The sequence below is a fragment of the Microbacterium sp. NPDC089987 genome, assembly GCF_044748505.1.
Classification (GTDB): Bacteria; Actinomycetota; Actinomycetes; order Actinomycetales; family Microbacteriaceae; genus Microbacterium.
Genome location: NZ_JBIVGE010000002.1, coordinates 838837 through 892213 on the forward strand (window position 1 = coordinate 838837; position 53377 = coordinate 892213).

Here is a 53377-nt window from a genome sequence, read left to right on the forward strand (position 1 = left end):
TCGATCACGCTGAGCACGCCGTCGACGCCTTCCGTCGGGCGGATGAGGTGCTGCCAATCGGGCAGGAAGCGGGCGAAGGCCTGTGGGCTGACCGGCTCGACGCTGCCGCGGATGGCGGCGAGCGAGCGCATGCGCAGACGCCGCAGCACCTCGGCGTCGCACCACTCCTTCGACCCGTCGGCGGCGGCTGAGGCGGCGGGCAGGAAGAACCCGCTCGTGAGCCGGCCGGCCGACTCCAGCCGCTGGAGCGTGTGCCGGGCGACCGCCGCGCCGATGCCGAAGCGAGCGGCGGCGTCTTCGGTGGTGAACGGACCGTGCGTGCGCGCATGCCGCGACATGAGGTCGCCCAGCGGATCGGCCACTGGCTCGAGGAAGGCGACCGGGATGCCCGTGGGAAGCGCGACCCCGAGCGCGTCGCGCAGGCGCCCCGCGTCTTCGATCACCGAGAACCGGGAGCGGCCGGCGATCGTGACGGGAATGGCCCTGCGCGCGGAGACGAGCTCGGCGAGCAAGGTGGCGGCAGCGTCCGGGGTCGCTGATCCGGGGTCAGGCGACGACACGGTTGAGGCAGACGCGGCTGCCGATGGTGAACCCTCGGCGGCGGCCCCCGTGCCGGAGTCCGATGCGGTGCCCTCGAGCCGGAGCGCCACCTCCTCGGCATCCAGCGGCCCGAGCATGCGCAGCAGGTCTGCGACGCCTTCCACGCCGCGCACCCGCCGCTGCGGGTCGAGCCGCTGCGCCTCGCGCTCGAACTGCACGATGACGTCGGGGTCGAGCAGCTCGCGCATCTCGACTGTGCCGAGCAGCTCTCCGAGCAGTGCCGGGTCGACCGACAGAGCGGCGGCACGTCGCTCTGCCAGCGGGGAGTCGCCTTCGTACATGAACGCACCGACGTAGCCGAACAGCAGATCGCGCGCGTACGGCGACGGCTGCCCGGGCTCGGTCTCGACGAGGCGGATGCGACGCTCGGCGATGTCGGTGATCAGACGCCGCAGCGACGGCAGGTCGTAGACGTCCTGCAGCACTTCGCGCAGTGTCTCGAGGATGACCGGGAAGGTGGGATGCCGCCGCGCGACCTCGAGCAGCTGCGCAGAGCGCTGACGCTGCTGCCACAGCGGCGTGCGCTTGTTGGGGTTCATCCGCGGCATCAGCAGAGCACGCGCGGCGCACTCGCGGAACCGCGAGGCGAACAGCGCCGATCCACCCACCTCGGCGGTCACGATCTGCTCGAGTTCGTCGGGGTCGAAGACGAACAGGTCCGCCCCCGGCGGCTGTGCATCGGCATCCGGGATGCGCACGATGATCCCGTCATCGCTCGCCACCGCCGAGCCCTCGACGCCGAGCCGCTCGCGCACCCGCGCGTTCAGCGCCAGCGCCCACGGCGCGTGCACCTTCATGCCGTACGGGGAATGCAGGATGATCCGCCAGTCGCCGACCTCGTCGCGGCCCCGCTCGACCGTGAGCGTGCGGTCGGTCGGCAGCGTTCCCGTCGCCTCGCGCTGCTCGGTCAGGTACCCCAGGAGGTTGTCCCGCGCCCGCTCATCGAGACCGGCGTCGATCAGACGCTGCTGAGCCTTGGCGGGCGCGGCGGTCGAGACCTCACGCGAGAACCGTCCGAGTGCTTCACCGAGTTCGAAGGGGCGGCCGATGCCGTCGCCGTGCCAGAACGGCACCTTGCCCGGCTGGCCGTACGCGGGCAGCACGTTGACGCGGTCGTGCGTGATCTCGGCGATGCGCCAGCTGGTGGTGCCGAGCGTGAAGACGTCGCCCACGCGCGATTCGTAGACCATCTCCTCGTCGAGCTCCCCGACGCGGGCGCCGCTGGTCTCGCCGGCGACGAAGACGCCGAACAGTCCGCGGTCGGGGATGGTGCCGCCGCTGGTGACGGCGATGCGCTGGGCTCCCGGCCGGCCGGTCAGGGTTCCGGCATCCCGATCCCACACCACTCGCGGGCGCAGCTCGGCGAACTCGTCCGACGGGTACTTGCCCGCGAGCAGGTCGAGCGTCGCCTCGTACGCCGAGCGCGGGAGCGTCTGGAACGGCGCGCTGCGGCGCACGGTCTCGAACCACTCCTCGACGGAGATCGCCTCGAGCGCGCACGCGGCGACGGTCTGCTGCGCGAGGATGTCGAGCGGATTGCGCGGCACGGCGATCGCCTCGATCTGCCCCGCGAGCATCCGCTCGGTGACGATCGCGGTGTGCAGCACATCGCCGCGGTGCTTGGGGAAGAGCGATGCCCGGCTGATCTCGCCGACCTGGTGGCCGGCGCGACCCACTCGCTGCAGGCCGGATGCCGCGGAAGGCGGGGCCTCGACCTGGATCACCATGTCGACCGCGCCCATGTCGATGCCGAGCTCGAGGCTGCTGGTCGCGACGACGCAGCGCAGCGCGCCCGACTTCAGCTCGTCCTCGACGATCGCCCGCTGCTCCTTCGACACCGACCCGTGATGCGCTTTCGCGAGAACCGGCTCGGCGCCCGCTGGGGCACCCGCCTGAGCTGCCCCCGGCGGAGCGGTGCTCTCGGCAGCCGGCATTCCGAGCCGCTCGGCGTAGATCTCGTTGAGCCGGCCGGTGAGGCGCTCGGCGAGACGACGCGAGTTCGCGAAAACGATGGTCGAGCGATTCTCGAGCACCTTGTCGACGATCGCCTCTTCGACATGCGGCCACACCGATCCGGTGATCTCGGTCGCCTGCCCTGAGCCTGCCGAAGGGTACTCCGCCGGCTCTCCGGTCTGGGTCCCTGAGCCTGTCGAAGAGCCCGGCGGCGGGGGAGGATTGCGCATGTCATCGATGGGCACCACGACGCCGAGCTCGAAGGTCTTCACCGCGCGCGGCGCGACGATGTCGACGGGAGCCGACCCGCCGAGGAATCGCGCGACCTCGTCGATCGGGCGCACGGTGGCCGACAGCCCGATGCGCTGTGCCGGCTTCTCGGCCCCGCGCGCGGAGCGCAGCGCATCGAGCCGCTCGAGGCTGACCGCGAGGTGCGCGCCGCGCTTGGTCGCAGCCACTGCGTGCACCTCGTCGATGATCACCGTGTGCACGTTCTGCAGCGTCTCGCCGGCACGGCTGGTGAGCATGAGGTACAGCGACTCAGGGGTCGTGATGAGGATGTCGGGCGGGTCGCTCACGAGCTTGCGTCGATCGCTCGAGGTGGTGTCGCCCGAGCGCACGCCGACGGTGATCTCGGGGGCCGGTACGTCGAGGCGCCGCGCGGACTGCCCGATGCCGATCAGCGGCGAGCGCAGGTTGCGTTCGACGTCGACTCCCAGCGCCTTCAGGGGAGAGATGTAGAGAACACGGGTGCGTGCACTGCGCTCCTCGGCATCCGGTGCGGCATCCCCACCAGCCGTCCGTTCGCGGAACACGCTGTCGATCGCCCACAGGAACGCCGAGAGCGTCTTGCCCGAACCCGTCGGCGCGACCACGAGCGCATTGCGCCCGGCCGAGATCGCGTCCCACGCACCCGACTGCGCGGGCGTGGGCGCGTCGAACGCCCCGCGGAACCAGTCCCGCGTCGCGGGCGTGAACCGGTCGAGCACGTCGTGCTCGGTCGAGGCGTCGCTCATCGTTCCATCTTGGCCCCACCCTCCGACACTGCGGCTCGCTCGGCGCATCGCACAGGTCGATGGCTTGCTCTCGACAACGTCGCAGGGGTGGGGGATGCTGACGGCATGGCGCACACGACGAACTACACGAACACGTTCATCGAGGTCAGCGAGGACTGTCCGGCTGAGTACGGCGTCGAGCCGCCGATAGCCGAGAACCTGTCGATCGCGGCCCTCCACTACCGACTGCTCAGCGAAGAGCCGTACACCCGCACCTCGGATGACGTGCTGTTCGAGACACATGCGCTGCGCAAGGGCATCGACCCCGCCGACGCGGATGCCAGAGCCGAGTTCTTCTCGAAGGGGCAGGCCTGCCTGCGCGCCTCGCCGCTGGGCAAGCGCTACGGCTGGGGCACGCATCACGACGAGCATGGCCGCGTCGCGATGTTCCCCCGCGACTCCGAGGAGTACGCCGCTCTCGCCGCCGATCCCGCGATCGCGCACACGCGCGCGATGCGCTCCAGTCGGAAGGCGTGAGTCCCGTTCCGCGCCTCAGCGCACCTCGGTGAGCCTTCCTTCGGCATCCAGCTCGAGGGTGAGATCCAGACCGAGCCGCTCCAGGAACGCGTCGTCGTGGCTGACGATCAGCACGGCGCCACGGTAGGCGCGCAGCGCCTCGACGAGCTGGTCGACGGTGTCGAGATCGAGGTTGTTGGTGGGCTCGTCGAGCACGACCAGATGCGGTGCCGGGTCGGCGAGCAGCAGCTTCGCGAGGGTGACGCGGAACCGCTCGCCACCGGACAGCGCCGCGAGCGGCCGGTCCATCGTCGCGCCGCGGATGAGGAAGCGTGCGAGCCGGTTCCGCAGCTCCTTGTCCGGCACGTGAGATGCCGCCGCCGCGACGTTCTGAACCACCGACGTGTGCTCATCGAGCCCGTCGATCCGCTGCGAGAGGTATCCGATGCGGTCGGTGTGCGCCTCCGCGCGCAGGTTCGGGTTCACCGGAGGTGCGTCGCCCTCGTGAGCACCGGATGCCACCAGCCGGCGCAGCAGGGTCGTCTTGCCCACCCCGTTTGGGCCGATCAGCGCCACCCGCTCCGGCCCCTGCACGACCCACGTGCGCTCGCCGTCGCCGATGGTGGCGATGCGGCGAGAGGCCGACATTCCCGGATCGGGCAGCTCGATCTTCATGGTGTCGTCGTCGCGCACCCGCCGTCCGGCCAGATCGAGTGCCTCATGCGCGGCGTCCTCCTTGCCCCGCACCTCGGTGCGCAGCCTGCCGGCCGACACCTGCGCGGCCATCTTGCGGCCGTTGGCGATGATCTTCGGCACGCGCTTCTCGTCGAAGGCCTTGCGTGCGACCTGCGCCCGGGTGGCGAGTTTCGCCTCGGCCTCGATCCGCTGCCTCTTCTCCTTCCGATACGCCTGCGCGGCGTCGCGCTCAGCCTGCCGAGCCGCGCCCTGCTCGGCATCCATCCACGCCCGCCATTGCGAGTACGGGCCGCCGAACACGTTCATCGCGCTGCCGTGCAGCTCGGCGGTGTCGTCCATCAGCTCGAGCAGCGACACATCGTGGCTCACGACGATCAGCGTGCCCTTCCAGGCACACACCATCTCGGCGAGCCGCGCTCTGGCACCCCTGTCGAGATTGTTGGTCGGCTCGTCGAGCAGCGTGATCGGTGCTCGGGTGAGGCGGATGCCGGCGACGGCCGCGAGCACGGCCTCACCGCCCGACAGCTCGCCGACGGTGCGGTCGAGGGATGACGGGTCGAGACCTGCTTCGGCCAGGGATGCCTCGGCGCGCGCTTCGACATCCCAGTCGTCGCCCACGGCCTCGAAGTGCGCCGGGTCGACGTCGCCGGCGGTGATGGCCCGCACGGCATCGAGCGCAGCCGCGATGCCGAGCAGATCGGCGACGCGACGATCGGTCTCGAGGGTGAGGCGCTGCGGGAGGTAGGCGACCCGATCCGAGCGCAGGATCTGACCGGATGCCGGTGTCAGGTCGCCGGCGATCAGGCGCAGCAGCGTCGATTTGCCGGCGCCGTTGCGGCCGACGAGCCCGGTGCGACGCGACGCGAACGATCCGGACACGGTGTCGAGGGCGATGATGCCGTCGGGCCAGGCGAACGAGACCCGGTCGAGCGTGACGGCGGCGGATGGTGATGACATGAGCGACTCCCGGAAGTGTGCGGGTGCGCGGATGCCGACGAACGGCCCCTAAAGAGACGTCGGAGACGTCGTGGGATCGATTCCGGGGCGAAGGCCTGTGCGGCGGGAAGGATCGTCGGATCAGCGCGTGATGGATTACGCGGAGAGGCGACGGATCAGATCAATGGACTTCCAGACACGGCGGACAGGACTCTGCGAGAGTACCCGCGGTCGGCGAGAACGCGCAACCCGGGCGTGTCGCGGATCAGGAGGCGCTCTTGTCGGCCGCATCCCTCCACTGCGAGAGGAAGACGTGCACGTCGGTGAGCTCCTGCGCAGAGATCGAGTGGGTCAGTCCCTGGTAGACCCGGCCTGACAGCTCGGCGTGTGCGGGCAGCCACTGCGCTGTGTGATCGACGAGACCTGTGGGGATGACGTCGTCGTGCGTGCCTCGCCCCCAGAAGACAGGAGGGCGCTGCTCCTGCAGCACCGTGTCGTTCGGCAGGTCTCCGGTCGCCACGTAGCCGCTGAGGGCCACGACCGCGTCGATGCGCGAGGGGTCGAGGCGCAGCGCCTGCAGCGAGACGGCGGCGCCCTGTGAGAAGCCCAGCAGAGCAACCGAGGGTGCGTCGCCGACCGCCTCCTCGAGCCAGCTGAGCAGCGCCTGCGCCGCGGTGGTGATGCCAGCGGCATCCCGCGTGTCGAGCGAATCGATCGCGTACCACGACCGGCCCGGCATCGGCCACGGCGGTGCGAGCGGAGCCGCGACGGCGGCGACCGCGATCCCCTCAGGCAGATAGGGCATCAGGCCGAACAGGTCGCGCTCGTCGGCGCCGTAGCCGTGCAGCAGCACCAGCAGCGGCTTGCCCTCGCGCGGTCCGGGCGACCACAGCGTCGCGGAGGAATCGATCGAGACGGTCACGCTCACATCCTGCCAGCTGCCACTGACACGGGCAGAACCGCTCACGTCGACGTGCGGCCGGCCGTCTCGGACGCTGGTAGAAAAGACCCATGGCGGTGCGCACTCCAGATCCCGGCCCCGAGCCCGACGACTTCGGCTACGACGGCGCGCGTCCGGGCGACGCGAACCCGGGCTGGCTCACCGACATCGAGCTCGAAGAGGCGCGTCGCCGCCTCCCCATGCTCTACGTCGAGGCGATCCCCGTGATCACCGACGGGTCAGGACAGGTCACGTCCATCGGCGTGCTGCTGCGCTCCACCCCGCTCGGCGAGATCACGCGCACCATCGTGTCCGGCCGGGTGCGCTACGGCGAGACGATCCGCGATGCGCTGTTCCGCCATGTCGAGAACGATCTCGGTCCCATGGCCTTCCCGCTGCTGCCCGCGTCGCCTGCGCCGTTCACGGTGGCCGAGTACTTCCCGATCCCGGGCGTGAGCGCGTTCCACGACGACCGTCAGCACGCGGTGTCGCTGGCTTTCGTGGTGCCGGTGACCGGCACCTGCGAGCCGCGGCAGGACGCCCTCGAGGTCACCTGGTTCTCACCGGAGGAGGCCGCGTCCGATGCGCTCGCCGCCGACCTGGAGGGCGGTCGCGGCACCCTCATCCGCCAGGCGCTCGCGCACCTCGGTCTGCTGCGCTGAGCCGAGCGCGGCTCAGGCCGTGGTCAGGCGCGCCAGCTCGGCGACGAAGGCGTCGACGTCCGACTCCTGCGTGTCGAACGAGCACATCCAGCGCACCTCATTGCGCGCGGCATCCCAGTCGTAGAAGCGGAACTTCTCGCGCAGCCGGTCGGCCACGCCGTCCGGCAGCGTCGCGAACACCCCGTTCGCCTGAGTGGGCTGCGTGAAGCAGACGCCCTGGATGCTGCTGTCGGCGATGCCCTGCTCGACCTCGGCACGCAGGCGCTGGGCCATCGCGTTGGAGTGCCTGGCGTTGCGCAGCCACAGGTCGCCCTCGAGCAGGGCGATGAGCTGCGCCGACACGAAGCGCATCTTCGACGACAGCTGCATGTTGAACTTGCGGCTGTACAGCAGGCCCTCGGCGGCATCCGGGTTCAGCAAGACGATCGCCTCACCGAGCATCGCGCCGTTCTTCGTGCCGCCGAAGCTGAGCACATCGACGCCGGCATCGGTCGTGAAGGCGTCGAGCGGCACGTCGAGAGCGGCAGCGGCATTCGAGATGCGGGCGCCGTCGAGGTGCAGCTTCATGCCGCGCTCGTGCGCGTGGTCGGCGAGAGCCCTGATCTCGTCGACGGTGTAGAGCGTGCCGAGCTCGGTCGACTGCGTGATCGAGACGACCAGGGGCTGCGCGCGGTGCTCGTCGCCCCAGCCCCACGCCTCGCGGTCGACGAGCTCGGGGGTGAGCTTGCCGTCGTCGGTCGGGACGGTGAGCAGCTTGAAGCCGCCGATGCGCTCGGGCGCGCCACCCTCATCGACGTTGATGTGGGCGGTGGATGCGGAGATCACCGCACCCCAGCGGGGAAGCATGGCCTGCAGGCCGGTGACGTTGGCGCCGGTGCCGTTGAAGACGGGAAAGGCCCGCGCGCTCTCGCCGAAGTGCGAGCGGAACACCTGCTGCAGACGCTCGGTGTACTGGTCTTCGCCGTAGGCGATCTGATGGCCGTCGTTGGCCGCGGCGATCGCAGCCAGCACCTCCGGATGGATGCCGGAGTAGTTGTCGGATGCGAAGCCGCGGACGGCGGTGTCATGCAGAGTGCTCACCGTCTGATTTTAGTGGTTGGCGGATGCACGGATCTGCGGCGGAGGCCTGTCGGATGTCGGTGGCCAGGATTACCCTCGACCCGTGACCGCAGCAGCGAAGACGAGGGCGTTCACGAATGTGCTCGTGAACACGCTGATCGCCAACGTGACGACCAGCTTCCTGTGGTTCGCGCTCACGTTCTGGGTGTACATCCAGACGCAGTCCGTGCTCGCCACGGGTGTCATCGGCGGCGCATACATGCTGCTCATCGCCTTCTTCTCGATGGTGTTCGGCACCATCGTCGACCGCTATCGCAAGCACACCGTGATGCTCCTCTCGAGCGTCGTCTCCGCCGTCGCGTTCGGCGCGGCGGGCGTGCTCTACCTGTGGCAGCCCGAGTCGGCGCTGCTCGACATCGGCGGTCCGTGGTTCTGGGCGTTCGCGCTGATCATCCTCATCGGCGGCGTCATCGAGCAGCTGCGAAGCATCGCGCTGTCGACGACGGTCACGCTGCTGATCCCCGAAGAGAAGCACGCGAACGCCAACGGCCTGGTCGGCACTGTGCAGGGCATCGCGTTCCTCGTGACCAGTGTGTTCTCGGGGCTGTCGATCGGCTTCCTCGGCATGGGATGGACCCTGATCATCGCGATCGTCGCGATGGGGGTGACGTTCGCCCACCTGCTGTTCATCCGCATCCCGGAGGATGCCCCGCAGCGCGACCCCGACGCGCCGAGCGCGCTCGACTTCCACGGCAGCGTGAAGGCGATCCGCGCGGCGCCAGGGCTGTTCGCCCTGATCGTGTTCTCGACGTTCAACAACCTCATCGGGGGCGTCTACATGGCGCTGATGGATCCGTATGGCCTCACGCTCTTCTCGGCGCAGATGTGGGGCATCGCGCTGGCGTTCGCATCGACCGGATTCCTCATCGGCGGCGCGCTGGTCGCGAAGTTCGGTCTCGGCGCGCGGCCCGTGCGGACCATGCTGCTCGTCGTCGCCGGCATGGGCGTTCTCGGCGCGGTGTTCATGCTGCGGGAGTGGTGGCCGCTGTTCGTCGTCGGCATGTGGCTGTACATGATGATGGTACCGCCGGTCGAGGCGGCCGAGCAGACGGTGATCCAGAAGGTCGTGCCGTACGCCAGGCAGGGCCGCGTCTTCGGAATGGCGCAGGCGATGGAGGCCGCCGCCGCGCCCGTGACCGCGTTCCTGATCGCGCCGCTGGCGGAGTTCCTGATCATCCCGTACATGCGCAGTGACGAGGGACGGATGCAGTGGGGCTGGCTGCTCGGAGAGGGCGAGGCCCGCGGCATCGCCCTGATCTGCCTGTTCGCCGGCATCATCATGGTGATCGTTGCCGGTCTCGCGTTCCTCACCCGCTCGTACCGGCTGCTCACTGAGCTGTACGCGCGGGCGCCCGAGCCCGACGAGGCGGATGCATCCGGTCTGAGCGACTCGGACAGCGAGCCGGCGCTGCGGACCGACCTCGCCCTCGACCCGGTGGCGGCGCGCGGCGGCCAGGCGGGCGCGAACCAGTCTGAGCGGGCAGTCGACGACACTCTGCAGGCACCCGAGACCGACGAGCAGCGCCCATGACGCCCACGGTCGATCCCACCGCGGGGGAGGTGCGCGTCACACCGGCCAACCTCGTGAGCTGGGACGACCTGCAGAAGGTCCTCACCGGAACCGCTCGGCAGTGCCAGTGCGAGCGGCAGCGGCTCGGTGACGGCGACTGGTGGTACATGCCGGTCGACGAGCGGAAGGCGCTGTTCCGCAGCGAATTGCGCTGCGATGACCCGCGGGCGAATGAGACGATCGGTGTCGTCGCCTTTGCCGGTGATGAGCCCGTGGGCTGGTGCGCGGTGGACCGGCGCAGCGTGTACGCGCGGTTGCGCAACTCGCCTGTCCCGTGGAAGGGCCGCTCTGAGCAGAAGGAAGACGAGTCGGTGTGGTCGATCGCATGCCTGATCGTGCGGCCGGGGTATCGCTGCCAGGGTGTGACCTATCCGCTGGTAGCCGGCGCTGTCGAGCACGCCAGAGCGCAGGGCGCGTCAGCAATCGAGGGCTACCCGATGCTCACCTCCGGTGGCACGGTGACCTGGGGTGAGATGAACGTGGGCTCTGTCGGCCCGTTCCTCGCCGCGGGGTTCCGGGAAATCTCCCGCCCGACCGTCCGCCGCGTGGTCATGCGCCTCGAGCTCTGACCGGGGCGCAGCCAGATGTGATGTTCAGCTCAGCGTGATGATGGTGTCGTTCAGCTCCGCAGCATCCAGGGCCCACAGGGCGACCACTGCGCGCGACAGCAGGTCGGCCTGCAGCCCGCCCTCGGCGCGGAAGATGACCGATGCTGTACGCAGCTTCCCGCCGGCATCCCGAGCGTTCTTCGCGTAACCGTGTGCGACACCGCGTGCCCAGGCCTCGCTCGCGGCCTTCATGGCCGCATAGTTGGCTCCGCCGGCCAGGGGCCTTGTCACCACCGTCGACGACACGATCGCGAAGCGCCCGGCATCCGACGCCTTGATCGCCGCGTCGAAGGCGCGGCTCGTCGCGCGCACGGCCTGCAACGCGGGCAGCAGTGCATCGAAGTCCTCATCGCTCTGCCCGGCCAAGCCGCCACCCCCGCGCCAGCCCCCGACGAGCGGGACCACCGCGTCGACGGCCCCGAGCTTCCCGGCCAGGGCGGTCATTTCGGCGAAGGACGTGGCGTCGGCCATCTCGGTCTGCGCCCCGGCATCCCGAAGCGGCGCCAGACGCTCTTCCGAGCGCCCGGTGGCGATCACCCGCGCCCCGGCGGCGATCAGCGCGGCGGCGGTGGCGAGGCCGGCGTCGCTGGTGGCGCCCGCCAGGACGACAGTGCGGTGGATGCTCATGCGGTCGGTTACAGATCGGTGCCGCGGATGCCCACGGTCGCTTCGATGACCGGCTTCATCTTCTTGTCGAGCGTCTCGAAGAACATCGACAGCGGGAACTCGTCGTCCATCACGGCGTCCGTGTATCCCTTCGGTGCGCCGGCGAGGATCTCGTCGGAGAGGCCACGAGCCCACTTCGATGCCGGGTGCGGTGTGAGGGTGCCCCGGACCAGCTCGTACGCCGCCAGCCAGTGCGCCACCTTCGGGCGGTCGATCGAGTGCCAGTACAGGTCGTCGATCGCATCGCCCAGGGCGACCACCGCGTCGGGCACGTTGTCCCAGTCGAAGGTGAGCGCCGTGTCGGTCCAGTGCAGCACGCCGCGCTGGTGCAGCCACGCGAACAGCAGCTGGCCGCCGACCGCGTCGTAGTTGCGCACCCGGTTGCCCGTGATCGCGAACCGGAAGATGCGGTCGAAGATGACCGCGTACTGCACGAGGTGCGCGTAGTCGTGCATCTCCCGCTCGGTCTCGGAGAGGGTCTCACCCGCGGCGACGCGAGCGTCGAACGCGCGCTCGATCTTCACCGACTCGCGGAAGGCCGTCATGTCGCAGCGCATCTCCTCGAGTGAGTAGAGGAAGAACGGCATCCGCTGCTTGATCATGAACGGGTCGAAGGGCAGGTCGCCGCGCATGTGCGTGCGGTCGTGGATGATGTCCCACATCACGAACGTCTTCTCAGTCATCTGCTGGTCGTCGAGCATCGCCCTGGCGCGCTCGGGCAGGTCGAGGTTGGTGATCTCGGATGCTGCGCGCACGACGCGGCGGTAGCGCGCCGCCTCGCGGTCCTGGAAGATCGCGCCCCACGTGAACGACGGGATCTCGCGCATGGCGACGGTCTCGGGGAACAGCACCGCGGAGTTGGTGTCGTAGCCGGGGGTGAAGTCGACCAGGCGCAGCGAGACGAACAGCTTGTTGCCGTAGTCGCCCGCCTCGAGTTCGGCAATGAACTCGGGCCAGATGGTCTCGACGATCAGCGCCTCGACAAGGCGGTCGCTCGAGCCGTTCTGCGTGTACATCGGGAAGACGACGAGGTGACGGATGCCGTCGACGCGGTGCTGCTGCGGCTGGAACGCCATCAGCGAGTCAAGGAAGTCCGGCACACCGAAGCCCCCATCGGCCCAGCGCTGGAAGTCGACGACGAGGGCGTCGAGGTAGGCCGCGTCGTGCGGGAAGGCGGGGGCGAGAGCCCGGATGCCCGCGACGATGGACGCCACGTGACCTGCGGCGGCCTCGTGGGCATCCGCCTGGGTCCCTGAGCCTGTCGAAGGGATGGACCCGTCCTTGACCTGCAGAGGGCGGATCGCGATCGCCGCATCCTTGAGCAGCTTCCAGGCAGCGCTGTGCTCGGCGGTCGAGGCGTCCACGACGTCTCGCTCCGCTCGCTCAGGTGCACCGATGATGCTGGAAGTGGCGCTGGTGATGGTGGACATCGAACCCTCCGATCGTGAGGTAGACCGGAGAATTTCCGGCGTGAGACATGTTTCACCCCTATTATTCCATCTATGGATGACACTGTCGATCACGCTCTCCTCGCCGCCATCTCCCGCGACGGGCGCGCCACCCTCGCGCAGCTCTCCGAGATGGTCGGCCTGTCGACCTCGGCCGTGCAGTCCCGGTTGAAGCGACTCGAGTCCCGCGGGGTGATCGTCGGCTACCAGGCGGTGCTCGATCCCGAGCAGGTGGGCTCGCCGCTGTCGGCGTTCATCGAGATCACGCCCCTCGACCCGGCCCAGCCCGACAACGCTCCCGAACTGCTCGAGCACCTCAGTGCGATCGAGGCCTGCCATTCGATCGCGGGCGACGCCGCCTACATGCTGTTCGTGCGCGTGGCGTCGCCGCGGGCTCTCGAACAGCTCGTCCGCGACATCCGGGTCGCAGCCAACGTCCGTACACGGACGACGGTTGTGCTGCAGACCTTCTACGAGCGCCGGCCGATCGTGGTCCCCGCCTGAGTCAGGAGTGCACCGCCGCGGCACGCAGAGGCGCGAACAGTAGGATCTCTGCCGTGGCAGGTTCCTCCAAGAAGACGAAGAAGCGCGCTCCACAGCAGCGTCGCACCAGCGGCAACCCGACGAAGCGTCCGGTGCTCGCCCTCGAGCCCGTGACCGCCGGAGACTGGGTCGGCGCCGCGCGCCTGCGCACCCTGCCACTGGCCGTCGCCCCGGTCGTGCTCGGGACGGGCGCGGCACAGACGGTCGACCATCTCTTCCACTGGGTGATCGCCCTCGCCTGCCTGGCCGTCGCGGTGCTGCTGCAGATCGGCGTCAATTTCGCCAATGACTACAGCGACGGCATCCGGGGCACCGACGCCGAGCGCGTCGGGCCCGCGCGCCTGACCGCCTCGGGTCGCGTCCCGGCGAAGCGCGTGCTGCTGGTCGCCCTGGTCTTCTTCGCGCTCGCCGCCGTGGTCGGGCTGGCCATCGTCATCCGCTCCCAGCAGTGGTGGATGCTCGCGGTCGGCGCGCTGTGCATCGTCGCCGCCTGGTTCTACACCGGAGGCAAGCGCCCGTACGGCTACAACGCGATGGGCGAGCTGTTCGTCTTCGTGTTCTTCGGGCTCGTCGCCACCCTCGGCACGACGTGGGTGCAGGTGCAGCACCTGCCGACCGTCGCCTGGGTCGTCGCCGTCGCCGCGGGTCTGTTCGCGTGCGCCGTGCTGCTCGCCAACAACCTGCGCGACATCGATCAGGATCGGGCCGTCGGCAAGCGCACCCTGTCGGTGCTGATCGGCAAGCGCGCCACCCAGGTGCTGTTCACGCTGTTCGTGCTGATCCCGTTCGCGCTCGCCGCATGGATCGCCCTGCTCTACCCGATCGCGTGGCTGGCGATGCTGGCCCTGCTCGCAGGGCTGGTGGCGATCGTCATCGTCTGGTTCCACCGACACCCCCGCGAGCTGGTCGCCGCGCTCGGCCTCACATCGCTCACCGCGCTCGCCTACGCTGGCGTCATCTACTGGGCGCTCGTCGGCTGACGTCGACGGCAGATTCGAGAGAAGGGGCGCCATGTCGTTTCAGGCTTACCTCGACAACATCGAGACCAAGACCGGTCTCACCCCGCGTCAGTTCATCGACCTGGCGTCAGAGAAGGGCTTCGGGCCCGGCACGAAGGCCACGCCGATCCTCGAATGGCTGAAGGCCGATTACGACCTCTCGCGCGGCTACGGCATGGCCCTCGTGCACGTGATCACCAAGGGGCCGCAGATCGCCGACACGCACGTCGGCAGCGAGGGCGCACACGCCGATCCCTCGAGCACCCTATGGCTCGAGGGCAAGGCCAGCAACCCGGCATCCGCTGGCTGAGGTGCGTCAGGCGCCCGACGCCGCGTCCTCCGCGTCCTCGTCGGTCTGCCCCCGGCCCTGGTCGCGGTTGCGCTTCGCGTAGATCTCGCGGGATGCCCGCGACAGCGGCGCCCGCAGGAACAGCAGCGAGATGCTCATGCCGATCAGGGCGGCGAACAGAGCGGCGAGCCACCAGTACTCGCGGAAGACGGGGAACAGCCACAGGATCCCGAGCGGCACGACGAACGCCAGCAGCCGCAGCACGGTGTAGACGAGGAGGGGTGGCAACTTCACTCCGACAGTCTACGAGCGGGGTCTAGGCGCCGGCTGTACGGCGGTCGGCCGGGTCCAGGCAGCGCGGGGAGATCTAGACTGGGAGCATGGCTCGTCTCCTGATCGTCGGCGGTTTTCTGGCTGTCATCTTCTGGGTGTTCAGCATCGTCGACGTGGCCGCGCAGCCTGCCGACCGGCACCGCGGAGTGGCGAAGGGCACCTGGGTTCTGATCGTGCTGCTGCTGCCGGTCATCGGCGGCATCCTCTGGTTCTGGATCGGGCGTCGTCGCCGCGGTGAGCGGGTCAGTGATTTCGTGACCGGGCCCGACGACGATCCGGCGGCGCTGCGGAGCATGAGCACGGCAGAGCAGGATGCCCGGATCCGGCAGCTGGAAGAGGAGCTCGCGCGCCTCGATGACGAGACCGACGGCACGGATCCGCGCTCGTGACGGGCGCCTCGCCCGCGAGTGACGCGGCGGCGGATCTGCTCGCTGAGCTCATCGCGCACGGCGTGCGCGACCTCGTGCTCTCACCGGGCTCGCGCTCGCAGGCCCTCGCGCTGGCCGCGACCGCACTTGCTCGGAGTGGATCACTGCGGGTGCACGTGCGCATCGACGAACGGGCTGCCGGGTTCACGGCGCTCGGGCTGGCGCGCGAGACGGGCGCTCCGGCCGCCGTGGTGTGCACATCGGGCACGGCCGCGGGCAACCTGCTGCCGGCGGCCATGGAGGCCTTCCACTCCGGAGTGCCCCTGCTGCTGCTGACCGCTGACCGACCGCCCGAGCTGCGCGGTGTGGGCGCGAATCAGGCGACCATGCAGCCGGGGATCTTCGGTTCGTTCGTGCGCCTGCACGTCGACGCCGAGGTGCCGGGCTCGGCGGCTGCCTCGTCGGGAATCACAGACGAAGTCGCCGCGCGGCGGAGCGTCGAGGGCGCACACGCCGGTGAGGGAACGGACGATCTGAGATCGCCGACGGCGTGGTCGGGTCTCGGGGAGCGCGCTGTGCGCGCGGCGCTCGGTCTCGAGGGACAAGGGCTGCCGGGAGTCGCCGGTCCCCTGCACCTGAATCTGCCCACTCGTGAGCCGTTGTCCGCCGCCGCTGACGTCACGGCGACAGTGGGCGAGCTGCCGACGCCGGAAGCCGTCGAGCCCGTGGTGCTCTCGCGTGGGCCGCGCACGGTGGTCATCGCGGGGGCGGATGCCGGTCCGGATGCCGAGGAGCTGTCGCACGAGGGAGGCTGGCCTCTCATCGCCGAGATCGTCAGCGGAGCTCGCTTCGGGCGTCTGCTCGTGCACGGGTACCGAGAGCTGCTGCGCGAAGCAGCACTGGGCGGCCGCATCGAGCGGGCCGTGGTGTTCGGGCATCCGACCCTCAGCCGCGAGGTGGCCGGGCTGCTCGCTCGACCCGACGTCGAGGTCATCGCGGTGCGACGCGGCGGCGAGGCGCTGAACCTCAACGGCCGCACGCACGCCGTTGCAGCGGTCGCGGTCGAGACCGGTGCGGCGGACAGGGTTTGGCTGGGGGAGTGGATGTTGGCCTCGCAGTCGCGCATGGTGGACCTCAGCGCGCCGGCGCCTGACCAGAAGGGCTTGTACTCCGACGACAGCGCCGAGCGGCTCGACGCCGTGCGCGCCGAGCTCGACGCGGTGCGCAAGCGCGTCGACCGGCGGATTCTGGCGGATGCCGTGTGGCGTGCCACCTGGCCCCACGATCGGCTCGTGTTCGGATCGTCGCGTCTGGTTCGCGTGGCGGATGAGGTGCTCGGGGGCAAGAAGGTTCCGGTCCACGCGAACCGTGGGCTGGCCGGCATCGACGGCACCGTGGCGACGGGGATCGGCATCGCGCTGGCCAGTCAGGCAGACGGCGCACCGGGCGTGACCCGCGTGCTGCTCGGCGACCTGGCGTTCCTGCACGATGTCGGCGCGCTGCTGCTGCCGGGTGACGAGCCGGCGCCTCGGATCCAGGTGATCGTCGGCAACGACGGAGGCGGGACGATCTTCGATGGTCTCGAGGTGGCCGCATCGGCGGCGCAGACCGACCTCGATCGGGCGTTCTACACCCCGCACGGCGTGCAGCTGGCCGAGCTGGCCGCCGCCTACGGCTGGGAGCACCAGCGGGTGACGACGCGCTCCGCGCTCGACCAGGCGCTGACCTCCGCGATCACCGGACCGCAGATCATCGAGGTGCCGCTCGAGCGCTGAGCGGGGGTGGTCAGCCGAGGCGCTGGGTGATCTCGCCCAGGTCGGCACTCGCGTAGCGCTCGTCGGACGAGGGCTCACCGTCGCCGCCCGTCTCGAGCTCGTACAGGTCGCTCTTCTGCGGCGCGACGGCCTGCGCCTCCACCGGCTGGGTCTCGGTGAGCACGTCGTCGAGTCCCTGCAGGGCGCTGAAGCGGCGGGCCTGCGTGACGACGTTGCGATCGAGCGAGCCCGCGAACCGGTTGTACGCATCGACCGTCGAGTTGAGGCTGCGGCCGAGCTTCGCCAGGTGCTGGCCGAGCGTGCCGAGGCGCTTGTGCAGCTCTTTGCCCACAGTGAAGATCTGCTGCGCCTCCTGCGCCAGCTGGTCCTGCCGCCAGGCGTGCCCGACAGTGCGCAGCAGCGCGACGAGCGTCGAGGGCGTCGCGATCACGACGTTGCGCTCGAAGGCGTACTCGTAGAGCGTCGCGTCCTGATCGAGTGCAGCGGCCAGGAACGGCTCGGCGGGCACGAACATGACGACGAACTCAGGCGACCCGGCCACGACATCCCAGTACTCCTTGGCACCCAGGTCGTCGATGTGCTTGCGCAGATGACGGGCGTGCGCCTGCAGCCGCTGCGCGCGGACAGTGTCGTCGGTGGCCTCCATCGCCTCGAGATATCCGCTGAACGCCACCTTCGAGTCGACGACGACGCGCTTGTCGCCGGCCAGGTGCACGACGAGGTCGGGGCGCAGCGCCCCGTCGTCCGTGGCATGGTGCATCTGCTCGTCGAAGTCGACGTGATTCACCATGCCCGATGCCTCGACCACGCGCCGCAGCTGCAGCTCGCCCCAGCGACCGCGGACCTGCGGCGCGCGCAGCGCGTTGACGAGGTTGCGCGTCTCGGAACCGAGCGTCTCCGACGACTGGCGCATGATCTGCAGCTGCTCGGCGAGAGCCGCGTGCGCCTCCAGCCGTGTCTTCTCAGCGGTCGTCATCTCGGACTTCACGGTGTCGAGCGTCTTCTGGATCGGGTCGATGAGCTGCTGCACGGCATCCTGTCGCTTCTGCAGCTCGGCCGCGCCCTCGCTCTGACTGCGCTTGAGTCGCTCTTCCGCCTGCTGCAGGAACGCCTTCGTATTGGCCTCCAGCGCCCTGCGGCTGAGCGCGTCGAACTCATCGGCGAGCCGCTTCTGATCGGCCTTCAGCTCTTCCAGGCGCTCCGTCGCGCGGCGGCGCTCCGCGAGCACATCCGCGTCGGCCTCTTCGCGCACCTCGGTCAGTCGCCGCCCGTGCTCGGCCCGCTCATGCTCGAGCCGCTCCTGAGCCTCGCGTCGAACGTCAGCCAGTGCCGTCTCGTGCAGCTGCCTGGCCTCCGCGACGCGACGATCGGCCAGCGCCCGCTCCTCCTGCACGCGTGAGACGGTCTCGGCGCGCAGTGCCTCGGCATCCCGCTCGAGCGCGCTGATCCGCAGCCGCGCCGCAGCGACTTCGGCGCGCTGCCCGGCATCGGCCGACCGGCCGCGCTGCGCGCCGAGCAGGAAGCCGGCTGTTCCGGCGAGGGCGGCTGTGATCACCGCGATGACGATGATGAGAACGGTGCTGTCCATGACTCCGATTGTGAGGCCGGCCACCGACACTTCGACTCGCAGGCTCGCTCAGTGCGGCGCACTGTCGTCCACGCTCGCCGACGGGGCATGATGTCTGCATGGCGACGCACACGTGGACGACCGAAGCGGCAGAGCTGCTCAGGGTGCGCAAGGGCTTCTCGCTCGCCGACGTCGACGCCGGCGCGCACCCCGGCTTCGACGGCGACAAGAGCCGGGGCACCGCACTGCTCGAGAAGCGCGAGCAGCGGCTCGACGAACTGCAGGAGCGGCTGTTCGCGGCGAGCCATGTGGGCGATGGGCATGACGCCGTGCTGCTCGTGCTGCAGGCGATGGACACCGCGGGCAAAGGCGGAATCGTGCGACACGTCGTCGGCGGGGTGGATCCGCAGGGCGTGGAGCTCGCTGCGTTCAAGGCGCCGACCGAAGAGGAGCTCGCGCATGACTTCGTCTGGCGGGTCCAGAAGCGTCTGCCCCGGCCGGGCATGATCGGCGTCTTCGACCGCTCGCACTACGAGGATGTGCTGATCGGCCGCGTGCGCCACCTCGCCGACGAGGCGGAGATCGAGCGCCGGTACGGCGCGATCGTCGACTTCGAGCGCCGCATCGCGGCATCCGGAACCCGCATCGTCAAGGTCATGCTGCACATCTCGCGCGACGAGCAGAAGGATCGGCTGATGGAGCGGCTCGAGCGTCCCGACAAGCACTGGAAGTACAACCGCGGCGACGTCGACGAGCGGATGCTCTGGGACGACTACATGGCGGCCTATCAGACCGCGTTCGAGCGCACCTCGACGCCGGATGCGCCCTGGTACGTCGTGCCCGCGAACCACAAGTGGTACGCGCGCCTCGCCGTGCAGGAGCTGCTCATCGACGCCCTGGAGGACATCGACCCGCAGTGGCCCGCCGCCGACTTCGACGTCGAGGCCGAGAAGAAGCGCCTCGCGGCCAGCTGAGGCGGACGCCGCTGCACACTTTCCCCCGTTCTGCACATAAAATCCCCGAATCCGTGTGCAGAACGGGGAGATCTGTGCAGGCGTGGACCCGCCGGAGCGCGACTCAGGCGCGCGGCTTGCGGGCGCGGTGCAGCGCGACGATGCCGAACGAGAGGTTGCGGTACTCGACATCCGCCCAGCCCGCCTCCCGGATCCATGTCGCCAGCGTGCGCTGATCCGGCCAGTCGCGGATCGACTCGTTCAGGTAGTCGTAGGCGTCGCCATTCGTGCCGGCCAGACGAGCGACCCGCGGCAGCACCTGCGCGTTGTAGAAGTCGTAGAACCCGCGGAAGAAGCGCCCGGGAGGGGTGGAGAACTCGTTGATCACCATGCGTCCGCCGGGCTTGGTGACGCGCAGCAGCTCGCGCAGCGCCTTCTTCGGGTCCTGCACATTGCGCAGGCCGTACGACATGGTGACCGCGTCGAACTCCTCATCGCCGAAGGGCAGGTCCGTGGCATCCGCCTCGACGAAGATGATGTTGTGCAGGTGGCCGTGCCTGCGGCGGCCCTCCGCCAGCATCCCGGGGGAGAAGTCGGCGGCGACGACTTGCGCTCCGCTCGCGGCGAGGGATGCCGAGGAGGATGCCGTGCCCGCAGCCAGATCGAGGATCCGCTCGCCGCGCTTCGGCGCGACCGCGCGGGTCGTCGCCGCCCGCCACAGCGCGTCGTTGCCGAGGGTCATGACCGTGTTCGTGCGGTCGTACCCCTTCGCGACCTGGTCGAACATGCCGCTGACGCGGGAGGGGTTCTTGCCGAGATCGGCGCGGTTCGGCTGCATGCTTCGATCCTAAAGCGACCGGATGCCGTGCGCTTCGCGCATCCGGGCACGTCCGGCGCCGGGCATAGACTCGCCGGGTGATCGCGAACCGACCCGAGCCCGGCACGCCGATGGCCATGACCTGGCGCAAGTGGGATGGCTCGCCGCACTGGAACAACGACGTCGTCTACCTGGGCGCCGACGAGTGGGGCGATTGGGTGGGACAGCCGGTCGGGTGGCGCAGTCACCGCCCCGGAGCCGACTTCGTCGCCGAGTCGCCGAACGTCACGCTCGTGCCGCGCGACCACACCGATTTCGCGCTCACCGTGCATCGCGGGCATCCCCGCCATCTGCGGGTCTACATCGACCTCGCGTTGGATCTGCGCTGGACAGACGATCCTCGGCTGTCGACGGCGATCGACATGGACCTCGACGTGGTGCGCCGGCTCAACGAGCAGGGCACCTATGTCGACGACCGCGACGAGTGGGCCGAGCACAGCATCCGCTACGGCTACCCGGCCGAGGTCATGACCCACCTCGAAACGCGCGCACTCGAACTCGAGGATCAGGTGCGCGCGCAGGTCGCCCCGTTCGACGACGCCACCGCCGATCCGTGGATCGACCGCCTCATCGCGCTCGGCCTCGACCGCTGACGCCCGCCGCGCGAATCCCGCCCATTCGACCGGCCGATAGGCTGTACGGGTGAGCAGCATCCGCTTGGTCGCGCAGACCCGCGAGATCCCACCCGTGGACGATCTGCTGGCACACACCTCCGCCGTCCGGCCCCTGGCGTGGCTGCGCCGTGGCGAGGGCATCGTGGCCGCCGGTGACGGTGTCGCTGCCGTGATCCGCATCCCGGCCGGCTCCGGACGCACTCGCAGCGACGTCATCGCCGACGCGTGGCGCGAGATCGCGGCCCTGGCCGAGATCGACGACGACGTGCGCCTCTCGGGCACCGGGCTCGTCGGCTTCGGCGCGCTGGCCTTCGATGAGGACTCGTCGTCCGACAGCGTGCTGCTCGTGCCGCAGACGGTGATCGGCCTCCGTGCCGGACGCAGCTGGATCACGCGCATCCGCCCGGCTGCCGACGCCGACTTCGCCCCGATCCCCGACTCTGCACCCCTCGGCCCGCACTGGGCCGGTCGCGTCGGGCCCGGCGCGCAGACGCCGCAGGGGTATCAGGATGCCGTGCGCCGCGCGCTCGACGAGATCGCCGCCGGCGCGTACAGCAAGGTCGTGCTCGCCCGCGACCTGACCGGCACCGTCCCCGGCGACGCCGACCTGCGACGCCTCGTGCGCGCGCTCGCGACCGGGTACCCCGACACGTGGACCTTCGCCGTCGACGGCCTCATCGGCGCCAGCCCCGAGACGCTGGTCACCGCACACGAGCGAGTGGTCACGGCACGCGTGCTGGCCGGCACCGCGGCGCGCGGCGCCGACCCGTCCGAGGATCATGCGGCGTCCGCTGCACTCGCCGCGAGCGGCAAGGACCTCGACGAGCACCGGTACGCCGTGCAGAGCGTTCTCGCCGCGCTCGACCCGCACACCAGCGCGCTCGACGCCCAGGCCGAGCCGTTCGTGCTCGAGCTGCCCAATCTCTTCCATCTCGCGACGGACGTGGCGGGGCAGCTGAGCGACGGCGCCTCGTCGCTCGACCTGGTCGGGGCGATGCACCCCACCGCGGCTGTCGCCGGCACGCCGACGGATGCCGCGATCGCCGCGATCCGCCGCATCGAGCCCTTCGACCGGGGGCGCTACGCCGGGCCGGTCGGCTGGATCGACGCCGCCGGCGACGGCGAATGGGCGATCGCGCTGCGCTGCGCGCAGTTCGGCGACGCCCCTCGAGCGGCATCCGGTGCGCGGCGCGTCACGGCGTACGCCGGCGCGGGCATCGTCGCGGGCAGCGAGCCGGAGTCGGAGCTGCTCGAGACGCGCGTGAAATTCCGCCCCCTCGTCGACGCTCTCGCGTGAGCGATCTCTGCGCGTCCGCCGTGCCGTCACCCGTCGCCGCGAAGGTAGGGTTGAGTACGTGACTTCAGGCCCCGCGACCCCGGGCACGCGACTGGCGAGCCGACTCGGCTTCAGCGACCGCATCTTCCTCGGCCCCGGCGCGCGTCGCGTCGCCTCGCGCATCGAGGCCGGTCTCGACCTGGTCGAGGCGGGCATCGCCGAAGAGGTCAAGGTCGCCGACTCGATCGCGGATGCCGCCGCGCGCTACCTCTACGAGGCCGGCGGCAAGCGCATCCGTCCGGTGCTCACTCTGCTCACCGCCCAGCTCGGCGACGGCAGCACCGCCGCAGTGGTCGACGTCGCCAAGGCTCTCGAGCTCACCCACCTCGGCTCGCTGTACCACGACGACGTCATGGACGGCGCCGACACCCGCCGCGGCGTGCCCGCCGCCCACGCGGTGTGGGGCAACAACGTCGCGATCCTCACCGGCGACATCCTGTTCTCGCGCGCCAGCCAGATCATGTCCCGGTACGGCGACCGCGCGATGCGCCTGCAGGCCGACACGTTCGAGCGTCTCGTGCTCGGCCAGCTCCGCGAGACCGTGGGTGCGCAGCCGGGCGACGACCCGATCGACTTCTACATCCAGGTGCTCGCCGACAAGACCGGCTCGCTGATCGCTGCGGCCACCAAGGGCGGTGCGATCTTCTCGAACGCGCCGGCCGAGTTCGAGGAGCCGCTGCGCGTCTACGGCGAGAAGGTGGGCGTGGCCTTCCAGCTGCTCGACGACGTGATCGACCTCTCGGCCGATGCCGAGGAGACCGGCAAGGTGCCGGGCACCGACCTGCGCGCGGGCGTGCCGACGATGCCGTCGCTGCTGCTGAAGACGAGTACGGCTCCTGAGGACGTCGACCTCGCGCGCCGCATCGATGAGGGCGTCGCGCGGATCGCCGAGGGCGAAGACCCTGCCGTGCTCGACGGACCCCTCGCAGAGCTGCGTGACAACGATGCCACCGCGCGCACCCTGACTCTCGCCCGCACCTGGACGGCCGACGCCGTCGCCGCGCTCGAGCCGCTGCCCAAGGGCACCGTGCGCGACGCGCTGACCCGGTTCGCGGAGACTCTCGCTGATCGCAGCAGCTGACGGAAGGAACCCCATGACGAAGCTCAAGCTGGCCATCGTCGGGGCGGGACCGGCAGGCATCTACGCCGCCGACCTCCTGCTCAAGGCCGAGCGCAAGTTCGATGTCTCCATCGACCTCTTCGAGCAGCTGCCCGCACCCTACGGTCTGGTCCGCTACGGCGTCGCCCCCGACCACCCGCGCATCAAGGGCATCATCACGGCGCTGCGCGACGTGCTGGACCGGGGTGACATCCGCCTGTTCGGCAACGTGCGCTTCGGCACCGACATCACGATCGACGACCTCAAGCGTCACTACAACGCGGTGATCTTCGCCACCGGCGCCGTGCGCGACTCGTCGCTCGACATCCCCGGCATCGACGCCGACCACTCGTTCGGCGCGGCCGAGTACGTGAGCTGGTTCGACGGGCATCCGGATGTCCCCCGCGAGTGGAGTCTGGATGCCGAGTCGGTCGGCGTCATCGGCAACGGCAACGTCGCGCTCGACGTCGCCCGCATGCTCGCCAAGCATGCCGACGACCTGCTGGTCACCGAGGTGCCCGAGAACGTCTACCAGGGCCTGAAGGCCAGCCGCATCACCGACGTGCACGTGTTCGGCCGTCGCGGCCCTGCGCAGGTGAAGTTCACCCCGCTCGAGCTGCGCGAGCTGGGCGAGCTGCGCGATGTCGACATGGTCGTGTACGACGAGGACTTCGACTACGACGAGGCATCGCTCCAGGCCGTCGCCAGCAACAAGCAGGTCATGGTGATGGACCGCGTCATGCAGTCGTGGCGCAAGCTCGACTCGGTGAACAACGCGGGTGGCACGGCATCCCGTCGCCTGCACCTGCACTTCTGGGCGCGCCCGGTCGAGGTGAAGAAGGACGAGAACGGTCGTGTCGCGGCGCTCGTCTACGAGCGCACGAAGTCCGATGGCGCCGGCGGCGCGGTCGGCACCGGAGAGCTGCGCGAGGTGCCGATGCAGGCCCTGTACCGCGCGATCGGCTACTTCGGATCGCCGCTGCCCGGTGTGCCGTTCGACAAGAAGCACGGCGTGATCCCCAACCGCGAGGGGCAGGTGCTCGAGACGAAGTCCAACCAGCTCGTGCCCGGCATCTACGCCACCGGCTGGATCAAGCGCGGGCCGGTCGGCCTGATCGGCCACACCAAGTCGGATGCCATGGAGACCGTGCGGCATCTGATCAACGACCAGGGCTCGTGGTGGCAGCCGGAGGACCCGTCCGACGAGGCGATCCCGGCGCTGCTCGCCGAGCGGGGTGTGGCATGGACCGACCTCGAGGGCTGGCACCGGCTCGACGCGCACGAGATCGATCTCGGTGCCCCGCATGAGCGCGCGCGGGTGAAGCTCGTGCCGCGCGAGGAGATGGTGCGCATCTCGCGCGCGGAGTGAGCACTCGCGCCCGCTAGGTTGAAGGCATGGCCGAGTGGGTTCCCGATGTCCTCGGTGAGGGCTTCCAGCAGCTCACCCTGCCGCTCGGAGACGACGTCGAGGGGGAGCTCGTCGCGACGGTCGTGCGCTCGCTGCCCGATCCTGTGCCGTGGTGGCGGCTGGGTGGCGACCGTCGTCCGCTTGCCGACGTCGACGTGCTCTACGTGCACGGCTGGTCGGACTACTTCTTCCAGAAGCGTCTCGCCCGATTCTGGAACGATCGTGGGGCGCGGTTCTTCGCCCTGGACCTGCGAAAGTACGGCCGCAGCCTGAGACCGGGCCAGACGCCCGGCTACGTGACGGATCTCGCCGAGTACGACGCCGACATCGCGGCGGCGCTGGAGGCGAGAGGGGATGCCTCGGGCCGGCGCCTCGTGCTGCTCGGGCACTCCACAGGCGGGCTCATCCTCAGCCTGTGGGCATCGCGGCATCCGCGTGAGGTCGACGCGGTCATCCTCAACGCGCCGTGGCTGGAGTTCCAGCTCGGCGCCGCCCGTGCGGCGATCACCCCGGTGGTCGAGCTGCAGGCCCGGCTGCGCCCGATGGAGGCAGCCCCGCAGGTCGACCTCGGCTTCTACACCCAGGCGCAGCGCGAGGTGGCCGATCCCGACGATCCGGTCGAGGTGAATCCGCTGTGGCGGCCGGAGCAGGCGATGACCGTGCACGCCGGCTGGCTGCGCGCGGTGCTCGCCGGGCACGCAGCCGTGTCACGCGGCCTGAGCATCGAGGTGCCGGTCTGCGTGCTGCTCTCGGCCCGGTCCGCTCTGCCCACGCGATGGTCCGATGAGCTGACCTCTGCCGACAGCGTGCTCGTCGTCGACGACATCGCCCGAGCCGCGCTCAAGCTCGGCAGCTCGGTGACCGTCGAGCGGATCGACGCGGCGCTGCACGACGTCTTCCTGTCACGCCGCGAAGCGCGCAACGAGGCATACGCGCGCCTCGACCGCTGGGTGCGAGGCTGGGCGCACGCCGGCTCCTCGCTCAGATGATCCAGTACATCCGCCGGCACGCCTGTTCGGCGGCATCCGCATCGCCGCGCTGGAAGGCGTCTTCCAGATCTGCGCACGCGGTGATGACCGACGGATGCTTGTCGGCGGGCACTTCGTACGTCTGCAGCGCACGCGCGAGTGCGAGGCTGACCTCGTCGATCAGCGCCTGCTGCAGTGCGTTGCCGCAGCGCGCCGCCAGGTACTCGATCAGCGCGCGCCGCGCGGCAGAGGTCGAGACGGCGTCCGAAACGTCGGCCGCCACGGCGCGGATGAGCCGGGAGACCGTCTTCACCTCGCTCGGCTTCAGCCGAGGACAGGCCAGGCGCGCGACGATGCTCGCCTGCAGTCCGGCGAAGACGTGTGCGGTCGCGACCTGACCGGGCGTGACCGACGACACCTCCGTGTACCTGCTCGGGTACATCGTGACCAGGCCGATGCGCTCGAGCCGCTGCAGCGCCTCGCGGACGGGCGTGCGCGACACCGACAGCTCGACGGCGAGTTCGCTGTCGCGGATCCGTGCTCCCGGAGCGAGTTCGCCGCTCACGATCCGCTCGCCGATCAGGTGGAACAGCCCTTCGGCAAGAAGCTGCTTCTTTGCCGCGATCTCCGCTCTCGCGGGTCGTTCGACGTCGATCATGTATCTCTCCCCAATTGCGCCTGACGGCGCCCCCCGGGTTGCCCCATACAACCCATACACCGGCATTCTACCCACCGGGTGCGACACGGCCCGCTGCGCTCATCGGCGGGGTCGCGAGCGCGACCGACCCGCCCGGAAGCGCACGCTCACCGGGCGGGAGAATGCACGAGAGCCGCGCTCATCGAGTGAGCGCGGCTCTCGGCCGAGACGGTGGTCAGCGGTAGTTGATGAACTGCAGGTCGATGTCGAGGTCGCTGCCCTTGAGCAGTGCGATCACGGACTGCAGGTCGTCGCGGCTCTTCGACTGCACGCGCAGCTCGTCGCCCTGGATCTGGCTCTTCACGCCCTTCGGGCCCTCGTCGCGGATGATCTTGCCGATCTTCTTCGCGTTCTCGCTCGAGATGCCGTCCTTCAGGCTCGAGGTCAGGCGGTACTCCTTGCCGCTCGCGACCGGCTCACCCGACTCGAGGCTCTTCAGCGAGATGCCGCGCTTGATCAGCTTCGACTGGAACACGTCGAGAACCGCGTTCACGCGCTCCTCGGAGTTCGCGACGATCACGATCTGCTCGCCACTCCACGAGATCGAGGCGCCGGTGCCCTTGAAGTCGTAGCGCTGCTCGATCTCCTTGCGCGCCTGGTTGAGAGCGTTGTCCGCCTCCTGGTGGTCAACCTTGGAGACGATGTCGAACGAAGAGTCAGCCATGACTACCACCATAGAGCGTCGGTCGCGATCGCCGAGGGCACTGGATCACTTGCCGTTGCCGTTGCCGTTGCCGTTGCCCTGCGGGGAGTCGCTCTTCCCGGCGGCCTTGCCGGAGTTCGTCTCCGGCGAGCTTCCCGAGTTGTTCCCCGGGCCGGCGTTCGGATTTCCGCTCGCGTTCTCGCCGGTGGTGCTGCCCGCCGTCTTCACCTCCGACTCGGCTGGTTGCGCAGGCTGCACGGGCGACGCCGGCTGGACCGGCTCAACGGGCTCGACCGGGGTCTCGGCAATCGGCGTGGTGACCGGCTGATCGGCATCCGGAGCGGCGGGCGTCTCCGCGACCTGCGCGGGAGTGGCCGTCGGCGTCGGGGAAGTGCCGGCCGGCGAGGCCATCCAGCCGCCCGCGAGCACCGCCGCAGCCGCGGCAGCGGCGGCGAACAGACCCATCGTCCGGCGACGCACGGGCCGGCGCTCCTGCACATCGGGAGTCGTCGCCGAGGCGATCTTCGGCGCCACGGGGGTGGCGATGGAGACCGCCGGCAGCGCCTTCGTCACTCCGGTCGTGTCATCACGGGCATCCGTCGACATGAGCGACACCTCGTGCACGACCTCGGCCGCCGTCGGGCGCTGGTCGGGCTCGCTGTGGGTCATCCGGCGCAGCAGCTGCGCCCACTCGGCTCCGAGTTCGTCCGGGATGCTCGGCGCGCTGACCAGTCGCGCGAGCGCGGTCTGCACGTCGCGGGTGCGCGGGAAGGCCGGCTCGCCGGTGAGCGACTCGAGCAGCACCAGCCCGAGGGAGTAGATGTCGGCGGCGGGGGTGATCGGATCGGCCCGCACCTGCTCGGGCGCCATGTAAGCGGCTGTGCCGATCGCGATACCGGGGGAGGTGCGCCTCGCCTCGTCGGGATGGTAGGCGATGCCGAAATCGGTGAGCTTCGCGGTCCACCCGTCATTGCCGTCGGCACGCGCGAGCAGCACGTTCGACGGCTTCACGTCGCGGTGCACGATGCCGCGCTGATGCACGACCCGCAGGGCATCCGCGAGATCGCGACCGATCGCAGCGGCTTCGCGACGACTGAGCGGTCCGCGCGTGAGATGGGTGGCGAGCGTGGGGCCGTCGATGAACTCCATCACCAGATAGCGCGGGTGGGGCAGGTCGAGGCTCGCGTCGTAGAGCGCGACGAGGGAGGGATGCGAGAGGGATGCCAGCAGCGCGGTCTCGCTGTGGATCCGCTCGGACTCCAGAGGCATCTCGTCGTCGGCACGAAGCAGCTTGATGGCGACGGTGCGCCGCAGCAGGGTGTCGTGGGCGCGATAGACCATCGAGGTTCCGCCGCGGCCCACGCATCCGTCGAGTCGGTATCGCCCGTCGAGGAGGGGAGCGGTGACCTCACCGTCGATCGTGTCCATCGGGAACTCCGGAATCCGGCACGGCTCGGGGCGCCGCGACCCTCCCCAAGCTAGGTCGCGCGCGGGGCGGTCGTCTCCCGCCTTGACGACGATCTTCGAACGTGCAAGGCGCAGGTCCGAGCTGTGGGCCTCAGCGCGCGGCGCGGGCCCGCAGCCGCCAGAGCAGCCACAGCCCGCAGACAGGGAACATGACGTAGCTGACCAGGATGCTCGAGTGCCACGCGGCGAATCCGCTCGGCAGGAGCGGGTTCGTCTCCTCGCCGCCGCCAGTAGGAGCGCTGAGCCAGCTCACCAGAGTCACGACACCAGCCATCAGCGCAAGGGTGACGAACGGCAGCAGCACCGCGATCAGCTTCTCGTACGTCCGCCACAGCCCGCACGTGAGCACCATCACGACGCCGATGAACCATCCGGCGAAGGGAACGATGAACCCGCCGACCCCCAGGGCGATCGCGGCGGCTATCGCGTACCCGCGAGAACGGGTGAGCGGGGGGCGAGGGGAGGGGGTCGCCATGGCGATCGGTGCGATCGGACGCGGCGTCCCCGCATCCATCGCCTCGCGGGCGATCTCCGCAGGATCCCCCAGCTGAGCGATCCGTCTGGCTGTGGCATCCGCGTCGAGACCGGTGAGCTCCTCGGCTATGCCATTGCGGATCTCGGAGGCGATCCCGTGCGGCACGTCCTGAAGGGCCGCGTCGAGACGCGCCAGGTAGGCGGCTGCTGTGGTCATGAAGGTCGTTCCTCTCTGACGAGCGACGAGACGGTGCGAGCGAAGGGCGCCCACTGCGCACGGAAGAGGGCGAGTTGCCCCACGCCGGCCTCGGTCAGCCGGTAGTAGCGGCGCACCGGCCCCGATTCGGAGGGCTGGTCGAAGGTCGACACCCAGCCGTTCTCGCGCAGTCGCGCAAGAAGCGGATAGAGGGTCCCGATGCTCGCGATCAGCCCCGCATCGGTGAGCGATTCCGCGAGCTGCCAGCCGTACATCGACTCACGGGCGAGCAGACCGAGCACGCAGTACTCGACCACCCCCTTGCGCATCTGCGCCCCGACGTCGACTGTCATGCACGACAAGCTAGCATGCGTGACAAGACAGTCGAATCGGCGGCGAGGGATGCCCGCGTCGCCGCCTTCACGGCTACGGTGAGCACATGGCAGCACGGGTCGGAGGTCGCAATCTGGCGATCACGTGGATCGTCGGCGTTCTGTGTGCGGGGATCGTGGGCGCGCTGGTCTGGCTGTCGCTGCCGGCGGGACCCGGACTGCTCTACATGGTGGGTCAGCTGATCGACGGCACCGTGCCCCACTGATCAGCCCGCGGCGCCGCCCAGCGCCGGATCGCGCGTCCTGACATCGCGGACACATCGGCACGCCTTCGCGGCGCGAAACGTGTGGGGAGTTAGCCTCGGGGTGCATCTACGACGAGAGGCGATCCCATGAGCGACCCCGAGGTTCCGAAGAACGAGCAGCACCACGATGTCGACGACGTCGTCGGCCGCGCCAACGAGGGACTCGACGCCGCCGCCGCTGCACGCGCGGATGTGCCGAGTGCGGATGCCGCGGCGAAGCCCGCCGACCCCGACATGGAGGCGTTCGCTGCCGCCGAGCGCGATTACCCGGGCATCTTCGGCACCCCTGAGCAGGTGGATTCCCGTGACGGCTTCGAGCGCTCGACGGAGGGACGCCGCTATGACGCTGCGCGCCGCGAGGACGACTCCATCTCCGCGCGCCCGGCTGTCGCCGACGTCGATCCTGTCGATGCGCCTCGCGTCGACGAGCACCGCGCGGACGAGATCCGCGCCGACGAGCACAGTGTCGGCGAGCACGGTGTCGGCGAGCACCGTGTCGATGACGTGCGTGTCGATGACGTGCGTGTCGATGACGTGCGTGTCGACGAGCACCGTGACGAGGTCGTCGTCACTGAGCTGCACGACACCACGGCATCCGTCCACCCGGCCGACACCCGCGATGGCGACGCCACCCGTGACGCCGACACGACCCGCGTCATCGACACCGACCGCCCTCAGCACCACACCGTCGCCGACACGGCGTACGCGAGCCCTGCGGCATCCGCCGCTGAGACGCAGGTCGTCCCGGCCGAGCCCATCGCCCCGCCCGCGGCACCGCAGCCGATCTTCGTGCAGGCGCCGGAGCCGCCCCGCGAGCTGGGCAACCGCGGCACCGCCGGGGCCATCGGCCTGGTGGCAGCGGTCGCGTTCGCCATCCTCTATCTCGCGGCGATCCTCGGCTTCGGCGCCCTCCGCGGCGATGTGACGGTCGAGAACATCGGCACCGCTGCGCTCGAGCCGCTGACGACCTGGTCGTTCTGGGTTCCGGTGGTCGTGTTCTTCCTCTCGTTCTGGCTGCTCGGCGCGTTCATCAACCGGGCCCGCTGGGGCAAGTGGGTCATCTTCGGCGTGTTCGTGGCCATCGCGACCTACGGCGGATACATCCTCGGGCAGCTCTTCCAGGCGCCCTTCTGGCGCATCACGGCGACCGAGTCCGTCGAGCTGGTGAACGAGCAGCTGCTCGCGCCGCTGGCCATCGCGTCGTTCATCTTCGCCCGCGAGCTCACGATCTGGTTCGGCGCCTGGGTCGCGCGCAGCGGCGCCAAGAAGAAGGCGCTCAACGCCGAGGCGCAGGCCGAGTACGAGCGCACCCTCGAAGCGGGTCCCTCCGCGCTGCGATGAGCGTAGTCTGACGGCATGACCCTCAGAGACCCCCACGGCCCCGAGCCGGAGGGGGTCTCTGCCTTCCTCGCCGGGGTGATCGGCACGGTCTGCTTCGGCGCCTTCGGCATCCTCGGACTCGGGATGCTGTCGTTCTTCACTGACGTCGACATCATCTCCGTCGAGGGGCTCACCCTCTGGCCGGGCGTTGCGGGCATGGCCGTTGCGATCGCGGTATTCGCCTGTCTGCTGGCACCGGTGCTGCGCAGGCGGCTTCCGCCGTTCGGAGCGGTCGTGCTCGTGGCGCTGGCGACAGCCCTCGCGCACCTCGCCGCGGTCTGGCTCTCGGCCATGGTCGGAGGCGCGGGACTCGCGCACGCCGCAGCCGCCGCCTCTCAGATCGTGGTGCGCGGATCGAGCCTCGTCATCGTCGTCGCCGCGCTGATCGCAGGATGGATCGGGGTGGCGCTGCGCCGCTCGCGGTCGGGTACGCCGCGGTGGCCGTGGGAGCGCGACGAGGCGGAGTGAGGGCGGACGCGCCGCCCCTCACCGGAAAGCGCCCCTCCATGGCATCCCGGCCCTACTCTGTAGACGTGGAGAGGTCGCTGGAATCCCTCGTCGACCAGGCCGTCGAGGCCTGGCTGCGCTGGGTGCCGCGCTGGGCTCCGGCCACGCACCGCGGCCGGGTGGCGCCGTGTCGGCGATGCCTGGGCTCTCCGGTGCTCTCGGCCGTGGGCATCGGCGGCAACGTGCCGCACGGCGTGCAGCACGGACTCTCGACGCGGATCAAGTCGATCGTCGACCAGGCCGTCGCCGAGTACACGGCGCGCAACCTGCCGATGCTCCAGGCTGAGCTCGACCACCAGGCGGCCCGGAACCGGTCGCGTGCCTACCGGCCCGGTGAGGACCTCGATCCCGAGTACGAGGGGATGCCGCTCGACCCCGACCCCGTGCCCGGGGCCCCGTTCCTGTTCACCGTCGCGGGCATGGCCGACGAGGCGGCTGCCCAGCTGCCACCTCTGCCGCCGCTCTCCGACGAGGCCAAGGCCGCGCTTCGCCAGGAGGTCGCGCTCGCCGACGAGTACGCCAACATGGTCGGACGCGAGATCTGCGGGCTGCTGCTCCGACACCGCCTGCACGTGCAGGCGGCGATCTCGCAGTACGTCGAGCCGCAGATCGAGGCGATGCTCGCCGAGCTCAGCGAGGCGCTGGACTCGCCCTTCGACCCGGATACGCCGTAGCACAGCATCCGGTGCTCATTTGACCGGCGTGGCCTCGGGCGCTTACACTTGATCGGGTGTGTGCACCACTGTGCGCGCACGCGGGCGCCGGCACCGTCGGTTCGCCCCCACGGCATACCCATCACACCAAAAGCCCGACTCCTCTGTCGAGCCGGTGGGTCATGATGTGAAACCCATCACGCTGTCACCGTGCAGCACTATGAGGAGAGAACGTGCCAACTATTCAGCAGTTGGTTCGCAAGGGACGTTCGCCCAAGGTCTCGAAGACCAAGGCGCCCGCTCTGAAGGCGAACCCGCAGCAGGCCGGCGTGTGCACCCGCGTGTACACCACCACCCCGAAGAAGCCGAACTCGGCGATGCGCAAGGTCGCTCGTGTGAAGCTCCGCAACGGCACCGAGGTGACCGCCTACATCCCCGGTGAGGGCCACAACCTCCAGGAGCACTCGCTGGTGCTCGTCCGCGGTGGTCGTGTGAAGGACCTCCCCGGTGTCCGCTACAAGATCGTCCGTGGTGCACTCGACACCCAGGCAGTCAAGAACCGTAAGCAGGCTCGTTCCCGCTACGGCGCGAAGAAGGGCTGAGTCAGATGCCTCGTAAAGGTCCCGCACCCAAGCGCCCCGTCGTCAACGACCCGGTCTACGGCGCTCCGATCGTCACCTCGCTGGTGAACAAGATCCTCGTCGACGGCAAGAAGTCGCTCGCCGAGTCCATCGTCTACGGCGCCCTCCGCGGTGTCGAGGCGAAGAACGGCCAGGACGCCGTCGCCACCCTCAAGAAGGCGCTTGACAACGTGCGCCCCACCCTCGAGGTCCGCAGCCGCCGCGTCGGTGGCTCGACCTACCAGGTTCCCGTCGAGGTCAAGCCGCACCGCGCGAACACCCTCGCGCTGCGCTGGCTGGTCAGCTACGCGAAGGGTCGTCGTGAGAAGACGATGACCGAGCGTCTGCAGAACGAGATCCTCGACGCATCGAACGGTCTGGGTGCCGCGGTCAAGCGCCGCGAAGACACCCACAAGATGGCCGAGTCGAACCGCGCCTTCGCCCACTACCGCTGGTAAAGGGCTGAGCGGATGCCGCCACCGCGGCATCCGCTCCCACTCTCTGTTCGTTCCTGAACCATCCCGGAGGAACCCCCGTGGCACAAGAAGTGCTCACCGACCTGAGCAAGGTCCGCAACATCGGCATCATGGCGCACATCGATGCCGGCAAGACCACCACGACCGAGCGCATCCTGTTCTACACGGGTGTCAACCACAAGCTCGGCGAGACCCACGACGGTGGCGCGACCACTGACTGGATGGAGCAGGAGAAGGAGCGCGGCATCACGATCACGTCGGCCGCCGTGACCTGCTTCTGGAACAAGAACCAGATCAACATCATCGACACCCCCGGTCACGTCGACTTCACGGTCGAGGTCGAGCGCTCGCTGCGCGTGCTCGACGGCGCTGTCGCCGTGTTCGACGGCAAGGAGGGCGTCGAGCCCCAGTCCGAGACCGTCTGGCGTCAGGCCGACAAGTACGACGTGCCCCGTATCTGCTTCGTCAACAAGATGGACAAGCTGGGCGCCGACTTCTACTACACCGTCGACACGATCGTGAACCGCCTGGGTGCCAAGCCGCTCGTGCTGCAGCTCCCGATCGGCGCCGAGAGCGACTTCGTCGGCGTCGTCGACCTCATCCAGATGCGCGCGCTGGTCTGGCCCGGTGACTCCAAGGGTGACGTGACCATGGGCGCCTCGTACGAGGTGCAGGAGATCCCCGCCGACCTTCAGGAGAAGGCCGAGGAGTACCGCCAGCAGCTGCTCGAGACCGTCGCCGAGACCGACGACGCGCTGCTCGAGAAGTTCTTCGGCGGCGAAGAGCTCAGCATCGACGAGATCAAGGGCGCCATCCGCAAGATGGTCGTCGCGAACGAGATCTACCCCGTGCTCTGCGGCTCGGCGTTCAAGAACCGCGGCGTGCAGCCGATGCTGGACGCGGTCGTGGACTTCCTCCCCAACCCCCTTGACGTCGGTGCCATCGAGGCGCACGACCCGAAGGACGAGGAGAAGGTCATCGAGCGTCACCCCGACGCGAACGACCCGTTCTCGGCTCTCGCGTTCAAGGTCGCCGTGCACCCGTTCTTCGGTCGCCTGACCTACGTGCGCGTGTACTCGGGCCACCTCGACTCGGGCTCCGCCGTGGTCAACTCGACCAAGGGCAAGAAGGAGCGCATCGGAAAGATCTTCCAGATGCACGCCAACAAGGAGAACCCGGTCGACTCGCTCACCGCGGGCAACATCTACGCCGTCATCGGCCTGAAGGACACCACCACCGGTGACACCCTCGCCGACCCGGCCGCCCCCGTCGTGCTCGAGTCGATGACGTTCCCGGAGCCGGTGATCGAGGTCGCCATCGAGCCGAAGACCAAGGCCGACCAGGAGAAGCTGGGTCTCGCGATCCAGAAGCTCGCTGAAGAGGACCCGACCTTCCGCACCGAGCTCAACCCCGAGACCGGCCAGACGACCATCAAGGGCATGGGCGAGCTGCACCTCGACATCCTCGTCGACCGCATGAAGCGCGAGTTCCGCGTCGAGGCGAACGTCGGAAAGCCCCAGGTGGCCTACCGCGAGACGATCAAGAAGATCGTCGAGAAGCACGACTACACCCACAAGAAGCAGACGGGTGGATCGGGTCAGTTCGCGAAGATCCAGTTCAACATCGAGCCGCTCGACCTCGACGGCGAGAAGACGTACGAGTTCGTGAACTCGGTCACCGGTGGTCGCATCCCGCGCGAGTACATCGGCTCGATCGACGCCGGTTTCCAGGACGCGATGAACGTCGGTGTGCTGGCGGGCTACCCGATGGTGGGCGTCAAGGCGACCATCGTCGACGGTGCCGCTCACGACGTCGACTCCTCGGAGATGGCGTTCAAGATCGCCGGCTCGATGGGCTTCAAGGAGGCCGCACGTCGCGCCAACCCGGTGCTGCTCGAGCCGCTGATGGCCGTCGAGGTGCGTACTCCCGAGGAGTACATGGGCGACGTCATCGGCGACCTGAACTCGCGTCGCGGGCAGGTCCAGTCGATGGAGGACGCACAGGGCGTCAAGGTGGTGCGCGCTTCGGTGCCGCTGTCCGAGATGTTCGGCTACATCGGCGACCTGCGCTCGAAGACCTCGGGTCGTGCCGTCTACTCGATGGAGTTCGACAGCTACGCTGAGGTTCCGCGCGCCGTTGCGGATGAGATCATCCAGAAGGCCAAGGGCGAGTAAGCCCTTCTCCGGATGCCCGGGTCTCGGCCCGGGCATCCGGTACCCCACAACTTCACATTCACTCTCTACTAAACTGAGAAACCGAAATCCGTAGGGACCCGGTCACAATCCAGTGCCCGGCCATCTCTACACGAACGTCCTGAGGAGGACCCAGTGGCCAAGGCCAAGTTCGAGCGGACCAAGCCGCACGTCAACATCGGAACGATCGGTCACGTCGACCACGGCAAGACCACGCTGTCTGCCGCTATCTCGAAGGTGCTTGCAGACAAGTACCCGTCGGCCACGAACGTCCAGCGTGACTTCGCGACGATCGACTCGGCTCCCGAGGAGCGTCAGCGCGGCATCACCATCAACATCTCGCACATCGAGTACGAGACCCCGAAGCGCCACTACGCGCACGTCGACGCCCCCGGCCACGCCGACTACGTCAAGAACATGATCACCGGTGCTGCCCAGATGGACGGCGCGATCCTCGTGGTCGCCGCCACCGACGGCCCGATGGCTCAGACGCGTGAGCACGTGCTGCTCGCCAAGCAGGTCGGCGTGCCGTACCTGATGGTCGCCCTCAACAAGTCGGACATGGTCGACGACGAGGAGATCCTGGAGCTCGTCGAGCTCGAGGTCCGCGAGCTGCTCTCGTCGCAGGGCTTCCCCGGCGACGACGCTCCGGTCATCCAGGTCTCCGCCCTCGGCGCCCTCAACGGCGAAGAGAAGTGGGTCAACTCGATCGTCGAGCTGATGCAGGCCGCTGACGACTCCATCCCGGACCCCGAGCGCGACCGCGACAAGCCGTTCCTCATGCCGATCGAGGACGTCTTCACGATCACCGGTCGTGGAACGGTCGTCACGGGCCGCGCCGAGCGTGGCACCCTGGCCATCAACTCTGAGGTCGAGATCGTCGGCATCCGCCCGACGCAGAAGACCACGGTCACCGGTATCGAGATGTTCCACAAGCAGCTCGACGAGGCATGGGCCGGCGAGAACTGCGGTCTGCTGCTCCGCGGCACCAAGCGCGAGGACGTCGAGCGCGGTCAGGTCGTCGTGAAGCCGGGCTCGATCACCCCGCACACCAACTTCGAGGGCACTGCCTACATCCTCTCGAAGGACGAGGGTGGCCGTCACAACCCCTTCTACACGAACTACCGCCCGCAGTTCTACTTCCGCACCACGGACGTGACCGGCGTCATCTCGCTGCCCGAGGGCACCGAGATGGTCATGCCCGGTGACACCACCGACATGACGGTCGAGCTGATCCAGCCGATCGCCATGGAAGAGGGCCTCGGCTTCGCGATCCGTGAGGGTGGCCGCACCGTCGGCGCCGGCACGGTGACCAAGGTCAACGCGTAAGCACCTGCTTCTCGGAAGAGGGGTCGGACCTTCGGGTCCGGCCCCTCTTCCGCGTTCGGGTGGGTCATCCCGCGGCCGCGGAGTCATGCGCGACACGCCCGGGTTTGCAGCACCGGAATCCGCGTGGCAGAATAGACAGGTTCCACATTTCTGCGCTCTTCACGATGCGCGGAATCACTGTCACGACTGTGCATAGACGGCGACATCCGAAGGATGCTGCAGGGTTCTAGGCCGCGGGCAGCAGGACGAATCCCACTCGAAGACGCGAGCATCTGATGCTGGCGTCTTCATGGTGAAAAGAGAACAGCGGTGCGCAAGTGCCGAAGGCGCGATCAGCGCCATCGAGCGTCCAATGCCCCAGGGTCACCCGGCCCCGGACGGTACGACGCCTATAGAGAGAGAGCAGACAATGGCGGGACAGAAGATCCGCATTCGCCTGAAGTCGTATGACCACAAGGTCATCGACACGTCGGCACGAAAGATCGTCGACACCGTGACCCGTGCGGGCGCGACCGTCGTCGGCCCCGTGCCGCTTCCGACCGAGAAGAACGTCGTGTGCGTCATCCGGTCGCCCCACAAGTACAAGGACAGCCGCGAGCACTTCGAGATGCGCACCCACAAGCGTCTGATCGACATCGTCGACCCGACGCCGAAGGCCGTCGACTCGCTGATGCGTCTCGACCTGCCCGCCGATGTCAACATCGAGATCAAGCTCTGAGGTCCGCCATGGTTGACATCAACGCAAAGATTTCCAAGGGCATGCTCGGCACCAAGCTCGGCATGACCCAGGTCTGGAACGAGAACGGGAAGCTCATCCCCGTGACCGTCATCGAGCTGGCTCCGAACGTGGTCACCCAGGTTCGCACCCCCGAGAAGGACGGCTACAACGCCGTTCAGATCGCCTACGGCCAGATCGACCCCCGCAAGGTCAACAAGCCGCTGACCGCCCACTTCGAGGCTGCCGGCGTCACCCCGCGTCGCCACGTCACCGAGATCCGAACCGCGGACGCCGCTGACTACGCGCTCGGCCAGGAGCTCACGCTCGACGGCGTGTTCGAGGCAGGCCAGCTGGTCGACGTCGTCGGCACCAGCAAGGGCAAGGGCACCGCCGGTGTCATGAAGCGTCACAACTTCGCCGGCGTCTCGGCCTCCCACGGTGCGCACCGCAACCACCGCAAGCCCGGCTCGATCGGCGCCTCGTCGACCCCGAGCCGCGTGTTCAAGGGCATGCGCATGGCCGGCCGCATGGGTGGCGAGCGCGTGACCGTCCTCAACCTCACGGTGCACGCCATCGACGCCGAGAAGGGACTCATGCTCGTCAAGGGCGCCGTCCCCGGTGCGCGTGGTCGTATCGTGTACGTCCGCAACGCAGTGAAGGGTGCCTGATCCCATGGCTGACTCCACTCTGGCAATCGACGTCCTGTCGGTCGACGGCAACAAGGCAGGCTCTGTCGAGCTGCCCGCCTCGATCTTCGACGTCGAGACCAACGTCCCCCTGATCCACCAGGTCGTCGTCGCGCAGCTCGCAGCCGCGCGTCAGGGCACCCACGCCACGAAGACTCGTGGCGACGTGTCCGGCTCCGGCAGCAAGCCCTTCAAGCAGAAGGGCACGGGTAACGCCCGTCAGGGCTCGATCCGCATGCCGCAGCACCGCGGTGGTGGCACGGTCCACGGCCCGCAGCCGCGCGACTACTCGCAGCGCACCCCCAAGAAGATGATCGCCGCCGCCCTCCGTGGCGCGCTCAGCGACCGTCTGCGCGGCGAGCGTCTGCACGCCGTCGAGGCCTTCGTCGCCGACAGCACCCCCTCGACCAAGGCTGCGGCCGGCCTCCTGGCATCCGTCGCCCCGTCGAAGAACGTGCTGGTCGTCATCGAGCGCTCCGACGAGCTGACCACGAAGAGCGTCCGCAACCTCGCGAACGTTCACCTGATCAGCTTCGACCAGCTGAACGCCTACGACGTCGTCGTCTCCGACGACATCGTCTTCACCAAGGCCGCACTCGAGGGCTTCATCGCCTCGAAGACGGGTGCGACCGCAGAGGAGGTCTCGGCATGACCGAGCAGAACGTTCTCGCCACGGCCCTGAACAAGGACCCGCGCGACATCATCCTCGGACCGGTCGTGTCCGAGAAGAGCTACAGCCTGATCGACGAGGGCAAGTACACGTTCCTCGTCGACCCGCGCGCCTCGAAGACCGAGATCAAGCTCGCCATCGAGAAGATCTTCGGCGTCAAGGTGGCTTCGGTCAACACGATCAACCGCGTCGGCAAGGCCCGCCGCACCCGCTTCGGCACCGGCAAGCGCAAGGACACCAAGCGCGCGATCGTGGCTCTCAAGTCGGGCTCCATCGACATCTTCACGGCAGTCGGCTGACCGGGGGATAAGGACACATAATGGCTATTCGCAAGTACAAGCCCACGACCCCGGGTCGCCGCGGTTCGTCGGTGGCCGACTTCGCCGAGATCACTCGATCGACGCCTGAGAAGTCGCTGCTGCGCCCGCTCTCGAAGACCGGTGGTCGCAACAACCAGGGCCGCATCACGACCCGTCACATCGGTGGTGGCCACAAGCGCCAGTACCGCGTCATCGACTTCCGTCGCAATGACAAGGACGGCATCAACGCCAAGGTCGCTCACATCGAGTACGACCCCAACCGCACCGCGCGCATCGCGCTGCTGCACTACTTCGACGGCGAGAAGCGCTACATCCTCGCCCCGAACAAGCTGAAGCAGGGCGACGTCGTCGAGTCGGGTGCCGGCGCTGACATCAAGCCGGGCAACAACCTGCCGCTGAAGAACATCCCCACCGGTACCGTGATCCACGCGATCGAGCTGCGTCCCGGCGGCGGAGCGAAGATGGCCCGTTCGGCCGGCGCCTCGGTGCGTCTGGTCGCGAAGGACGGCCCCTACGCACAGCTGCGTCTGCCCTCGGGCGAGATCCGCAACGTCGATGCGCGCTGCCGCGCGACCATCGGCGAGGTCGGCAACGCCGAGCAGTCGAACATCAACTGGGGCAAGGCAGGCCGCAACCGCTGGAAGGGCATCCGCCCGACCGTCCGCGGTGTCGCCATGAACCCGGTCGACCACCCGCACGGTGGTGGTGAGGGCAAGACGTCCGGTGGTCGTCACCCCGTCTCCCCGTGGGGCCAGGCTGAGGGTCGTACCCGTCACGCCAACAAGGAAAGTGACAAGTACATCGTCCGCCGCCGCAACGCCGGCAAGAAGCGCAAGTAGGAGTAGAGGAAGATGCCACGCAGTCTCAAGAAGGGCCCCTTCGTCGACGAGCACCTGCTTCGCAAGGTGGTCGGACAGAACGAGTCCGGTACGAAGAACGTCATCAAGACCTGGTCGCGTCGCTCGATGATCATCCCCGCAATGCTGGGACACACCATCGCCGTGCACGACGGTCGCAAGCACATCCCCGTGTTCGTGACCGAGACCATGGTCGGCCACAAGCTGGGCGAGTTCGCGCCCACCCGCACCTTCCGCGGCCACGAGAAGGACGACAAGAAGGGCCGTCGCCGCTGACGCGGTGACGCTCTGGACAGAAACAGAGGAGGAGAACAATGGTGGAATCCATCGCACGCGTCAAGCACATCCGCGTGACCCCTCAGAAGGCTCGTCGTGTCGTCGCGCTCATCAAGGGCAAGCAGGCGCAGGAAGCACTGGCCATTCTGAAGTTCGCACCGCAGGGTGCCAGCGAGCCGATCTACAAGCTCGTGCACTCCGCGATCGCCAACGCGTCGGTCAAGGCCGACCGTGACGGCGAATTCCTGGACGAGCAGGACCTGTACGTGAAGAACGCGTACGTCGACGAGGGCACGACGCTCAAGCGTTTCCGCCCCCGTGCTCAGGGTCGTGCCTCGCAGATCAAGAAGCGCACGAGCCACATCACGGTCGTGCTGGCCACCCCGGAGGTCGCTGACGCGGCCGCACCGGCGGCCAAGACGAAGAAGGCGAGCAAGTAATGGGCCAGAAGGTCAACCCGTACGGCTTCCGCCTCGGCATCACCACGGACCACGTGTCGCGTTGGTTCTCGGACTCGACGAAGCCGGGCCAGCGTTACGCCGACTACGTCGCCGAGGACATCAAGATCCGTCGTCTGCTGCAGACGCAGCTCGACCGCGCCGGCGTCTCGAACATTGAGATCGAGCGCACCCGCGACCGTGTGCGTGTGGACATCCACACCGCACGTCCCGGCATCGTCATCGGCCGCCGCGGCGCCGAGGCCGAGCGCATCCGCGGTGACCTCGAGAAGCTCACCGGCAAGCAGATCCAGCTGAACATCCTCGAGGTCAAGAACCCCGAGGCCGACGCTCAGCTCGTCGCGCAGGGCATCGCCGAGCAGCTCTCTGCTCGTGTGGCGTTCCGCCGCGCGATGCGCAAGGGTCTGCAGGGCGCACAGCGCGCCGGCGCCAAGGGCATCCGCATCCAGGTCTCCGGCCGCCTCGGCGGCGCGGAGATGAGCCGCTCGGAGTTCTACCGCGAGGGTCGTGTGCCGCTGCACACGCTGCGCGCGAACATCGACTACGGCTTCTACGAGGCGAAGACCACCTTCGGCCGCATCGGCGTGAAGGTCTGGATCTACAAGGGCGACCTCACCAACAAGGAGCTTGCTCGCGAGCAGGCCAACCAGAAGCCTTCGCGCGAGCGTGGCGACCGTCGTGGCCCCCGTGGCGACCGCGGTGACCGTCGCAACGAGGCTCCCGTCGCAGAAGGAGCGTCTGCCTGATGCTTATCCCTCGTAAGGTCAAGTACCGCAAGCAGCACCACCCGAAGCGCTCGGGCCAGGCCACCGGTGGCACCAAGGTGTCGTTCGGTGAGTACGGCATCCAGGCGCTCACCCCCGCCTACGTGACCAACCGTCAGATCGAGTCCGCTCGTATCGCGATGACCCGTCACATCAAGCGTGGTGGAAAGGTGTGGATCAACATCTACCCCGACCGCCCGCTCACCAAGAAGCCCGCTGAGACCCGCATGGGTTCGGGTAAGGGCTCGCCCGAGTGGTGGGTCTCCAACGTCAAGCCGGGTCGCGTCCTCTTCGAGGTCGCTGGCGTCAGTGAGGAACTCGCTCGCGAGGCACTCACCCGGGCCATTCACAAGCTGCCGCTCAAGGCACGCATCATCAAGCGCGAGGAGGGCGACGCGTAATGGCGATCGGCACCAAGGAGCTCGCACCGAGCGAGCTCGACACGTTCGAAGACCAGCGCCTCGTCGAGGAGCTGCGCAAGGCCAAGGAGGAGCTGTTCAACCTCCGTTTCCAGTCGGCCACCGGCCAGCTGGAGAGCCACGGCCGCATCCGCGCTGTCAAGCGCGACATCGCGCGCCTTTACACCGTGATCCGCGAGCGCGAGCTGGGCATCCGTGCGACGCCCGCTCCGGTCGAGGCTCCGGCGAAGGCGAAGAAGAGCAAGGCCAAGAAGGCGGATGCCGCTGACGAGGCCGCTCCGAAGGAGGAGGCCGAGTAATGGCTGAGAAGAAGGCTGCTGACGCCGTCGAGCACGGCGAGCACGATGTCCGCGACGCAGCTGCGCGCGGATACCGCAAGTCGCGCCGTGGCTACGTCGTCAGCGACAAGATGGACAAGACCATCGTCGTCGAGGTCGAGGACCGCGTGAAGCACCCGCTTTACGGCAAGGTCATCCGCGTCACGTCGAAGGTCAAGGCGCACGATGAGGACAACACCGCCGGCATCGGCGACCTCGTTCTCATCAACGAGACCCGCCCGCTGAGCGCCACCAAGCGCTGGCGTCTGGTGGAGATCCTGGAGAAGGCAAAGTGATCCAGACCGAGTCCCGCGTCAAGGTCGCCGACAACACCGGCGCCAAGGAGCTGCTCACGATCCGCGTCCTCGGTGGCTCCAGCCGCCGTTACGCCGGTCTGGGCGACACCATCGTCGCGACCGTCAAGGACGCGATCCCCGGCGGCAACGTCAAGAAGGGCGATGTGGTCAAGGCCGTCATCGTCCGCACCGTCAAGTCGACGCGTCGTGCCGACGGTTCGTACATCAAGTTCGACGAGAACGCCGCCGTCATCCTGAAGAACGACGGGGAGCCCCGCGGCACCCGCATCTTCGGACCGGTCGGTCGTGAGCTTCGCGACAAGAAGTTCATGAAGATCGTCTCGCTCGCCCCGGAGGTCATCTGATCATGGCGAAAATCAAGAAGGGTGACCTGGTTCAGGTCATCAGCGGCCGCAAGCAGGACAAGGGCGGCGACCGCGGTAAGCAGGGCAAGGTCCTCGAGGTCCTCGTCGAGCAGAACCGCGTCGTCGTGGAGGGTGTCAACTTCGTCACCCGCCACACCCGTGTCGGCCAGACCCAGCGCGGCACCAAGACCGGTGGCATCGAGACCGTCGAGGCCCCGATCCACATCTCCAACGTCGCTCTCGTCGACCCCTCGACCAAGAAGCCGACCCGTGTCGGCCACCGCGTCGAGGAGCAGGTCAAGGACGGCGTGAAGCGCACGGTCCGCGTGCGCTACGCGAAGAAGTCAGGTAAGGACCTCTGATGGCAACGGCAACTGCTGCTGAGACTGGCAAGACCCAGCCTCGCCTGAAGCAGAAGTACAACACCGAGATCAAGAAGACTCTGCAGGAGCAGTTCGGCTACGCGAACGTCATGCAGATCCCCGGCCTGGTGAAGGTCGTCGTCAACACCGGTGTCGGTGAAGCGGCTCGTGACTCCAAGGTGATCGAGGGCGCCATCGACGACCTCACCAAGATCACCGGTCAGAAGCCCATCGTCACGAAGGCCCGCAAGTCCATCGCGCAGTTCAAGCTGCGCGAGGGCCAGGCCATCGGCGCGCACGTCACCCTCCGCGGCGACCGTGCGTGGGAGTTCGTCGACCGCCTCGTCAACCTGGCGCTGCCGCGCATCCGCGACTTCCGCGGTCTGTCGGCCGATCAGTTCGACGGCAACGGCAACTACACCTTCGGTCTCCAGGAGCAGAGCGTGTTCCACGAGATCGACCAGGACCGGATCGACCGCGTCCGCGGGTTCGACATCACCGTGGTCACCACGGCCAAGACGGACGACGAGGGTCGCGCACTCCTGCGCGCGCTCGGCTTCCCGTTCAAGGCCGCCGACGCCCCGGCGTGACCCTTCGACAGGCTCAGAGACCCATCCTGGGTCGCTGAGCCTGTCGAGGCGCCCTCCCCGCATCCCTTACAATTGAAGATTGTGCGTCCGCTCGGGCGCCACTCTCATCGAAGGCCGTCTGTCGTGTAACGGCAGCCGGAACCTCATGATCGAAGGAAACCAGATATGACGATGACAGACCCGGTCGCAGACATGCTGACCCGTCTGCGCAACGCTAACTCGGCGCACCACGATTCCGTGACCATGCCGTCGAGCAAGCTCAAGACGAACATCGCCGAGATCCTCCAGCAGGAGGGCTACATCGGCGGCTTCGAGGTGACCGACGCCCGCGTCGGCAGCAACCTCACCCTCTCGCTCAAGTACGGTCCCAACCGTGAGCGCTCCATCGCCGGCATCAAGCGCGTGTCGAAGCCCGGTCTGCGTGTCTACGCGAAGTCGACCGAGCTGCCCAAGGTCCTCGGTGGCCTCGGCGTTGCCATCCTGTCCACCTCCTCCGGTCTTCTCACCGACCGTCAGGCTGAGCAGAAGGGCGTGGGCGGAGAAGTTCTCGCCTACGTGTGGTGATCTGACATGTCGCGAATCGGACGACTTCCCATCGACATCCCCTCCGGCGTGACCGTCTCGGTCGACGGCCGCGAGGTCGCAGTCAAGGGACCCAAGGGCGAGCTCTCGCTCACCCTGGCCAACCCCATCGAGGTCTCGGTCGAGGAGAACCAGGTTCTCGTCACCCGCCCGGACGACGAGCGCGAGTCGCGCTCGCTGCACGGTCTGACCCGTACCCTCATCAACAACAACATCATCGGCGTCACCCAGGGCTACACCAAGGGCCTCGAGGTCGTCGGCACCGGTTACCGCGTGCAGCAGAAGGGCGGCTCGATCGAGTTCGCGCTCGGCTTCTCGCACCCGGTCCTGGTCGACCCGCCCGCAGGCATCACCCTGACGGTCGAGGGCACCAACAAGGTGACCGTGAGTGGCATCGACAAGCAGGCTGTCGGCGAGGCCGCGGCCAACATCCGCAAGATCCGCAAGCCCGAGCCGTACAAGGGCAAGGGTGTGCGCTACGCCGGCGAGGTCGTGCGTCGCAAGGCCGGAAAGGCTGGTAAGTAACCATGGCTGTCAAGTCCAAGTCCGCCGCCCGCGCGCGTCGCCACGCACGTCTTCGCAAGAAGATCGTCGGCTCCGACGTCCGCCCGCGTCTCGTCGTCAACCGCTCCGCGCGCCACGTGTTCGTGCAGCTCGTCGACGACGCCAAGGGCCACACTGTGGCATCCGCTTCCACGCTCGAGACCGAGCTGCGCTCCTTCGACGGTGACAAGACCGCCAAGGCCCGCAAGGTCGGCGAGCTCGTCGCTGAGCGTGCGAAGGCCGCCGGCGTTTCCGAGGCAGTGTTCGACCGTGGCGGCAACCGCTACGCCGGTCGTGTCGCCGCCATCGCCGACGGCGCCCGCGAAGGGGGTCTGGCACTGTGAGTGACAACAAGGAGAACGAAGTGACCGAAACCGCTCCTGCCGAGGCTCAGGCTCAGGCCGAGCCGCAGCGCGAGCAGCGCGATAACCGCCGTGGCGGCCGCGACCGCGGCCAGAGCCGCGACCGCAACTCGCGCGACCGCGGGGACAACCAGTTCCTGGAGCGCGTCGTCACCATCAACCGCGTCTCGAAGGTCGTGAAGGGTGGTCGTCGCTTCAGCTTCACCGCACTCGTGGTCGTCGGTGACGGCAACGGTCTGGTCGGCGTCGGCTACGGCAAGGCCCGCGAGGTGCCCCTGGCGATCTCGAAGGGTGTCGAAGAGGCCAAGCGCAACTTCTTCCGCGTCCCGCGCGTCGGCTCGACCATCCCGCACCCCGTGCAGGGTGAGGCTGCCGCAGGCGTCGTCCTGCTGCGTCCGGCCGCTGCCGGTACCGGTGTCATCGCCGGTGGTCCGGTTCGCGCCGTGCTCGAGTGCGCCGGCATCCACGACGTCCTGTCGAAGTCGCTCGGCTCGTCGAACACGATCAACATCGTGCACGCCACGGTCGAGGCTCTGCAGGGTCTCGAGGAGCCGCGCGCCGTCGCCGCTCGTCGTGGTCTCGACTACGACGCCGTCGTGCCGGAGATCATCATCCGCAACGAGGCGAAGGCCGCTGCCGCCGCCGCGCAGAAGGTAGGTGCCTGATGGCTGAGCGCCTCAAGGTCACGCAGATCAAGTCCAAGGTGAGCGAGAAGCAGAACCAGCGCGACACGCTGCGTTCGCTCGGTCTCAAGCGGATCGGCGACTCGGTCGTTCGTCCCGACGACGCTCAGACCCGCGGCTACGTCCGCACCGTCGCGCACCTCGTCAAGGTTGAGGAGATCGACTAATGGCTGAGAAGAACGAAACCGTCGAGGCCACCAAGGCCCCGAAGACCGCTGCCAAGCGTCGCACTGAGCGACCGGAGGGAGCCGAAGTGAAGCCGGCTGCTGCGAAGGCCGATCCGGCCAAGGCCGCCGACAAGAAGGCTCCGGCCAAGAAGGACGCCGACGCTCCGGCTGCGCGTCCGTCGGTGCTGAAGGTGCACCACCTGCGTCCCGTCCCGGGCGCTCACACCGCGAAGACCCGTGTCGGTCGCGGTGAGGGCTCGAAGGGCAAGACCGCCGGTCGTGGAACCAAGGGCACCAAGGCGCGCAACACCGTGCGCGCCGGCTTCGAGGGTGGGCAGATGCCGCTGCACATGCGCACCCCGAAGCTGCGCGGGTTCAAGAACCCGTTCCGCGTCGAGTACCAGGTCGTGAACCTGGCCAAGCTCGCGGAGCTGTACCCCCAGGGTGGCGATGTCACCGTCAGCGACCTGGTCGCCAAGGGTGCCGTGCGCAAGAACGAGAAGGTCAAGGTCCTCGGCGACGGCGACATCTCGGTCAAGCTGACCGTGTCGGTCGACAAGGTCTCCGGCAGCGCCGAGCAGAAGATCGTCGCCGCCGGCGGTTCGATCAACTGAGCCAGAAGCTGTGAACGCTGGGAGGGGTCGGAGATTATCCGGCCCCTCCTTTGCGTTACCCTGGACTTTCGGCCGTCCTTCCACGTTCGGCAATCCCTTCAGGAGGAACGCCCTTGTTTAGCGCCATCGCGCGAATCTTCCGCACGCCTGACCTGCGGCAGAAGATCCTTTTCACCATCGGCATCATCGCTCTGTACCGTCTGGGCTCGAATGTGCCGGCTCCGTTCGTGAACTTCCCGAACGTCGAGCAGTGCCTCGCCGCCAACGCCGGCACCGACGGCCTGCTCGGACTGGTCAACCTCTTCTCCGGCGGTGCGCTGCTGCAGCTGTCGATCTTCGCCCTCGGTGTGATGCCGTACATCACCGCGACGATCATCACGCAGCTGCTCCGCGTCGTCATCCCGCACTTCGAGTCCCTCCACCAGGAGGGCCAGGCGGGCCAGAGCAAGCTCACCCAGTACACCCGCTACCTCACGATCGCACTCGCACTGCTGCAGTCCGCGACCGTGGTGACGGTGGCACGCAGCGGTCAGCTGTTCGGTCAGACCGACGTCGCCGCCTGCAACAACCTGCTGACCAACGACGTGTGGTGGGCACAGGCGCTCATCATCATCGCGATGACCGCCGGCACGGGACTCATCATGTGGATGGCCGAGCTCGTCACCGAGCGCGGCATCGGCAACGGCATGTCGCTGCTCATCTTCACCTCGATCGCCGCGACGTTCCCGTCGTCGATGTGGGCCATCTGGGAGGCGAAGGGCTTCGAGACCTTCCTGCTGGTGCTGCTCATCGGCATCGTGGTGATGTCGCTGATCGTGTACGTCGAGCAGTCGCAGCGTCGCGTGCCGGTGCAGTACGCCAAGCGCATGGTCGGCCGGCGCACCTACGGCGGCACGAACACCTACATCCCGATCAAGGTGAACATGGCGGGTGTGATCCCGATCATCTTCGCCTCGTCGCTGCTGTACGTGCCGATGCTCGTCGCGCAGTTCAACACGCCCGCTGACGGCAGCGAGCCGCCGGCGTGGGTTGCCTGGGTCCTCGCGAATCTGGCATCCGGCGACCAGCCGCTGTACATGGCCGCGTACTTCCTGCTGATCATCGGGTTCACCTACTTCTACGTCGCGATCACGTTCAACCCCGTCGAGGTCGCCGACAACATGAAGAGGTACGGCGGGTTCATCCCCGGCATCCGCGCCGGCCGTCCGACGGCGGAGTACCTCGACTACGTCATCACCCGCATCACGTTCCCCGGTTCGCTCTACCTGGGCCTCGTCGCGCTGATCCCGCTGATTGCGCTGGCGACGGTGCAGGCCAACCAGAACTTCCCGTTCGGTGGCGCCTCGATCCTGATCATCGTGGGTGTCGGTCTCGAGACGGTGAAGCAGATCGACGCGCAGCTGCAGCAGCGCCACTACGAAGGGCTCCTCCGATGACGTCTTCCGCTCGTCTTCTCATCGTCGGCCCGCAGGGCTCCGGCAAGGGCACCCAGGGCATCCGCGTCGCCGAGGCGCTGAGCATCCCCGTCGTCTCGACCGGCGACATGTTCCGCGCCAACATCAAAGAGGGCACCGAGCTGGGGCAGAAGGTCACCGCGATCCTCGACGCGGGCGACCTCGTGCCGGACGAGCTGACCAGCGAGATCGTCCGCGACCGGCTGTCGCAGGACGACGCGCAGGGCGGCTTCCTGCTCGACGGCTACCCCCGCAACACTGCCCAGGTGCACCACCTCGATGCCTTCCTCGGCGAGCAGGACGCGGCCCTCGACGCCGTCATCCTGCTCGACGTGCCGCGCGAGGAGAGCATCGCGCGCCTCAGCCTGCGTGCTGTGGAGCAGGGTCGTTCGGACGACACCGACGAGGCCATCGCGCACCGTCTCGACATCTACGAGCACGAGACCGCTCCGATCATCTCCGTGTACGAGGAGCGCGGCATCGTCGACCGTATCGACGGCGTCGGCTCCCTCGACGAGATCACCGCGCGGATCTCCGCCGCCCTCGCCGCGCGCGGCATCGGGCAGCTGGTCTGACCCTTCGATGTTCCGCAAGTCGATCTACAAGACACCGGCGCAGCTGCGCTCGATGCTCGAGCCCGGGCTGATCACCGCCGCCGCTCTCGACGCCGTCCGTCCGCTGGTGCGGGCCGGGGTCACGACCGGGCAGCTGGATGCCGCGGCCGAGCGGGCCATCCTCGATCGTGGCGCCGAGTCGAACTTCCAGCTCGTACGGGGATACCGGCACACGACGTGCATCTCGGTCAACGAGCAGGTCGTGCACGGCATCCCGGGCGATCGGGTTCTCGAGCCGGGCGACATCGTCTCGGTCGACTGCGGGGCGCAGTTCAAGGGCTGGAACGGCGACAGCGCGGTGACCTTCGTGGTGCCCGACGACACGCGCCCCGAGCTGGTGGCGCGCCGCGAGGAGCTCTCGCGCGTCACCGAGGGCTCGATGTGGGCGGGGATCGCCGCCATGGCATCCGCCTCGCACATCGGCGATCTCGGAACCGCGATCCAGGAGTACATCGAAGCGCAGGGCCCATCCGAGGTGTCGGGCGAGACGTACGGCATCCTGCGCGAGTACGTCGGCCACGGCATCGGACGCAAGATGCACGAGGCGCCCAGCGTCTTCAACTACCGCACGCCCGACGCCGGAGCCGAGATCCGCGCCGGTCTCGTGCTCGCCATCGAGCCGATGGTCACTGCCGGGGGAGAGGCGACGTTCATCGAGGACGACGACTGGACGGTCTCGACCGTCGACGGCTCCGATGGGTCGCACTGGGAGCACAGCGTCGCCCGCCACGAGGGCGGCATCTGGGTCCTCACCGCGCCCGACGGCGGGGCCGCGGGCCTCGCGCCGTTCGGCGTGGTTCCCGTTCCGATCGCGTAGCGCTCGCGCGCTCGTCGGCCCTGGTCGCGGCTTCGCGGCGCCGGCTGGGCTGAGAAACCACTTCTCGCGTGGGAAAGCATGTTCAGCGTGTGAAACCACATTCAGCGTGGGAAACCTCGTCTCAAGTGGTTTCTCGCGCTCGATATGGTTTCTCGCGCGGCCGGGCTTTGAGGCTGGCCAGCTTCGCCGGCTCGCGCGGATGCTTGAGGGGCACACCAGCCGCACGCAGCGCCGTGACGAGCGGCGCGATCTTCCAGACATCGCTCAGGTCCCAACGCGCGAAGGCATGTCCATGTCGCCGCAGCCTGTCCTCTCTGCGCTTCTCGTTTCGCAGGTGCTGCTCCGCCTTCCTCGGGTCGTCGAAGTCGTACTTCCCCCACCCGTCCGCTTCACCTATGGCGCCCACCGAGGGGAACAGGAAGTCGACGCGGTCATCTTCGCCCTCATAGTGGAACTCCCGCTGCAGCTCCGGATGCTCGAAACCGCACCAGCCGATGACAGCTCGGCTCACGCTCTCCGCCGGAGACTCCGCACGATCATCCGCGTGGTCGAATACCCAGTTCATCCGTCCGCGGCCGCGTCGGTTTCGTTGTGAGAGCCCGAGATCCCGCATCGCCCTGACGCTGGTGAACCCCTCCTGCTTGGGCGAGACGGCGGCGTCGGCGACCGCGAGCCCCTGCGCGAGGGGGAGCACACGCATAAGGTCTATGGCGGTGTCGACTGGAGAGGTCGTCAGCACGCCACGCACGTCCCCGACCGCGCGCGGGTCTGCGCCGGTGTGCACCGCGACGTCGCCGAAGCGCCGGGACGCCGAGCGGTCCGCATCGTAGACGTGGATGTCTTTGGGCTCGTTGAAGTAGGGCAGGCCGAGCAGCACGGCGGCGGACTCGAGGCACAGGACGGCGTCCGGATGCTTGCGGACGAACGCGTGAACCCGGACGGCGTATCGCTGCCAGCGGGGAAGCTTCTCGTACGCCGCGCGGTCGACGTAGATCCCGGCGCGCACGCGTGTGTACTGTCGCGCGCTGAGGCCGATGCCAAGCATCCGCGCCTCCGATGCCGTCAGGAGAGCGAGAGGAGACTGATTGATCGCTCGGCGGTCGAGGGTGATGGTCATACGACTCGAGGATGCCCGGTTGGCTCGGGCCGCGAGGACGGATCCGGCCATCTGTGGAGCGTTCGGACGGAAGTGCTGCCTGTGCAGGGTGAGTGCGGCCGGAGCAGAAACCGCTTCGTGCGTGAGAAACCCCTTCCTGCGTGAGAACCCACTTCTTGCGTGAGAAACCTCTTCCTGCGTGAGAAACCACCGCTGCGCTGGTTTCTCATGCGGGATCTGGTTTCTCGGCCTGGATCTGGTTTCTCGGGCAGGGGGGCAGGGGGAGGGGGGGGGCGGCCACCGGCAGGTGGCTCGCCGGAAGTGCGGCCGAAGGGCCCGCCGCCCACGCGTTCACATGGCAGGCATAGCGTGGGCGGGGCAGAATGGGGGCGACAATTTTGTGCTGAAGATCGGACTGTCATGGCCCACGCCCAGAGCAAGCCCAACTGGTTTGCCATCGGAATCTCCATCGCCGTCGTCGTCGTGCTGGTCGCGCTTGGCGGTGTGGTCGTGTGGCTCAACAACCAGGCGACGGATGCCGGTCCGGCGCCGAAGGGCGACCTCGTCAACTCCGAGACCGGGGCCCTCACCTTCGGCGACGGCGAGGATGTCGTCTCGACATACGTCGACTTCATGTGCCCGGCGTGCAACTCCTTCGAGCAGGCATACGGCCAGCAGCTTCAGGCGGCCGCCGCCTCGGACGACCTCACTCTCGAGATCCACCCGATCGCGATCCTCGATCACCTCTCGCAGGGAACGGACTACTCGTCGCGCTCCGCCGCCGCCATGTACTGCGTCGCCGAGAAAAACCCCGACGAGGCGCTCGACTTCCTGAACACGCTCTTCGCGAATCAGCCGGAAGAGAACTCGACCGGCCTCACCGACGATCAGCTCAAGCAGATCGCCGACGAGGTCGGCGCCGACAAGGCCGCGGACTGCATCGACGACGGCACGTTCCTGAAGTACGGGGCCGCGCAGGCGCAGGCGCACGAGATCAAGGGCACTCCGACTGTCGAGATCAACGGCAAGCGCCTCGACATCAACGAGATCAACACAGAGCTTCCGAAGGTTCTGTCCTGATCGAGGCGGGCTCCATTTGCCGCATGGGCGCCAAGGGTATATCGTAGATCTTTGGTGCCTTGTGCCTTGTTCCGGCGTGTCCGAACGGGCTGCACCACACTCATCACCCACCCACCGCAGATCGGCCGATCTGCAGAAGCGTCAGCGAGGCTATGGCTAAGAAAGACGGTGTCATCGAGATCGAGGGCGTCATTTCCGAGGCGCTGCCCAACGCGATGTTCCGCGTTGAGCTCAGCAACGGACACAAGGTGCTCGCCACGATCTCCGGAAAGATGCGGCAGAACTACATCCGCATCATCCCCGAGGACCGCGTGGTCGTGGAGCTCTCGCCCTACGACCTGACCCGCGGTCGGATCGTCTACCGCTACCGCTGATCGGTCGAGAAGTAACACCTCAGGCCTTCCGGCCTGCCCGGTGAAGACAGCGAACAGGAAACATCATGAAGGTCAACCCCAGCGTCAAGCCCATGTGCGACCACTGCCGCGTGATCCGTCGTCACGGTCGCGTCATGGTCATCTGCAAGTCGAACCCGCGTCACAAGCAGCGCCAGGGCTGAGCAGGGTCGCACCCCGCGAAATCCACAACTGAACACCCACCGTCGTAAGCGAGGCGTTTCGACTCGTCGCTCCGCTTCTCGCTCCACGACCGGGTGGGACCACAACAGGCAGCATCGGATGCCACGGCTCGTCCCTCACGGGCAGCCGCGGCGGACACCTCGGGGCGGAGGCCCGGGACCGGATGCTGCTCCACACCTCCACAACACTCCAGGAGAACCGCATGGCACGTCTTGCCGGCGTTGACATCCCGCGCGACAAGCGCGTGGTGATCGCCCTCACCTACATCTACGGCATCGGCCGCACCCGGTCCGTCGAGATCCTCCAGGCGACCGAGATCGACGAGTCGATCCGCGTCAAGGACCTCAGCGACGAGCAGCTCATCGCGCTGCGCGACCACATCGAAGGCAACTACAAGGTGGAGGGTGACCTGCGCCGCGAGGTCGCCGCAGACATCCGCCGCAAGGTCGAGATCGGCTCCTACGAGGGCCTGCGTCACCGCCGCGGCCTTCCGGTCCGCGGTCAGCGCACCAAGACCAACGCGCGTACCCGCAAGGGCCCGAAGCGCACCGTCGCCGGCAAGAAGAAGGCCCGCTAAGCGGCCA

65 protein-coding genes (1 of these 65 cut by a window edge) are annotated in these 53377 nt (G+C 68.3%); 50 read left to right on the forward strand and 15 right to left on the reverse strand.

Features of this window, described 5'->3' with window-relative positions; translation table 11 throughout:
• Positions 1-3569: the 5' portion of a DEAD/DEAH box helicase gene (locus ACIPV2_RS11680; protein WP_400841431.1), read on the reverse strand. 1168 nt of this gene lie to the left of the window's left edge; the window shows 3569 of its 4737 coding nt (coding positions 1-3569); it begins with the start codon at positions 3567-3569; its stop codon lies beyond the left edge, outside the window.
• A gap of 105 nt (positions 3570-3674) precedes the next feature.
• Between ACIPV2_RS11680 and ACIPV2_RS11685 the strand changes: the two genes are divergently transcribed.
• Positions 3675-4085 carry a DUF6157 family protein gene (locus ACIPV2_RS11685; protein ID WP_400841434.1) on the forward strand — a complete coding sequence of 137 codons (411 nt, stop codon included), beginning with the start codon at positions 3675-3677 and terminating at the stop codon, positions 4083-4085.
• 15 nt (positions 4086-4100) lie between these two features.
• On the opposite strand, the gene ACIPV2_RS11690 is transcribed toward ACIPV2_RS11685, so the two are convergent.
• Complete coding sequence (locus ACIPV2_RS11690; protein ID WP_400841436.1) at positions 4101-5717, reverse strand: ABC-F family ATP-binding cassette domain-containing protein; 1617 nt, start codon at positions 5715-5717, stop codon at positions 4101-4103.
• Positions 5718-5961: 244 nt separating this feature from the next.
• Positions 5962-6624, reverse strand: a complete 663-nt coding sequence (locus tag ACIPV2_RS11695; RefSeq protein ID WP_400841438.1) for an alpha/beta hydrolase — start codon at positions 6622-6624, stop codon at positions 5962-5964.
• A gap of 83 nt (positions 6625-6707) precedes the next feature.
• Between ACIPV2_RS11695 and ACIPV2_RS11700 the strand changes: the two genes are divergently transcribed.
• Positions 6708-7298: a DUF4916 domain-containing protein gene (locus ACIPV2_RS11700; RefSeq protein WP_400841441.1), complete on the forward strand. Its 591-nt coding sequence runs from the start codon at positions 6708-6710 to the stop codon at positions 7296-7298.
• Between the two features lie 12 nt (positions 7299-7310).
• Here the strand turns inward: ACIPV2_RS11700 and ACIPV2_RS11705 are convergent, their stop codons facing one another.
• Positions 7311-8378 carry a threonine aldolase family protein gene (locus ACIPV2_RS11705; protein WP_400841443.1) on the reverse strand — a complete coding sequence of 356 codons (1068 nt, stop codon included), beginning with the start codon at positions 8376-8378 and terminating at the stop codon, positions 7311-7313.
• A gap of 82 nt (positions 8379-8460) precedes the next feature.
• On the opposite strand from ACIPV2_RS11705, the gene ACIPV2_RS11710 reads away from it, so the two are divergent.
• Positions 8461-9948, forward strand: a complete 1488-nt coding sequence (locus ACIPV2_RS11710) for an MFS transporter (protein ID WP_400841446.1) — start codon at positions 8461-8463, stop codon at positions 9946-9948.
• The gene (locus tag ACIPV2_RS11715) at positions 9945-10556 is read left to right on the forward strand and encodes a GNAT family N-acetyltransferase (protein ID WP_400841448.1); all 612 of its coding nucleotides are present in this window, start codon (positions 9945-9947) and stop codon (positions 10554-10556) included. The genes ACIPV2_RS11710 and ACIPV2_RS11715 overlap by 4 nt, the downstream gene beginning before the upstream one ends.
• Before the next feature lie 24 nt (positions 10557-10580).
• Here ACIPV2_RS11715 and ACIPV2_RS11720 read toward each other — a convergent pair whose 3' ends face one another.
• Both ACIPV2_RS11720 and ACIPV2_RS11725 read right to left on the reverse strand, forming a co-directional pair.
• On the reverse strand, positions 10581-11222 hold the full coding sequence (locus ACIPV2_RS11720) for an SDR family NAD(P)-dependent oxidoreductase (protein WP_400841450.1): 642 nt from the start codon (positions 11220-11222) through the stop codon (positions 10581-10583).
• Positions 11223-11230: 8 nt separating this feature from the next.
• Positions 11231-12691, reverse strand: a complete 1461-nt coding sequence (locus ACIPV2_RS11725; RefSeq protein ID WP_400841452.1) for a DUF6421 family protein — start codon at positions 12689-12691, stop codon at positions 11231-11233.
• Positions 12692-12763: 72 nt separating this feature from the next.
• Between ACIPV2_RS11725 and ACIPV2_RS11730 the strand changes: the two genes are divergently transcribed.
• From ACIPV2_RS11730 to ACIPV2_RS11740, 3 genes are read left to right on the forward strand one after another with little or no spacing between them, the layout of a single operon-like run.
• Entirely contained in the window at positions 12764-13213 is a 450-nt protein-coding gene (locus ACIPV2_RS11730; protein WP_400841454.1) for an Lrp/AsnC family transcriptional regulator, read from the forward strand.
• 53 nt (positions 13214-13266) lie between these two features.
• Positions 13267-14232, forward strand: a complete 966-nt coding sequence (locus ACIPV2_RS11735) for a 1,4-dihydroxy-2-naphthoate polyprenyltransferase (protein WP_400841455.1) — start codon at positions 13267-13269, stop codon at positions 14230-14232.
• 31 nt (positions 14233-14263) lie between these two features.
• Positions 14264-14560 (forward strand): DUF4287 domain-containing protein, encoded by a 297-nt coding sequence (locus ACIPV2_RS11740; protein ID WP_400841457.1) that lies wholly within the window; start codon positions 14264-14266, stop codon positions 14558-14560.
• Positions 14561-14566: 6 nt separating this feature from the next.
• Here the strand turns inward: ACIPV2_RS11740 and ACIPV2_RS11745 are convergent, their stop codons facing one another.
• Positions 14567-14833, reverse strand: coding sequence for a DUF4229 domain-containing protein (locus tag ACIPV2_RS11745; protein ID WP_400841459.1), 267 nt, complete (start codon positions 14831-14833; stop codon positions 14567-14569).
• A gap of 86 nt (positions 14834-14919) precedes the next feature.
• On the opposite strand from ACIPV2_RS11745, the gene ACIPV2_RS11750 reads away from it, so the two are divergent.
• Entirely contained in the window at positions 14920-15261 is a 342-nt protein-coding gene (locus tag ACIPV2_RS11750; RefSeq protein WP_400841461.1) for a PLD nuclease N-terminal domain-containing protein, read from the forward strand.
• Entirely contained in the window at positions 15258-17015 is a 1758-nt protein-coding gene (menD, locus tag ACIPV2_RS11755) for a 2-succinyl-5-enolpyruvyl-6-hydroxy-3-cyclohexene-1-carboxylate synthase (protein WP_400841463.1), read from the forward strand. The genes ACIPV2_RS11750 and menD overlap by 4 nt, the downstream gene beginning before the upstream one ends.
• A gap of 10 nt (positions 17016-17025) precedes the next feature.
• Here the strand turns inward: menD and rmuC are convergent, their stop codons facing one another.
• Positions 17026-18603, reverse strand: a complete 1578-nt coding sequence (rmuC, locus tag ACIPV2_RS11760; RefSeq protein WP_400841465.1) for a DNA recombination protein RmuC — start codon at positions 18601-18603, stop codon at positions 17026-17028.
• Positions 18604-18701: 98 nt separating this feature from the next.
• On the opposite strand from rmuC, the gene ACIPV2_RS11765 reads away from it, so the two are divergent.
• Positions 18702-19556, forward strand: a complete 855-nt coding sequence (locus tag ACIPV2_RS11765; protein ID WP_400841467.1) for a polyphosphate kinase 2 family protein — start codon at positions 18702-18704, stop codon at positions 19554-19556.
• Between the two features lie 103 nt (positions 19557-19659).
• Here the strand turns inward: ACIPV2_RS11765 and ubiE are convergent, their stop codons facing one another.
• Complete coding sequence (gene ubiE / locus ACIPV2_RS11770; RefSeq protein ID WP_400841469.1) at positions 19660-20373, reverse strand: bifunctional demethylmenaquinone methyltransferase/2-methoxy-6-polyprenyl-1,4-benzoquinol methylase UbiE; 714 nt, start codon at positions 20371-20373, stop codon at positions 19660-19662.
• A 77-nt stretch (positions 20374-20450) separates the two neighbouring features.
• Here ubiE and ACIPV2_RS11775 point away from each other — a divergent pair, with 77 nt between their 5' ends.
• From ACIPV2_RS11775 to ACIPV2_RS11795, 5 genes are read left to right on the forward strand one after another with little or no spacing between them, the layout of a single operon-like run.
• Entirely contained in the window at positions 20451-21005 is a 555-nt protein-coding gene (locus tag ACIPV2_RS11775) for a DUF402 domain-containing protein (protein ID WP_400841470.1), read from the forward strand.
• 49 nt (positions 21006-21054) lie between these two features.
• A complete protein-coding gene (locus tag ACIPV2_RS11780) occupies positions 21055-22323 on the forward strand; it encodes an isochorismate synthase MenF (protein WP_400841472.1) in 1269 nt (422 codons plus the stop codon).
• Positions 22324-22381: 58 nt separating this feature from the next.
• On the forward strand, positions 22382-23443 hold the full coding sequence (locus ACIPV2_RS11785; protein ID WP_400841474.1) for a polyprenyl synthetase family protein: 1062 nt from the start codon (positions 22382-22384) through the stop codon (positions 23441-23443).
• A gap of 13 nt (positions 23444-23456) precedes the next feature.
• A complete protein-coding gene (locus tag ACIPV2_RS11790) occupies positions 23457-24830 on the forward strand; it encodes an FAD-dependent oxidoreductase (RefSeq protein WP_400841476.1) in 1374 nt (457 codons plus the stop codon).
• A gap of 26 nt (positions 24831-24856) precedes the next feature.
• Complete coding sequence (locus ACIPV2_RS11795) at positions 24857-25858, forward strand: alpha/beta hydrolase (protein WP_400841478.1); 1002 nt, start codon at positions 24857-24859, stop codon at positions 25856-25858.
• Here the strand turns inward: ACIPV2_RS11795 and ACIPV2_RS11800 are convergent.
• The 5 genes from ACIPV2_RS11800 to ACIPV2_RS11820 all read right to left on the reverse strand — a co-directional run bounded on the left by ACIPV2_RS11800 (position 25851) and on the right by ACIPV2_RS11820 (position 29667).
• On the reverse strand, positions 25851-26495 hold the full coding sequence (locus tag ACIPV2_RS11800; RefSeq protein ID WP_400841480.1) for a GntR family transcriptional regulator: 645 nt from the start codon (positions 26493-26495) through the stop codon (positions 25851-25853). The genes ACIPV2_RS11795 and ACIPV2_RS11800 overlap by 8 nt on opposite strands.
• A 214-nt stretch (positions 26496-26709) precedes the next feature.
• Complete coding sequence (locus ACIPV2_RS11805) at positions 26710-27198, reverse strand: YajQ family cyclic di-GMP-binding protein (RefSeq protein WP_271639493.1); 489 nt, start codon at positions 27196-27198, stop codon at positions 26710-26712.
• A 45-nt stretch (positions 27199-27243) separates the two neighbouring features.
• A complete protein-coding gene (locus tag ACIPV2_RS11810; RefSeq protein WP_400841484.1) occupies positions 27244-28605 on the reverse strand; it encodes a protein kinase in 1362 nt (453 codons plus the stop codon).
• 130 nt (positions 28606-28735) lie between these two features.
• Entirely contained in the window at positions 28736-29335 is a 600-nt protein-coding gene (locus tag ACIPV2_RS11815; protein ID WP_400841487.1) for an HAAS signaling domain-containing protein, read from the reverse strand.
• Positions 29332-29667, reverse strand: a complete 336-nt coding sequence (locus ACIPV2_RS11820; RefSeq protein WP_101188460.1) for a PadR family transcriptional regulator — start codon at positions 29665-29667, stop codon at positions 29332-29334. Before ACIPV2_RS11820 ends, ACIPV2_RS11815 begins: the two co-directional genes overlap by 4 nt.
• 86 nt (positions 29668-29753) lie before the next feature.
• Here ACIPV2_RS11820 and ACIPV2_RS11825 point away from each other — a divergent pair, with 86 nt between their 5' ends.
• The 31 genes from ACIPV2_RS11825 (at position 29754) to map (ending at position 50042) form a co-directional block, all read left to right on the forward strand.
• On the forward strand, positions 29754-29912 hold the full coding sequence (locus ACIPV2_RS11825; RefSeq protein WP_157823586.1) for a hypothetical protein: 159 nt from the start codon (positions 29754-29756) through the stop codon (positions 29910-29912).
• 126 nt (positions 29913-30038) lie between these two features.
• Entirely contained in the window at positions 30039-31292 is a 1254-nt protein-coding gene (locus ACIPV2_RS11830) for an ABC transporter (protein ID WP_400841491.1), read from the forward strand.
• Between the two features lie 15 nt (positions 31293-31307).
• On the forward strand, positions 31308-31799 hold the full coding sequence (locus ACIPV2_RS11835) for a hypothetical protein (RefSeq protein ID WP_400841494.1): 492 nt from the start codon (positions 31308-31310) through the stop codon (positions 31797-31799).
• A gap of 65 nt (positions 31800-31864) precedes the next feature.
• On the forward strand, positions 31865-32512 hold the full coding sequence (locus ACIPV2_RS11840; RefSeq protein ID WP_400841497.1) for a spermidine/putrescine ABC transporter substrate-binding protein: 648 nt from the start codon (positions 31865-31867) through the stop codon (positions 32510-32512).
• Positions 32513-32724: 212 nt separating this feature from the next.
• A complete protein-coding gene (gene rpsL, locus ACIPV2_RS11845) occupies positions 32725-33093 on the forward strand; it encodes a 30S ribosomal protein S12 (protein WP_018171438.1) in 369 nt (122 codons plus the stop codon).
• A gap of 5 nt (positions 33094-33098) precedes the next feature.
• Positions 33099-33569, forward strand: a complete 471-nt coding sequence (rpsG, locus tag ACIPV2_RS11850; RefSeq protein ID WP_017201608.1) for a 30S ribosomal protein S7 — start codon at positions 33099-33101, stop codon at positions 33567-33569.
• A gap of 77 nt (positions 33570-33646) precedes the next feature.
• The gene (gene fusA / locus ACIPV2_RS11855; RefSeq protein ID WP_400841500.1) at positions 33647-35761 is read left to right on the forward strand and encodes an elongation factor G; all 2115 of its coding nucleotides are present in this window, start codon (positions 33647-33649) and stop codon (positions 35759-35761) included.
• 153 nt (positions 35762-35914) lie between these two features.
• Positions 35915-37108: an elongation factor Tu gene (tuf, locus tag ACIPV2_RS11860; protein WP_101188464.1), complete on the forward strand. Its 1194-nt coding sequence runs from the start codon at positions 35915-35917 to the stop codon at positions 37106-37108.
• A gap of 409 nt (positions 37109-37517) precedes the next feature.
• Complete coding sequence (gene rpsJ, locus ACIPV2_RS11865) at positions 37518-37826, forward strand: 30S ribosomal protein S10 (RefSeq protein ID WP_400841504.1); 309 nt, start codon at positions 37518-37520, stop codon at positions 37824-37826.
• 8 nt (positions 37827-37834) lie between these two features.
• A complete protein-coding gene (gene rplC / locus ACIPV2_RS11870; RefSeq protein WP_101188484.1) occupies positions 37835-38494 on the forward strand; it encodes a 50S ribosomal protein L3 in 660 nt (219 codons plus the stop codon).
• A gap of 4 nt (positions 38495-38498) precedes the next feature.
• Positions 38499-39164 carry a 50S ribosomal protein L4 gene (rplD, locus tag ACIPV2_RS11875; RefSeq protein WP_101188485.1) on the forward strand — a complete coding sequence of 222 codons (666 nt, stop codon included), beginning with the start codon at positions 38499-38501 and terminating at the stop codon, positions 39162-39164.
• Positions 39161-39481, forward strand: a complete 321-nt coding sequence (rplW, locus tag ACIPV2_RS11880) for a 50S ribosomal protein L23 (RefSeq protein WP_071640284.1) — start codon at positions 39161-39163, stop codon at positions 39479-39481. The genes rplD and rplW overlap by 4 nt, the downstream gene beginning before the upstream one ends.
• A gap of 20 nt (positions 39482-39501) precedes the next feature.
• Entirely contained in the window at positions 39502-40341 is an 840-nt protein-coding gene (gene rplB, locus ACIPV2_RS11885) for a 50S ribosomal protein L2 (protein ID WP_101188486.1), read from the forward strand.
• A 12-nt stretch (positions 40342-40353) separates the two neighbouring features.
• Entirely contained in the window at positions 40354-40635 is a 282-nt protein-coding gene (rpsS, locus tag ACIPV2_RS11890; protein ID WP_071640280.1) for a 30S ribosomal protein S19, read from the forward strand.
• Between the two features lie 38 nt (positions 40636-40673).
• Complete coding sequence (gene rplV, locus ACIPV2_RS11895; RefSeq protein WP_101188487.1) at positions 40674-41075, forward strand: 50S ribosomal protein L22; 402 nt, start codon at positions 40674-40676, stop codon at positions 41073-41075.
• Complete coding sequence (gene rpsC, locus ACIPV2_RS11900) at positions 41075-41839, forward strand: 30S ribosomal protein S3 (RefSeq protein ID WP_071640276.1); 765 nt, start codon at positions 41075-41077, stop codon at positions 41837-41839. Before rplV ends, rpsC begins: the two co-directional genes overlap by 1 nt.
• On the forward strand, positions 41839-42258 hold the full coding sequence (gene rplP / locus ACIPV2_RS11905) for a 50S ribosomal protein L16 (protein WP_101188488.1): 420 nt from the start codon (positions 41839-41841) through the stop codon (positions 42256-42258). Before rpsC ends, rplP begins: the two co-directional genes overlap by 1 nt.
• On the forward strand, positions 42258-42575 hold the full coding sequence (rpmC, locus tag ACIPV2_RS11910) for a 50S ribosomal protein L29 (RefSeq protein ID WP_101188489.1): 318 nt from the start codon (positions 42258-42260) through the stop codon (positions 42573-42575). The genes rplP and rpmC overlap by 1 nt, the downstream gene beginning before the upstream one ends.
• Positions 42575-42889 carry a 30S ribosomal protein S17 gene (gene rpsQ, locus ACIPV2_RS11915; RefSeq protein ID WP_400841512.1) on the forward strand — a complete coding sequence of 105 codons (315 nt, stop codon included), beginning with the start codon at positions 42575-42577 and terminating at the stop codon, positions 42887-42889. Before rpmC ends, rpsQ begins: the two co-directional genes overlap by 1 nt.
• Positions 42886-43254 carry a 50S ribosomal protein L14 gene (gene rplN, locus ACIPV2_RS11920; RefSeq protein ID WP_099194602.1) on the forward strand — a complete coding sequence of 123 codons (369 nt, stop codon included), beginning with the start codon at positions 42886-42888 and terminating at the stop codon, positions 43252-43254. Before rpsQ ends, rplN begins: the two co-directional genes overlap by 4 nt.
• Positions 43255-43256: 2 nt before the next feature.
• The gene (gene rplX, locus ACIPV2_RS11925; protein WP_101188491.1) at positions 43257-43616 is read left to right on the forward strand and encodes a 50S ribosomal protein L24; all 360 of its coding nucleotides are present in this window, start codon (positions 43257-43259) and stop codon (positions 43614-43616) included.
• A complete protein-coding gene (rplE, locus tag ACIPV2_RS11930) occupies positions 43616-44206 on the forward strand; it encodes a 50S ribosomal protein L5 (RefSeq protein ID WP_101188492.1) in 591 nt (196 codons plus the stop codon). The genes rplX and rplE overlap by 1 nt, the downstream gene beginning before the upstream one ends.
• Positions 44207-44371: 165 nt before the next feature.
• Positions 44372-44770: a 30S ribosomal protein S8 gene (gene rpsH / locus ACIPV2_RS11935; protein WP_101188493.1), complete on the forward strand. Its 399-nt coding sequence runs from the start codon at positions 44372-44374 to the stop codon at positions 44768-44770.
• A 6-nt stretch (positions 44771-44776) separates the two neighbouring features.
• The gene (gene rplF, locus ACIPV2_RS11940) at positions 44777-45313 is read left to right on the forward strand and encodes a 50S ribosomal protein L6 (protein ID WP_101188494.1); all 537 of its coding nucleotides are present in this window, start codon (positions 44777-44779) and stop codon (positions 45311-45313) included.
• A gap of 2 nt (positions 45314-45315) precedes the next feature.
• Positions 45316-45675, forward strand: a complete 360-nt coding sequence (rplR, locus tag ACIPV2_RS11945; RefSeq protein WP_101188495.1) for a 50S ribosomal protein L18 — start codon at positions 45316-45318, stop codon at positions 45673-45675.
• The gene (gene rpsE / locus ACIPV2_RS11950) at positions 45672-46358 is read left to right on the forward strand and encodes a 30S ribosomal protein S5 (protein ID WP_101188496.1); all 687 of its coding nucleotides are present in this window, start codon (positions 45672-45674) and stop codon (positions 46356-46358) included. The genes rplR and rpsE overlap by 4 nt, the downstream gene beginning before the upstream one ends.
• The gene (gene rpmD / locus ACIPV2_RS11955; protein ID WP_193596799.1) at positions 46358-46543 is read left to right on the forward strand and encodes a 50S ribosomal protein L30; all 186 of its coding nucleotides are present in this window, start codon (positions 46358-46360) and stop codon (positions 46541-46543) included. The genes rpsE and rpmD overlap by 1 nt, the downstream gene beginning before the upstream one ends.
• Positions 46543-47157 (forward strand): 50S ribosomal protein L15, encoded by a 615-nt coding sequence (gene rplO / locus ACIPV2_RS11960; RefSeq protein ID WP_400841521.1) that lies wholly within the window; start codon positions 46543-46545, stop codon positions 47155-47157. The genes rpmD and rplO overlap by 1 nt, the downstream gene beginning before the upstream one ends.
• Positions 47158-47270: 113 nt before the next feature.
• Complete coding sequence (gene secY, locus ACIPV2_RS11965) at positions 47271-48593, forward strand: preprotein translocase subunit SecY (protein WP_101188498.1); 1323 nt, start codon at positions 47271-47273, stop codon at positions 48591-48593.
• Entirely contained in the window at positions 48590-49186 is a 597-nt protein-coding gene (locus tag ACIPV2_RS11970) for an adenylate kinase (protein WP_400841523.1), read from the forward strand. Before secY ends, ACIPV2_RS11970 begins: the two co-directional genes overlap by 4 nt.
• A 7-nt stretch (positions 49187-49193) precedes the next feature.
• A complete protein-coding gene (map, locus tag ACIPV2_RS11975) occupies positions 49194-50042 on the forward strand; it encodes a type I methionyl aminopeptidase (RefSeq protein ID WP_400841525.1) in 849 nt (282 codons plus the stop codon).
• Positions 50043-50163: 121 nt separating this feature from the next.
• Here the strand turns inward: map and ACIPV2_RS11980 are convergent, their stop codons facing one another.
• Positions 50164-51210, reverse strand: coding sequence for a hypothetical protein (locus ACIPV2_RS11980; RefSeq protein WP_400841527.1), 1047 nt, complete (start codon positions 51208-51210; stop codon positions 50164-50166).
• Between the two features lie 348 nt (positions 51211-51558).
• Here ACIPV2_RS11980 and ACIPV2_RS11985 point away from each other — a divergent pair, with 348 nt between their 5' ends.
• The 4 genes from ACIPV2_RS11985 (at position 51559) to rpsM (ending at position 53370) form a co-directional block, all read left to right on the forward strand.
• Positions 51559-52218: a DsbA family protein gene (locus tag ACIPV2_RS11985; RefSeq protein WP_400841529.1), complete on the forward strand. Its 660-nt coding sequence runs from the start codon at positions 51559-51561 to the stop codon at positions 52216-52218.
• 152 nt (positions 52219-52370) lie between these two features.
• Entirely contained in the window at positions 52371-52592 is a 222-nt protein-coding gene (infA, locus tag ACIPV2_RS11990; protein WP_017201569.1) for a translation initiation factor IF-1, read from the forward strand.
• Positions 52593-52657: 65 nt separating this feature from the next.
• Positions 52658-52774 (forward strand): 50S ribosomal protein L36, encoded by a 117-nt coding sequence (gene rpmJ / locus ACIPV2_RS11995; RefSeq protein WP_101188503.1) that lies wholly within the window; start codon positions 52658-52660, stop codon positions 52772-52774.
• A gap of 221 nt (positions 52775-52995) precedes the next feature.
• On the forward strand, positions 52996-53370 hold the full coding sequence (gene rpsM, locus ACIPV2_RS12000) for a 30S ribosomal protein S13 (protein WP_101188504.1): 375 nt from the start codon (positions 52996-52998) through the stop codon (positions 53368-53370).
• The last annotated feature ends 7 nt before the right edge of the window (positions 53371-53377 follow it).

What these genes read in the sequence shown, in the direction of transcription:
- rplV (WP_101188487.1), top strand. Translation starts at nt 40,674, where the DNA reads ATGGTGGAATCCATCGCACGCGTCAAGCACATCCGCGTGACCCCTCAG.
- ACIPV2_RS11730 (WP_400841454.1), top strand. Translation starts at nt 12,764, where the DNA reads ATGGATGACACTGTCGATCACGCTCTCCTCGCCGCCATCTCCCGCGAC.
- rplP (WP_101188488.1), top strand. Translation starts at nt 41,839, where the DNA reads ATGCTTATCCCTCGTAAGGTCAAGTACCGCAAGCAGCACCACCCGAAG.
- ACIPV2_RS11720 (WP_400841450.1), bottom strand. Translation starts at nt 11,222, where the DNA reads ATGAGCATCCACCGCACTGTCGTCCTGGCGGGCGCCACCAGCGACGCC.
- rplW (WP_071640284.1), top strand. Translation starts at nt 39,161, where the DNA reads ATGACCGAGCAGAACGTTCTCGCCACGGCCCTGAACAAGGACCCGCGC.
- rpsM (WP_101188504.1), top strand. Translation starts at nt 52,996, where the DNA reads ATGGCACGTCTTGCCGGCGTTGACATCCCGCGCGACAAGCGCGTGGTG.
- rplC (WP_101188484.1), top strand. Translation starts at nt 37,835, where the DNA reads ATGGTTGACATCAACGCAAAGATTTCCAAGGGCATGCTCGGCACCAAG.
- rmuC (WP_400841465.1), bottom strand. Translation starts at nt 18,603, where the DNA reads ATGGACAGCACCGTTCTCATCATCGTCATCGCGGTGATCACAGCCGCC.
- ubiE (WP_400841469.1), bottom strand. Translation starts at nt 20,373, where the DNA reads ATGCAGCCGAACCGCGCCGATCTCGGCAAGAACCCCTCCCGCGTCAGC.
- infA (WP_017201569.1), top strand. Translation starts at nt 52,371, where the DNA reads ATGGCTAAGAAAGACGGTGTCATCGAGATCGAGGGCGTCATTTCCGAG.
- ACIPV2_RS11985 (WP_400841529.1), top strand. Translation starts at nt 51,559, where the DNA reads ATGGCCCACGCCCAGAGCAAGCCCAACTGGTTTGCCATCGGAATCTCC.
- ACIPV2_RS11825 (WP_157823586.1), top strand. Translation starts at nt 29,754, where the DNA reads ATGGCAGCACGGGTCGGAGGTCGCAATCTGGCGATCACGTGGATCGTC.
- ACIPV2_RS11765 (WP_400841467.1), top strand. Translation starts at nt 18,702, where the DNA reads ATGGCGACGCACACGTGGACGACCGAAGCGGCAGAGCTGCTCAGGGTG.
- rplR (WP_101188495.1), top strand. Translation starts at nt 45,316, where the DNA reads ATGGCTGTCAAGTCCAAGTCCGCCGCCCGCGCGCGTCGCCACGCACGT.
- map (WP_400841525.1), top strand. Translation starts at nt 49,194, where the DNA reads ATGTTCCGCAAGTCGATCTACAAGACACCGGCGCAGCTGCGCTCGATG.
- rpmD (WP_193596799.1), top strand. Translation starts at nt 46,358, where the DNA reads ATGGCTGAGCGCCTCAAGGTCACGCAGATCAAGTCCAAGGTGAGCGAG.
- ACIPV2_RS11810 (WP_400841484.1), bottom strand. Translation starts at nt 28,605, where the DNA reads ATGGACACGATCGACGGTGAGGTCACCGCTCCCCTCCTCGACGGGCGA.
- ACIPV2_RS11790 (WP_400841476.1), top strand. Translation starts at nt 23,457, where the DNA reads ATGACGAAGCTCAAGCTGGCCATCGTCGGGGCGGGACCGGCAGGCATC.
- rpsC (WP_071640276.1), top strand. Translation starts at nt 41,075, where the DNA reads ATGGGCCAGAAGGTCAACCCGTACGGCTTCCGCCTCGGCATCACCACG.
- ACIPV2_RS11700 (WP_400841441.1), top strand. Translation starts at nt 6,708, where the DNA reads ATGGCGGTGCGCACTCCAGATCCCGGCCCCGAGCCCGACGACTTCGGC.
- rplO (WP_400841521.1), top strand. Translation starts at nt 46,543, where the DNA reads ATGGCTGAGAAGAACGAAACCGTCGAGGCCACCAAGGCCCCGAAGACC.
- rplX (WP_101188491.1), top strand. Translation starts at nt 43,257, where the DNA reads ATGGCGAAAATCAAGAAGGGTGACCTGGTTCAGGTCATCAGCGGCCGC.
- rpsJ (WP_400841504.1), top strand. Translation starts at nt 37,518, where the DNA reads ATGGCGGGACAGAAGATCCGCATTCGCCTGAAGTCGTATGACCACAAG.
- rplE (WP_101188492.1), top strand. Translation starts at nt 43,616, where the DNA reads ATGGCAACGGCAACTGCTGCTGAGACTGGCAAGACCCAGCCTCGCCTG.
- rpsS (WP_071640280.1), top strand. Translation starts at nt 40,354, where the DNA reads ATGCCACGCAGTCTCAAGAAGGGCCCCTTCGTCGACGAGCACCTGCTT.
- ACIPV2_RS11815 (WP_400841487.1), bottom strand. Translation starts at nt 29,335, where the DNA reads ATGACCACAGCAGCCGCCTACCTGGCGCGTCTCGACGCGGCCCTTCAG.
- ACIPV2_RS11830 (WP_400841491.1), top strand. Translation starts at nt 30,039, where the DNA reads ATGAGCGACCCCGAGGTTCCGAAGAACGAGCAGCACCACGATGTCGAC.
- ACIPV2_RS11690 (WP_400841436.1), bottom strand. Translation starts at nt 5,717, where the DNA reads ATGTCATCACCATCCGCCGCCGTCACGCTCGACCGGGTCTCGTTCGCC.
- rplD (WP_101188485.1), top strand. Translation starts at nt 38,499, where the DNA reads ATGGCTGACTCCACTCTGGCAATCGACGTCCTGTCGGTCGACGGCAAC.
- rpmJ (WP_101188503.1), top strand. Translation starts at nt 52,658, where the DNA reads ATGAAGGTCAACCCCAGCGTCAAGCCCATGTGCGACCACTGCCGCGTG.
- ACIPV2_RS11740 (WP_400841457.1), top strand. Translation starts at nt 14,264, where the DNA reads ATGTCGTTTCAGGCTTACCTCGACAACATCGAGACCAAGACCGGTCTC.
- rpsQ (WP_400841512.1), top strand. Translation starts at nt 42,575, where the DNA reads ATGGCTGAGAAGAAGGCTGCTGACGCCGTCGAGCACGGCGAGCACGAT.
- ACIPV2_RS11820 (WP_101188460.1), bottom strand. Translation starts at nt 29,667, where the DNA reads ATGACAGTCGACGTCGGGGCGCAGATGCGCAAGGGGGTGGTCGAGTAC.
- ACIPV2_RS11715 (WP_400841448.1), top strand. Translation starts at nt 9,945, where the DNA reads ATGACGCCCACGGTCGATCCCACCGCGGGGGAGGTGCGCGTCACACCG.
- ACIPV2_RS11795 (WP_400841478.1), top strand. Translation starts at nt 24,857, where the DNA reads ATGGCCGAGTGGGTTCCCGATGTCCTCGGTGAGGGCTTCCAGCAGCTC.
- ACIPV2_RS11685 (WP_400841434.1), top strand. Translation starts at nt 3,675, where the DNA reads ATGGCGCACACGACGAACTACACGAACACGTTCATCGAGGTCAGCGAG.
- rplF (WP_101188494.1), top strand. Translation starts at nt 44,777, where the DNA reads ATGTCGCGAATCGGACGACTTCCCATCGACATCCCCTCCGGCGTGACC.
- rpmC (WP_101188489.1), top strand. Translation starts at nt 42,258, where the DNA reads ATGGCGATCGGCACCAAGGAGCTCGCACCGAGCGAGCTCGACACGTTC.
- ACIPV2_RS11835 (WP_400841494.1), top strand. Translation starts at nt 31,308, where the DNA reads ATGACCCTCAGAGACCCCCACGGCCCCGAGCCGGAGGGGGTCTCTGCC.
- ACIPV2_RS11725 (WP_400841452.1), bottom strand. Translation starts at nt 12,691, where the DNA reads ATGTCCACCATCACCAGCGCCACTTCCAGCATCATCGGTGCACCTGAG.
- ACIPV2_RS11750 (WP_400841461.1), top strand. Translation starts at nt 14,920, where the DNA reads ATGGCTCGTCTCCTGATCGTCGGCGGTTTTCTGGCTGTCATCTTCTGG.
- rplB (WP_101188486.1), top strand. Translation starts at nt 39,502, where the DNA reads ATGGCTATTCGCAAGTACAAGCCCACGACCCCGGGTCGCCGCGGTTCG.
- ACIPV2_RS11970 (WP_400841523.1), top strand. Translation starts at nt 48,590, where the DNA reads ATGACGTCTTCCGCTCGTCTTCTCATCGTCGGCCCGCAGGGCTCCGGC.
- rpsH (WP_101188493.1), top strand. Translation starts at nt 44,372, where the DNA reads ATGACGATGACAGACCCGGTCGCAGACATGCTGACCCGTCTGCGCAAC.
- rpsG (WP_017201608.1), top strand. Translation starts at nt 33,099, where the DNA reads ATGCCTCGTAAAGGTCCCGCACCCAAGCGCCCCGTCGTCAACGACCCG.
- ACIPV2_RS11800 (WP_400841480.1), bottom strand. Translation starts at nt 26,495, where the DNA reads ATGATCGACGTCGAACGACCCGCGAGAGCGGAGATCGCGGCAAAGAAG.
- ACIPV2_RS11805 (WP_271639493.1), bottom strand. Translation starts at nt 27,198, where the DNA reads ATGGCTGACTCTTCGTTCGACATCGTCTCCAAGGTTGACCACCAGGAG.
- ACIPV2_RS11980 (WP_400841527.1), bottom strand. Translation starts at nt 51,210, where the DNA reads ATGGCCGGATCCGTCCTCGCGGCCCGAGCCAACCGGGCATCCTCGAGT.